Annotated in this window: 48 protein-coding genes and 1 pseudogene (1 of these 49 only partly in view); 32 read left to right on the forward strand and 17 right to left on the reverse strand. The window is 64.3% G+C overall.

From position 1 onward, the window contains the following. The first annotated feature begins 82 nt into the window (after window positions 1-82). Together LDL32_RS15420 and LDL32_RS15425 are read left to right on the forward strand one after the other, a co-directional pair. A complete protein-coding gene (locus tag LDL32_RS15420) occupies window positions 83-898 on the forward strand; it encodes a cytochrome c1 (RefSeq protein ID WP_233068316.1) in 816 nt (271 codons plus the stop codon). After that, on the forward strand, window positions 888-1,793 hold the full coding sequence (locus LDL32_RS15425; RefSeq protein ID WP_233068317.1) for an S-methyl-5'-thioadenosine phosphorylase: 906 nt from the start codon (window positions 888-890) through the stop codon (window positions 1,791-1,793). Before LDL32_RS15420 ends, LDL32_RS15425 begins: the two co-directional genes overlap by 11 nt. Window positions 1,794-1,939: 146 nt before the next feature. Here the strand turns inward: LDL32_RS15425 and LDL32_RS15430 are convergent, their stop codons facing one another. Next, window positions 1,940-2,602 carry a dienelactone hydrolase family protein gene (locus LDL32_RS15430; RefSeq protein ID WP_233068318.1) on the reverse strand — a complete coding sequence of 221 codons (663 nt, stop codon included), beginning with the start codon at window positions 2,600-2,602 and terminating at the stop codon, window positions 1,940-1,942. 435 nt (window positions 2,603-3,037) lie between these two features. Between LDL32_RS15430 and groES the strand changes: the two genes are divergently transcribed. The 3 genes from groES (at window position 3,038) to LDL32_RS15445 (ending at window position 5,705) form a co-directional block, all read left to right on the forward strand. Next, the gene (groES, locus tag LDL32_RS15435) at window positions 3,038-3,328 is read left to right on the forward strand and encodes a co-chaperone GroES (RefSeq protein ID WP_102324530.1); all 291 of its coding nucleotides are present in this window, start codon (window positions 3,038-3,040) and stop codon (window positions 3,326-3,328) included. 62 nt (window positions 3,329-3,390) lie between these two features. Further along, window positions 3,391-5,040 carry a chaperonin GroEL gene (groL, locus tag LDL32_RS15440; RefSeq protein WP_233068320.1) on the forward strand — a complete coding sequence of 550 codons (1,650 nt, stop codon included), beginning with the start codon at window positions 3,391-3,393 and terminating at the stop codon, window positions 5,038-5,040. A gap of 461 nt (window positions 5,041-5,501) precedes the next feature. Then, window positions 5,502-5,705: a cold-shock protein gene (locus LDL32_RS15445; protein WP_010507660.1), complete on the forward strand. Its 204-nt coding sequence runs from the start codon at window positions 5,502-5,504 to the stop codon at window positions 5,703-5,705. A gap of 46 nt (window positions 5,706-5,751) precedes the next feature. Here LDL32_RS15445 and LDL32_RS15450 read toward each other — a convergent pair whose 3' ends face one another. Continuing rightward, window positions 5,752-8,694: an ATP-dependent DNA helicase gene (locus LDL32_RS15450; RefSeq protein WP_233068321.1), complete on the reverse strand. Its 2,943-nt coding sequence runs from the start codon at window positions 8,692-8,694 to the stop codon at window positions 5,752-5,754. Window positions 8,695-8,824: 130 nt separating this feature from the next. Between LDL32_RS15450 and LDL32_RS15455 the strand changes: the two genes are divergently transcribed. Genes LDL32_RS15455 through LDL32_RS15465 form a run of 3 tightly spaced genes read left to right on the forward strand, consistent with a single transcriptional unit; the run spans window position 8,825 to window position 13,311 of the window. Next, entirely contained in the window at window positions 8,825-10,432 is a 1,608-nt protein-coding gene (locus LDL32_RS15455; protein WP_233068323.1) for a lysine--tRNA ligase, read from the forward strand. Between the two features lie 10 nt (window positions 10,433-10,442). Further along, entirely contained in the window at window positions 10,443-12,542 is a 2,100-nt protein-coding gene (locus LDL32_RS15460; RefSeq protein ID WP_233068325.1) for a lysylphosphatidylglycerol synthase domain-containing protein, read from the forward strand. A gap of 40 nt (window positions 12,543-12,582) precedes the next feature. After that, window positions 12,583-13,311, forward strand: coding sequence for a MarC family protein (locus tag LDL32_RS15465; RefSeq protein WP_233068327.1), 729 nt, complete (start codon window positions 12,583-12,585; stop codon window positions 13,309-13,311). A gap of 92 nt (window positions 13,312-13,403) precedes the next feature. On the opposite strand, the gene LDL32_RS15470 is transcribed toward LDL32_RS15465, so the two are convergent. The 7 genes and pseudogenes from LDL32_RS15470 to thpR all read right to left on the reverse strand — a co-directional run bounded on the left by LDL32_RS15470 (window position 13,404) and on the right by thpR (window position 20,712). Then, window positions 13,404-14,021, reverse strand: coding sequence for a uracil-DNA glycosylase family protein (locus LDL32_RS15470; protein WP_233068329.1), 618 nt, complete (start codon window positions 14,019-14,021; stop codon window positions 13,404-13,406). 10 nt (window positions 14,022-14,031) lie between these two features. Next, window positions 14,032-14,163, reverse strand: a complete 132-nt coding sequence (locus LDL32_RS17890; protein WP_255673827.1) for a hypothetical protein — start codon at window positions 14,161-14,163, stop codon at window positions 14,032-14,034. A gap of 76 nt (window positions 14,164-14,239) precedes the next feature. Next, window positions 14,240-15,306 (reverse strand): IS630 family transposase gene (locus LDL32_RS15475; RefSeq protein ID WP_233064331.1). Its coding sequence is split into 2 segments (ribosomal slippage): window positions 14,240-14,820 and window positions 14,820-15,306, totalling 1,068 coding nucleotides; the frame shifts between segments, so codons are not numbered across the junction. An 82-nt stretch (window positions 15,307-15,388) separates the two neighbouring features. Next, window positions 15,389-15,901: pseudogene (locus LDL32_RS15480) on the reverse strand (Sir2 family NAD-dependent protein deacetylase); the annotation flags it as partial. A 141-nt stretch (window positions 15,902-16,042) separates the two neighbouring features. Next, the gene (locus tag LDL32_RS15485) at window positions 16,043-17,449 is read right to left on the reverse strand and encodes a cytochrome c (RefSeq protein ID WP_370636717.1); all 1,407 of its coding nucleotides are present in this window, start codon (window positions 17,447-17,449) and stop codon (window positions 16,043-16,045) included. Between the two features lie 53 nt (window positions 17,450-17,502). After that, a complete protein-coding gene (locus LDL32_RS15490) occupies window positions 17,503-19,722 on the reverse strand; it encodes a PQQ-dependent dehydrogenase, methanol/ethanol family (RefSeq protein ID WP_233068332.1) in 2,220 nt (739 codons plus the stop codon). 450 nt (window positions 19,723-20,172) lie between these two features. Continuing rightward, on the reverse strand, window positions 20,173-20,712 hold the full coding sequence (gene thpR / locus LDL32_RS15495) for an RNA 2',3'-cyclic phosphodiesterase (RefSeq protein WP_233068333.1): 540 nt from the start codon (window positions 20,710-20,712) through the stop codon (window positions 20,173-20,175). A 196-nt stretch (window positions 20,713-20,908) separates the two neighbouring features. Here thpR and LDL32_RS15500 point away from each other — a divergent pair, with 196 nt between their 5' ends. From LDL32_RS15500 to cyoD, 5 genes are all read left to right on the forward strand, one after another. Further along, on the forward strand, window positions 20,909-21,688 hold the full coding sequence (locus LDL32_RS15500; RefSeq protein ID WP_233068334.1) for a Bax inhibitor-1/YccA family protein: 780 nt from the start codon (window positions 20,909-20,911) through the stop codon (window positions 21,686-21,688). A 658-nt stretch (window positions 21,689-22,346) separates the two neighbouring features. Beyond that, entirely contained in the window at window positions 22,347-23,273 is a 927-nt protein-coding gene (cyoA, locus tag LDL32_RS15505; RefSeq protein WP_233068335.1) for a ubiquinol oxidase subunit II, read from the forward strand. Between the two features lie 5 nt (window positions 23,274-23,278). Next, entirely contained in the window at window positions 23,279-25,273 is a 1,995-nt protein-coding gene (cyoB, locus tag LDL32_RS15510; protein WP_233068336.1) for a cytochrome o ubiquinol oxidase subunit I, read from the forward strand. Next, window positions 25,273-25,878 (forward strand): cytochrome o ubiquinol oxidase subunit III, encoded by a 606-nt coding sequence (cyoC, locus tag LDL32_RS15515; RefSeq protein ID WP_233068337.1) that lies wholly within the window; start codon window positions 25,273-25,275, stop codon window positions 25,876-25,878. Before cyoB ends, cyoC begins: the two co-directional genes overlap by 1 nt. Further along, window positions 25,878-26,207, forward strand: coding sequence for a cytochrome o ubiquinol oxidase subunit IV (gene cyoD, locus LDL32_RS15520; RefSeq protein ID WP_014106571.1), 330 nt, complete (start codon window positions 25,878-25,880; stop codon window positions 26,205-26,207). The genes cyoC and cyoD overlap by 1 nt, the downstream gene beginning before the upstream one ends. 127 nt (window positions 26,208-26,334) lie before the next feature. Here the strand turns inward: cyoD and fdxA are convergent, their stop codons facing one another. The 3 genes from fdxA to LDL32_RS15535 all read right to left on the reverse strand — a co-directional run bounded on the left by fdxA (window position 26,335) and on the right by LDL32_RS15535 (window position 29,780). Beyond that, window positions 26,335-26,667 carry a ferredoxin FdxA gene (gene fdxA / locus LDL32_RS15525; protein ID WP_039732808.1) on the reverse strand — a complete coding sequence of 111 codons (333 nt, stop codon included), beginning with the start codon at window positions 26,665-26,667 and terminating at the stop codon, window positions 26,335-26,337. Between the two features lie 189 nt (window positions 26,668-26,856). Further along, a complete protein-coding gene (locus tag LDL32_RS15530) occupies window positions 26,857-27,156 on the reverse strand; it encodes an RNA-binding S4 domain-containing protein (RefSeq protein ID WP_233068338.1) in 300 nt (99 codons plus the stop codon). Window positions 27,157-27,161: 5 nt separating this feature from the next. Further along, complete coding sequence (locus LDL32_RS15535; protein ID WP_233068340.1) at window positions 27,162-29,780, reverse strand: helicase-related protein; 2,619 nt, start codon at window positions 29,778-29,780, stop codon at window positions 27,162-27,164. Between the two features lie 128 nt (window positions 29,781-29,908). Between LDL32_RS15535 and LDL32_RS15540 the strand changes: the two genes are divergently transcribed. From LDL32_RS15540 to LDL32_RS15550, 3 genes are all read left to right on the forward strand, one after another. After that, window positions 29,909-31,351: a M17 family metallopeptidase gene (locus tag LDL32_RS15540; RefSeq protein ID WP_233068341.1), complete on the forward strand. Its 1,443-nt coding sequence runs from the start codon at window positions 29,909-29,911 to the stop codon at window positions 31,349-31,351. A 163-nt stretch (window positions 31,352-31,514) separates the two neighbouring features. Beyond that, on the forward strand, window positions 31,515-31,937 hold the full coding sequence (locus tag LDL32_RS15545) for a MarR family winged helix-turn-helix transcriptional regulator (RefSeq protein WP_233068342.1): 423 nt from the start codon (window positions 31,515-31,517) through the stop codon (window positions 31,935-31,937). 49 nt (window positions 31,938-31,986) lie between these two features. Next, on the forward strand, window positions 31,987-32,442 hold the full coding sequence (locus tag LDL32_RS15550) for a hypothetical protein (RefSeq protein WP_233068343.1): 456 nt from the start codon (window positions 31,987-31,989) through the stop codon (window positions 32,440-32,442). Between the two features lie 67 nt (window positions 32,443-32,509). Here LDL32_RS15550 and LDL32_RS15555 read toward each other — a convergent pair whose 3' ends face one another. Next, complete coding sequence (locus LDL32_RS15555) at window positions 32,510-33,547, reverse strand: glycosyltransferase family 4 protein (RefSeq protein ID WP_233068344.1); 1,038 nt, start codon at window positions 33,545-33,547, stop codon at window positions 32,510-32,512. A 67-nt stretch (window positions 33,548-33,614) separates the two neighbouring features. Between LDL32_RS15555 and LDL32_RS15560 the strand changes: the two genes are divergently transcribed. The 4 genes from LDL32_RS15560 to LDL32_RS15575 are packed head-to-tail and all read left to right on the forward strand — an operon-like array spanning window position 33,615 to window position 37,804. Beyond that, window positions 33,615-35,582 (forward strand): nucleoside-diphosphate sugar epimerase/dehydratase, encoded by a 1,968-nt coding sequence (locus tag LDL32_RS15560; RefSeq protein ID WP_233068345.1) that lies wholly within the window; start codon window positions 33,615-33,617, stop codon window positions 35,580-35,582. Continuing rightward, complete coding sequence (locus LDL32_RS15565) at window positions 35,579-36,718, forward strand: DegT/DnrJ/EryC1/StrS aminotransferase family protein (RefSeq protein ID WP_233068346.1); 1,140 nt, start codon at window positions 35,579-35,581, stop codon at window positions 36,716-36,718. Before LDL32_RS15560 ends, LDL32_RS15565 begins: the two co-directional genes overlap by 4 nt. A 16-nt stretch (window positions 36,719-36,734) precedes the next feature. Continuing rightward, complete coding sequence (locus LDL32_RS15570; RefSeq protein WP_233068347.1) at window positions 36,735-37,223, forward strand: hypothetical protein; 489 nt, start codon at window positions 36,735-36,737, stop codon at window positions 37,221-37,223. Next, on the forward strand, window positions 37,220-37,804 hold the full coding sequence (locus tag LDL32_RS15575; RefSeq protein ID WP_233068349.1) for an HAD family phosphatase: 585 nt from the start codon (window positions 37,220-37,222) through the stop codon (window positions 37,802-37,804). The genes LDL32_RS15570 and LDL32_RS15575 overlap by 4 nt, the downstream gene beginning before the upstream one ends. A gap of 71 nt (window positions 37,805-37,875) precedes the next feature. Here the strand turns inward: LDL32_RS15575 and LDL32_RS15580 are convergent, their stop codons facing one another. Beyond that, entirely contained in the window at window positions 37,876-39,009 is a 1,134-nt protein-coding gene (locus LDL32_RS15580; RefSeq protein ID WP_233068351.1) for an AI-2E family transporter, read from the reverse strand. Window positions 39,010-39,299: 290 nt separating this feature from the next. Here LDL32_RS15580 and LDL32_RS15585 point away from each other — a divergent pair, with 290 nt between their 5' ends. Continuing rightward, window positions 39,300-40,439 carry an MFS transporter gene (locus tag LDL32_RS15585; RefSeq protein ID WP_255673957.1) on the forward strand — a complete coding sequence of 380 codons (1,140 nt, stop codon included), beginning with the start codon at window positions 39,300-39,302 and terminating at the stop codon, window positions 40,437-40,439. Window positions 40,440-40,581: 142 nt separating this feature from the next. Here the strand turns inward: LDL32_RS15585 and LDL32_RS15590 are convergent, their stop codons facing one another. Then, window positions 40,582-42,468 carry an ABC-F family ATP-binding cassette domain-containing protein gene (locus LDL32_RS15590; RefSeq protein WP_233068353.1) on the reverse strand — a complete coding sequence of 629 codons (1,887 nt, stop codon included), beginning with the start codon at window positions 42,466-42,468 and terminating at the stop codon, window positions 40,582-40,584. Between the two features lie 160 nt (window positions 42,469-42,628). On the opposite strand from LDL32_RS15590, the gene ndk reads away from it, so the two are divergent. Then, window positions 42,629-43,051: a nucleoside-diphosphate kinase gene (gene ndk / locus LDL32_RS15595; protein WP_233068354.1), complete on the forward strand. Its 423-nt coding sequence runs from the start codon at window positions 42,629-42,631 to the stop codon at window positions 43,049-43,051. A 199-nt stretch (window positions 43,052-43,250) separates the two neighbouring features. On the opposite strand, the gene purN is transcribed toward ndk, so the two are convergent. Further along, the gene (gene purN / locus LDL32_RS15600) at window positions 43,251-43,871 is read right to left on the reverse strand and encodes a phosphoribosylglycinamide formyltransferase (protein WP_233068355.1); all 621 of its coding nucleotides are present in this window, start codon (window positions 43,869-43,871) and stop codon (window positions 43,251-43,253) included. Between the two features lie 10 nt (window positions 43,872-43,881). Continuing rightward, window positions 43,882-44,994 (reverse strand): phosphoribosylformylglycinamidine cyclo-ligase, encoded by a 1,113-nt coding sequence (gene purM / locus LDL32_RS15605; protein ID WP_233068356.1) that lies wholly within the window; start codon window positions 44,992-44,994, stop codon window positions 43,882-43,884. A 136-nt stretch (window positions 44,995-45,130) separates the two neighbouring features. Between purM and LDL32_RS15610 the strand changes: the two genes are divergently transcribed. The 10 genes from LDL32_RS15610 to LDL32_RS15655 all read left to right on the forward strand — a co-directional run. After that, window positions 45,131-45,904, forward strand: coding sequence for a chromosomal replication initiator DnaA (locus tag LDL32_RS15610; RefSeq protein ID WP_233068357.1), 774 nt, complete (start codon window positions 45,131-45,133; stop codon window positions 45,902-45,904). Between the two features lie 71 nt (window positions 45,905-45,975). Beyond that, a complete protein-coding gene (locus LDL32_RS15615; protein WP_233068358.1) occupies window positions 45,976-48,276 on the forward strand; it encodes an RNA degradosome polyphosphate kinase in 2,301 nt (766 codons plus the stop codon). A 48-nt stretch (window positions 48,277-48,324) separates the two neighbouring features. Next, window positions 48,325-49,821 carry a Ppx/GppA family phosphatase gene (locus LDL32_RS15620; protein WP_233068359.1) on the forward strand — a complete coding sequence of 499 codons (1,497 nt, stop codon included), beginning with the start codon at window positions 48,325-48,327 and terminating at the stop codon, window positions 49,819-49,821. Between the two features lie 5 nt (window positions 49,822-49,826). Further along, window positions 49,827-51,221 carry an amidohydrolase family protein gene (locus LDL32_RS15625; RefSeq protein ID WP_233068360.1) on the forward strand — a complete coding sequence of 465 codons (1,395 nt, stop codon included), beginning with the start codon at window positions 49,827-49,829 and terminating at the stop codon, window positions 51,219-51,221. 191 nt (window positions 51,222-51,412) lie between these two features. After that, window positions 51,413-52,366 (forward strand): LysR family transcriptional regulator, encoded by a 954-nt coding sequence (locus LDL32_RS15630; RefSeq protein WP_233068362.1) that lies wholly within the window; start codon window positions 51,413-51,415, stop codon window positions 52,364-52,366. Between the two features lie 147 nt (window positions 52,367-52,513). After that, window positions 52,514-53,971: an NAD(P)-binding domain-containing protein gene (locus tag LDL32_RS15635; RefSeq protein WP_233068364.1), complete on the forward strand. Its 1,458-nt coding sequence runs from the start codon at window positions 52,514-52,516 to the stop codon at window positions 53,969-53,971. 42 nt (window positions 53,972-54,013) lie between these two features. Continuing rightward, window positions 54,014-54,247 carry a DUF4089 domain-containing protein gene (locus LDL32_RS15640; RefSeq protein WP_233068366.1) on the forward strand — a complete coding sequence of 78 codons (234 nt, stop codon included), beginning with the start codon at window positions 54,014-54,016 and terminating at the stop codon, window positions 54,245-54,247. Next, complete coding sequence (locus LDL32_RS15645) at window positions 54,244-55,617, forward strand: AtzE family amidohydrolase (protein WP_233068367.1); 1,374 nt, start codon at window positions 54,244-54,246, stop codon at window positions 55,615-55,617. Before LDL32_RS15640 ends, LDL32_RS15645 begins: the two co-directional genes overlap by 4 nt. After that, entirely contained in the window at window positions 55,617-57,209 is a 1,593-nt protein-coding gene (locus LDL32_RS15650) for a gamma-glutamyltransferase family protein (RefSeq protein WP_233068369.1), read from the forward strand. The genes LDL32_RS15645 and LDL32_RS15650 overlap by 1 nt, the downstream gene beginning before the upstream one ends. Next, window positions 57,203-57,671, forward strand: the 5' end (the start) of a protein-coding gene (locus LDL32_RS15655; RefSeq protein ID WP_233068371.1) for an allantoate amidohydrolase. It continues 803 nt past the right edge of the window; 469 of the gene's 1,272 nt are visible here — the first part of the coding sequence; the start codon lies at window positions 57,203-57,205; its stop codon lies off the right edge, out of view. Before LDL32_RS15650 ends, LDL32_RS15655 begins: the two co-directional genes overlap by 7 nt.

Here is a 57,671-nt window from a genome sequence, read left to right on the forward strand (position 1 = left end):
TACGCCCCCAGCCGCTAGGAAGGGTGCCTGTGGCCGGGGATGAACGGGGAGATGTGCGAAGTGTGGCGGGAACGTAGCGGACATGCATGAACGGGGGTACTGGCAGGGCCGTGCCGCATGGGGTCGGGTGCGGCATGTCCTGCTGCTGGGCTGCGTGCTTGTAACCGCCAGCGGTGCGGGGCATGCGGCCATGGCGCAGCCGCACGCCTACCGCACGCCGCCCGTGCAGGACTGGAGCTTCCAGGGGCCGCTGGGGCATTTTGACATGGCGGCCGTCCAGCGTGGTTACACGGTCTATGCCCAGGTCTGTTCCGCCTGCCATGGCATGAAATCCGTGACCTATGGCGATCTGGCCGGACTGGGGCTGAAGGAGGCGGATATCACCGCCCTTGCCGCCAGCCACCATGTGCCCGCCGGGGTGGATGCCGGGGGGCACCCGGTCACGCGTCCGGCCAATATGGATGACCATCTGCTCTCGCCCTATCCCGATCCCCGCGTGGCGGCGGCGGCCAATCATGGCGTGATGCCGCCCGACCAGTCGCGGCTGGCTGTGGTCCATCCCGGCGGGGTGGACCGGATCTATGCCTACCTTGCAGGCTATGGCGAAACACCACCGCCCGGTACCACCGTGCCGCCGGGCCTGTTCTACAATCCCTATGCCGCCAACGGGCAGACCGCCATGCCGCCGCCGCTGCATGATGGCGGCGTGAGCTATCCCGACGGCACGCCTGCAACCGTTGCCCGGCAGGCGCGCGATGTCACGACCTTCCTGGCATGGGTGGCCAGACCCCACCTGACCGCGCGGCACCGCGTGGGGGTGGGTGCCGTCGTGTTTCTGGTGATTGTCCTTATTCTTTCCATCTGTCTGAAACGGAGAACATGGTCCAATGTCCCCTAATCCCGCCAGCAGCGAACAGATCGAGCCGGTTATCGGCCTGATCGGTGGTTCGGGCCTGTATGATATCGAAGGTCTTGAGGACAAGGAGTGGCGCACGGTCGAGACCCCATGGGGCAGCCCGTCCGACCAGCTTCTGTTCGGCAGGCTTGATGGCGTGCGCTGCGTGTTCCTGCCCCGCCACGGGCGCGGGCATCCGCTGCCGCCCTCGCGCCTGAACTACCGCGCCAATATCGATGCGCTGAAGCGTTCCGGCGTGACCGATATCGTGTCGCTTTCCGCCGTGGGGTCGCTTAAGGAAGAACTGCCGCCGGGCCATTTTGTGGTGATCGACCAGTTCATCGACCGTTCCTTCGCGCGTGAGAAGAGCTTTTTCGATACCGGCTGTGTGGCCCATGTGGGCATGGCCGACCCGCTCTGTCCGCGCATTGGCGACGTGCTGGAAAGCCAGTGCCGCGAACTGGGGCTGGATGTGACGCGCGGCGGCACCTACCTGGTCATGGAAGGGCCGCAGTTCTCGACGCGGGCCGAGAGCAATCTCTACCGTTCCTGGGGCTGCTCGGTCGTGGGCATGACCAACATGCCCGAAGCCAAGCTGGCCCGTGAAGCCGAGATCTGTTACGCCACCGTGGCCATGGTGACCGATTACGACTGCTGGCACGACGATCATGACAGCGTGACGGTGGATGCCGTGGTCAGGGTGATGCAGCAGAACGCCAGCCGTGCCCGCGCCCTTGTCCGCTCGGTCATACCGAAGCTGGGCGCGAAGCGTGGTCCCTGTTACGCGGGGTGTGACCGGGCGCTGGAACACGCCATCATCACGGCACCGGACAAACGCGACCCGGCCCTGCTGGCAAAGCTGGAAGCCGTGGCTGGCCGCGTGCTGAACCCGAACTGAACAGTAACAAAAGTCTTGGGATGCCGCCTTGTTTCAAAAAGGCGGCATTCTTTCAGGCTTTTTGAAAAAAAGCTTTACCGGGAACCCCATCCCTGTTGAAGAAGCGCCCATGCCGCATGGCACGGGCGTTTTTTCATGCGGGCGTATTACAGCCAGTGTTCAAAAAAGCTCAGCGTGCGCTGCATGGCCAGCGTGGCAGCCGCTTCATTGTAGGAAGGGCGGTCGGTGCAGCCAAAGCCGTGATCCGCGCCTTCATACGTGAAAATCTCGATATCCTCGTGTGCCGCGCGTATGGCGTCCACCTCGTCAGCGGGGATATGCGCGTCTTCCGCGCCAAAATGTAGTTGCACGGGGCAATTGGGCACCTGGTTGCGGGTCTGGGCGATGCCGCCGCCATACCACGCCACTGCCGCAGCAAAGGCCTTGGTGTGGCAGGCGGCTTCCCATGCCAGCTTGCCGCCCCAGCAGAAGCCGACAATACCCTTCTTTTCCCCCGGCAGGACCGCCGCCGCCGCCACAATATCCTGCAATGCGCTGTCCTGCCCCACTTCGGCGCGCAGCTTCAGCCCTTCATTCATGCCGCCTGCGTCATAGGGCAGGATTGTATCGCGCCGTGCGCGGTCGAACAGGGCGGGGGCAATGGCCTGATAGCCCTGCGCCGCAAAGGAATCGCACACGGCGCGGACATAGGGCGTAACACCAAAGATTTCCTGCACCACCACAACACAGCGCGCGGCGTCCGGCCGCCCGGCCCGATAGGCGGAAAATGCGTGCCCGTCCGCCGCGGTTACGGTCATGACTGCGCCCATGGCTTTCGCTCCATTCTTTCCTTCGTAATCAGGCACACAATGATGCCGGGCGCCCCTGCGTCAATATGAAACCCGCGTGATCACGGATTTCCGCCTTATCTTTATCCCTGCCGGCGCGCGGCCCGGAATCGGCACGGGGCGGGCCATGCGCTGGGGCCGATACTGCCCCGCCGTTTTGGCGTAGGGGAGTCATTCCAAATAACACTATGATTTTAAAATAAAAAATAATGCAAAGGCGAGTTTTGACCAATCCATCACGAATTATGCACCCCCGGCCGGGTCAGCATTCTTGACACCCGTGGAGGGGCTACCTATCTGGATATCAGCACTCTCATGAGGGGAGTGCTAACGCGATGCGGCCTGGCGCGCGCGCCAACCGGTGGCGTTGCTTGATTCAAGGGCGTTACCTTTTAGATATTATGGAGCGATCCATCCATGACGAAATTTCGTCCCCTGCATGACCGTGTGGTCGTCCGTCGCCTCAAGAGCGAGGAAAAAACAGCAGGTGGTATCATCATCCCTGAGACCGCCAAGGAAAAGCCGATGGAAGGCGAGGTGATCTCGGTGGGCGCTGGTGCCCGTAACGAGCAGGGCCAGATCGTGGCTCTGGACGTAAAGGCGGGTGACCGCGTCCTGTTCGGCAAGTGGTCGGGCACGGAAGTGACGATCGACGGTGAAGAACTGCTGATCATGAAGGAAAGCGACATCATGGGCGTGGTCGGCTGACCCACCCGCGTTTTCCGCACCGAGTAACCTTTTGAAAACCTTCCATACCGGAGAAGAAGAAAATGGCAGCCAAGGACGTAAAGTTCGGCGGTGAAGCCCGTCAGCGCATGCTGCGTGGCGTTGATATCCTGGCCGATGCGGTCAAGGTGACACTGGGCCCCAAGGGCCGTAACGTCGTGCTCGACAAGAGCTTCGGCGCACCGCGCATCACGAAGGACGGTGTCTCCGTCGCCAAGGAAATCGAACTGGCCGACAAGTTCGAGAACATGGGCGCGCAGATGGTCCGTGAGGTCGCATCCAAGACCAACGACATCGCGGGTGACGGCACCACCACGGCCACCGTGCTGGCGCAGGCCATCGTGCGTGAAGGCGCCAAGGCGGTTGCAGCGGGCATGAACCCGATGGACCTCAAGCGCGGCATCGACAAGGCGGTTGGCGTTGTTGTTGAAGAGCTGAAGAAGAACGCGAAGAAGATCACGACCCCCGCCGAGACGGCGCAGGTCGGCACGATTTCCGCCAATGGCGAGGCCGAGATCGGTGAAATGATCTCCAAGGCCATGCAGAAGGTCGGCTCCGAGGGCGTCATCACGGTGGAAGAGGCCAAGGGCCTGCACACCGAGCTGGACGTGGTCGAGGGCATGCAGTTCGACCGTGGCTACATCTCCCCGTATTTCGTGACGAACGCGGAGAAGATGACCGTCGATCTGGACAGCCCCTACATCCTGATCCACGAGAAGAAGCTCTCCTCGCTGCAGCCGATCCTGCCGCTGCTCGAAGCCGTCGTGCAGTCCGGCCGCCCGCTGCTGATCATCGCGGAAGACGTTGATGGCGAAGCGCTGGCGACCCTGGTGGTCAACAAGCTGCGTGGTGGCCTGAAGATTGCCGCCGTCAAGGCTCCGGGCTTCGGTGACCGCCGCAAGGCCATGCTGGAAGACATCGCGATCCTGACCGGTGGCCAGGTCATCAGCGAAGATCTCGGCATCAAGCTCGAAAGCGTGACGCTGGACATGCTGGGCACTGCGAAGAAGGTGCACATCGACAAGGAAAACACCACCGTTGTCGAAGGCGCTGGCAACAGCGAGGGCATCAAGGGCCGTTGCAGCCAGATCCGTGCGCAGATCGAGGAAACCACCTCCGACTACGACCGTGAGAAGCTGCAGGAACGTCTGGCGAAGCTGGCTGGCGGCGTTGCCGTGATCCGCGTCGGTGGTTCCACCGAGGTCGAGGTGAAGGAGCGCAAGGACCGCGTTGACGACGCCCTGCACGCGACCCGTGCGGCGGTTGAGGAAGGCATTGTCCCCGGTGGCGGCACGGCCCTTGCCCGCGCGTCGACCAAGCTGGGTGGCCTGCACTTCCATAACGACGACCAGCGCGTCGGTGCGGACATCATCCGCAAGGCCCTGCAGGCTCCGCTGCGCCAGATCGCCCACAATGCGGGTGAAGACGGTGCGGTCATCGCCGGCAAGGTTCTGGAAAACGACACCTACACCTTTGGTTTCGATGCCCAGATCGGCGATTACAAGGACCTGGTGGCAGCCGGCATCATCGACCCGATGAAGGTCGTGCGCACGGCGCTGCAGGATGCGGCATCGGTTGCGGGCCTGCTCATCACCACCGAAGCGATGGTGGCCGAGCGTCCCGAAAAGAAGGCCCCTGCCATGCCGGAAGGTGGCATGGGCGGAATGGGCGGCATGGGCGGCATGGACTTCTGAGTGTAGCCTGAGGCTGCATGGGAAGTGCGGGGGTGACGGGCCACGGTCCGTCATCTCCTCCCCCCGACCTGCTGAAAAGGGCGGGCGTGGCATCAGGCCACGCCCGCTTTTTTTTATGGGGCGGGTGATGGGGCCGGCGGCGGACCCGGTCGTGTTCCGGCCTGTGCGCCCCGGGGCTTGGCGCGATCTGGCCACTGGCCGGGCGGCATGGCAGGAAATGGGGGCGGGACGTTGCGGGATCGGGAATCACGACTTGTTGATCGATTATATCCCGATCTGCCGGGCCAGCGTATCTCATGATTTGACAGGGCAGGCCATTTCATGCTGCCCCTATGGTGCACGAACGACGTGAAAGCTGCAGGGTGTTTTCCGGATGCCCCGTTTTTTTCATGGCCGTAAGGCACGCGCCCGGATTGCCGGTATTAGGACCGGCAAGGATGGCGCTGGAGAAGAGACTGGCTATGGCTACCGGAAAAGTAAAATGGTTCAACGCAACCAAGGGTTTTGGCTTCATCATGCCAGATGATGGCGGCAAGGACGTGTTTGTGCATATCACCGCCGTGCAGGCAGCGGGCCTGCGTGGCCTGAACGAGGACCAGGCTGTCAGCTACGACATCGCCATGGAACGTGGCAAGGCCGCCGCGACCAACCTCAAGGCGCTCTGACGTCTTTCCCGCCCCGGGGGACGGGGCACGGGTCAGGCGCGGCCGGTCAGCCAGGCTGGTCGGCCGTGGTGTCGTGCGTATGCAGGAATGCCCTGATCTCCCCCGCCGCGGCACCCAGGCCCAGGCGGCGCACCGTCACCCCGGCGGGAAAAGCCGACAGCAGGCGTGACGGGGTACGCCGGTCCAGCAGGACGAACACACCCCTGTCCTGACGGCTGCGGATCAGGCGCCCGAACGCCTGACGCAGGCGCAGGCGCGCAATCCTGTCATCATACCGTCCCGGCTCCCCGCCGGAGAGGTGGATGCGCCGCTCCCGGTGCAGGATATCGGGCCGGGGCCATGGCACGCGCTCGAACGCGACCAGGCGCAGCGCCTCCCCCGGCACGTCAACACCATCACGCATCGCATCCGTGCCCAGCAGGCTGGCATTGCGCTCGCTGCGCAGGATGTCCACCAGCGTTGCATTATCCATCGGATCCACATGCTGCGCGTATAGCGGCAGGCCCGCTGCTTCCAGCGGTGTCACGATACGGCGATAGACTTCCCGCAGCCGCGATATGGCGGTGAACAGCCCCAGTGCCCCCCCACCCGATGCCATGAACAGCGTGCGGTAGGCCCCGGCCAGTGCCGCCGGGTCGTCATGCGCCACATCGGTGATGATGAAGGCCCGGCTCTGCCGTGCATAATCGAACGGGCTGGGGAACGAAGCCCGTATGGCGGGAGAAGGCAGGTGGATCGCACCGGCCCGCGCTTCCGCCGCGTCCCATGCACGCTCGGCGCTGTCCGGATGCGTCCCGTCGCCCGTTTCGTCACGCAGCGTGGCGGAGGTGACCAGCACGCCATGGGCCGGGGCTGCCAGCACGCTGGCAAAGGGAATGGTCGGGTCCAGCCAGTGGCGGTACAGACCGACATCCCGTTCGCCGGGGTTCTGGCCCTCACGCCGGTCCATGCGGATATAGTCGATATATTGCGGGGTTTCGCCTTCGACCTGTGGCTTTTCGGCCTGCAGGCTGCCCAGCATGGCGCACCACCCGTCCACGCGGGAAAGCGCGCGGCGGCGGATGGAGCGGATGGCGGCGGCAATCCGTTCGCGCATCGGGGTGTCCAGCCAGTCGGCTTCGGTCTCCAGCGCTTCCTCCAGCCGGGCGACCAGCGTGCGCAGGGGTTCTGCCAGCCGCCGCAGCGCGCGCTCCATCGCCTGTGCCGCCGCACGCAGATCATCGGGCATGGGGTAGAGATCGCATTCGCTGTCGCTGCGGCGGCTGCCCCCTTCGGGGCTGCCCTGCGTGCGGGCCAGCACCTGCTGGCGCAGTTCATGCAGCAGCATCTCGGCAGGGTTGGAAAGCGTTGGCTCACCGGTGGCGGCTGGCGCGACATCAGGCGGGGCCGCCGCCCGGTGCACGGGGTCGCGCGCGGCAAGGCGTGCCGACCAGCCCGGCGCCGGTAGCGCCCGGGCCGCCATCAGGACGGTATCGAGTGGGGTTTCCATGCGCGGGATGTGCGCCAGCAGGTCTTCCAGCCTGCGCCGCAGCCCGCGTGCGCGCGATCGTGCCCCTTCGGCGCCCAGCAGCCAGCGCCGCAGTTCCGCCGCCTCCAGCCCCGACAGTTCGAGCGCGAAGGCACTGTCCGCCGCATCGGCAATATGGTGGCCTTCATCCATGATGTAGCGGGTGGGGGTATTGTCCTCGTTACTGGTGTCGGACCCGTCCAGTGCGTGCCAGGCCGCCTGTGACATGACCAGCGCATGGTTGGCAATGACCAGTTCCGCCGTGCGGGCACGGCGGATGGAATGCTCCACCATGCAGGTCTGGTAATGCGGGCAGGCGCCGTGAATGCACTCACCGCGCCGGTCGGCAATGCCCACCAGCAGCCCACGGCCGAACAGGTCGGCAAACCAGCCGGGCAGGTCGCCGCCAAACAGGTCGCCATCACGCGTATGCGCCGCCCATAGCGCAATGAGCGCCAGCCCGATCAGCGCGCCACTGCCCGCCTGCCCACGGGAAAGCGCAATGTTCACGCTCTCCTCCATATTGAGCAGACACAGGTAGTTCTCACGTCCCTTGCGTACCACGACATGGGTGCCGCGCTCGGCCAGATCGGGGTACAGGCGGCCCAGTTCCGATTCGATCTGGCGCTGCAGGTGGCGGGTATAGGTGCTGATCCATACCGTGCCGCCATTGCGTCGCGCCCAGATGCTGGCGGGGGCGACGTAGCCCAGTGTCTTGCCTGTGCCGGTACCCGCTTCCGCCAGAACCATGTGCGGGTCGCCCTGTGTCGTGCGGGGCACGAAGGCGCTGGCCGCGACATGGGTGAAGGCTTCCTGCGCCGGGCGCTGTTCGGCGCCTTCACCCAGTATGGCGCGCAGGCGGGCGCGCGCTTCCTCTCCCGTTACCGGATGCGTGGCGGGGGCGGGCAGGGGGGCCGTTTCTTCCCATTTCGGCAGGCGGGTCCAGACTTTCAGCGCCTCGTTGGGCTGGATGCCGCTGGCCGGAGGGCGGTCATTCGGGCCGACGCCCAGCGCCGCGCACACGGCGGCTCCCCACGGCCAGCCGGCTTCGCGCATGCGCCAGGCCAGCGCGGTCCTGACGTCGGCCCCGGGCGTGTTGCGGCCCTGGGCTATGCGGTGCAGCAGCGTGAAGGCCAGGTCGGGCAGCAGGTCGGCTTCGGGTGCGTCCAGCCGGTCCCGGGGCATGTCCAGCGCCAGCCCCAGACCGCGTGCGGTAGGTGGCACGCCGCGCGCGGGCATGGTGAAGGCGAACAGTTCCAGCAGATCCAGCCACGGGCCGGGGCGCGGCAGCGGGGGCAGGTCCAGCCTGCGGGCCATGGCGGGTGCATGTATGACCATGGGCGCGGGCCAGTTCGGCAGCTCGCGCCTTATGTCCGCCGCCGTCATGGACACGATTTCCCCATCCGGGGTCAGGACCGACCATGCGCCATTGCGTGGCAGGATTGCCGGGGCGGTGTCCGGCAGGGGCGGGGTGTCTGGCATGTCGATACATGATATAGGGCACGCGCGGGCGCCTGTCGCCCGTCGTGTGTCATGTATTCTCATTGCTGTACCACAGGGTGTGGAATAGGATAATTGACCCGCGTCCTTCCTGCCCATAGCTTGCCGGTCCATGTCAGAACAGCATCCTTCCCTTATCTCGCCCCTTCCCAAGTCCTGGCCGTTCGAGGAGGCGGCGAAACTCGCGGCCCATGTGGGCGGGCGCGAGGTGGGTGCGGCACGTCCCGCCCTGCTTGAAACCGGCTATGGCCCGTCCGGCCTGCCCCATATCGGCACGTTTGGCGAGGTGGCGCGTACATCATGGGTGCGTCAGGCCTTCACGAAGCTGACCGGCCTGCCCACGCGGCTGCTGGCGTTTTCCGATGACATGGACGCCCTGCGCAAGGTGCCCGAAAACGTGCCCAATCAGGAGATGCTGCGCCAGTTCATCGGCAGGCCGCTGTCGCGCGTGCCCGATCCGTTTGGCACGCATGAATCCTTTGCCGCCCACAACAATGCCCGTCTGCGCGCCTTCCTTGACGGGTTCGGGTTCGAATACGAATTCGCCTCTTCCACGCAGTATTACGAAGGGGGCCGCTTTGATGCGGCATTGAGACGCGTGCTGGAAGTGCATGACCGGATCGTGGCCGTGATCGCCCCCACGCTGGGTGAGGAACGCCGCGCCACCTATTCCCCCGTGCTGCCCATCCACCCGCGTACCGGCCAGGTGATGCAGGTGAAGATGGATGCCATCGATGCCGCAAATGGCACCGTGCGCTGGACCGATGACGAAGGTGAGACCTTCGAGACCCCGGTCACCGGCGGCCATGCCAAGATGCAGTGGAAGGCCGACTGGGCCATGCGCTGGTACGCGCTGGGCGTTGATTATGAAATGTCGGGCAAGGACCTGATCGACAGCGTGCGCCTGTCGGGAAAGATCTGCCGTATCCTTGGCGGCCAGCCGCCCGCGGGCCTGACCTATGAGCTCTTTCTGGACCAGAACGGGCAGAAGATTTCCAAGTCCAGGGGCAATGGCATATCGGTCGATGAATGGCTGCGCTATGCCCCGGCCGAAAGTCTGGGCCAGTACATGTTCAACGCCCCGCAGCGCGCCAAGCGCCTGTTCTTTGACGTGATCCCCAAGGCAACGGACGAATATCTGGCCCATGTGGCGAAGGCAAAGACCCTTGCGGCCGATGACGCGCAGCTTCTGACCAATCCGGCCTGGTTCATCCACAAGGGCACGATCCCGGCGGATGCGGGCAGCCCCGTCACCTTTGGCATGCTGCTCAACCTGGCCAGCGTGGCCAATGCCGAGACACCGGACGTGCTGTGGAAGTTCATCCAGCGCTATGACGCGCAGGCCACGCCCGAAAGCTGCCCGATGCTGGCGCGGCTGGTGGAACACGCCATTGTCTATTATGCCGATTTCGTGCGCCCCACGAAGCATTACCGCGCCCCGGATGCGCATGAGCGCGCGGCGCTGGCCGATCTGGCCGAGGCCCTGCGCGGGCTGGAGGGGACGGAGGCAACACCCGATGCCTGTCAGAACCTGGTGTTCGAGATTGGCAAGACCCATGGTTTCGAACCGCTGCGCGCGTGGTTCGGCTGCCTGTATGAAGTGCTGCTGGGGCAGAAGGAAGGTCCGCGTTTCGGGATTTTTGTCGCATTGTACGGGATTGCGGAAACCGTGGCCCTGATCGAGGCGGCCCTGACCCGTAACGAGGGAGCGGCGGCCTGAGGGCCAGCCCATGGCGGCACGTCCATCGCAAGCGGGCGGCGGCCCGCCTGATGAAACGGGACAGGCTCCCCCCGGGCCGTCACCCGCGCGGCGCAGGAGCGCGCTGATCCGCCACCTGCCGCATGTGATCGGGCTGCTGCTTCTGGTCGGCGCCGTGATCGTGGTCCAGCGGGAAGTGCGCAGCCTGCACTGGCACGACATAAGCATGGCGCTGGCCGCCATTCCCGCTACCACGCTCTGTGCGGGGGCGGGCTTTACGTTGCTGTCCTATCTTGTCCTGTCCCTGTATGACTGGCTTGCCGTGCGGCAGGTCGGCTGCAGGCTGTCCTTCAGGCGGACTGCATTTGCGGCCTTCTGTTCATATGTCCTGTCGCACAATCTTGGTTTTTCAGCCATTTCCGGTGCGGCCGTGCGCTTTCGGCTGTATGGCAACTGGGGGCTCCGACCGTTCCAGGTTGCCCAGATCATTGCCTTCTGTTCGGCCACCTACCTGCTGGGGGCCGCCGTGCTGGTGGGCGGTGTGCTTCTGCTGGAGCCGGGAACGGTGCCGTTTATCGGCAAGACGCTGCCCGCAATGGTGCTGCGGCTGGCGGGCGGACTGCTCTGGGCCGGGGTGGTGGCCTATGTCATCACGGGCCATTATGTGGACGAGGTAAAGGTCTGGCGGTGGCGCATCACTTTCCCCTCATCCGCCATGGCGGTCATGCAGACCGTGGTGGCGGCGCTGGAAGTGGCCGCCACCGCCGCCATCGCCTATACCTTCCTGCCCGTGGCGCATGGGCTGGATTATGGCACGTTCCTTGCCATCTACATCGCCTCCTACACTGCGGGGCTGGTGGCAAGCGTGCCCGGCGGGCTGGGGGTGTTCGACGGCACCATGATGCTGGCGCTGGGCGCCTACGTGCCCGCAACCCGCATCGTGACCGCCATCCTGATCTTCCGGCTGTTCTACTACATCGTGCCCCTGTTCGTGGCGGGAATCATGTTTGCCTCCCACGAACTGTTCCTGCGTGGCGATGCGGCCCTTGCACGCAAGAACGGTGCCCGCAGCCCGGTGCGCGGCCCCCGTACCGGTCGCGCCAGCCAGGTCATCCGGGAAAGTGAGGCCGATTTTTCCGTGGCGGTGGCCACCGGCGCGGTTTCGCTATGTGGCGGCCTGCTTCTGGCGCTGACCCTGCTTGACCCCGAGAACTGGCTTAATGCCGGACGTCTGCAGCCGGTCTTTGCCATGGTGGGGGACTACCTGCTTTCGCTGGCCGGTGTTGCGCTGATCGGGCTGGGGATAGGCCTGTCCCAACGTGTCATACTGGCATGGAAGGCCACGCTGGTTTTGCTGGCGGGGGCGTGCGTGCTGACCCTGCTGCGTGGCTCGCCCATGGCGGTACCGGGGCTGCTCATGCTGGTCTGCATGCTGATTGCGCCGTTCCGTGGTTCCTATTACCGCCATGCCCGTATCATGAGCGAGCCTCTTTCCTCCCAGACCATCCTTTCACTGGTACTGCTGATCAGTTCCATCGTGGTGCTGGTACTGGCGGGACCGCATGATTCGGCGGGGGGAAGCTGGTGGGAGATCATGCTGTTCGCGACCCGCCCCGGCATCGCGCAGTGGACTCTGGGGCTGGCGGTCATGCTGGGCCTGACCATGATCGTGCGGCTGGTACGGCCGGGGCGCATTCCCGTCATGCCATGGGATGCGGCCACGCGTGCGCAGTACGGTGCGCTGGACCATGCGTTCGAGGGGCTGGGTCAGGTCACCCCGCCCCCCGCAGGTCTGATCGCCGGCGCGCGCCGGCAGGCCCTGCTGCCGTTCGTGCGGCTGGGGCCGTACCTGGTCGGACTGGGGGACCCGGCAGGCAATATGGACGACTGTGTTTCCGCCATCTGGTGGCTGCGTGACCTGGCGGTGCAGGAAGGCTGCCAGCCGGTTTTCTGGCGGGCGGGCATGTGCCTGCTGCCGGTCTATAACGAACTGGGGCTGACCCCGTGGCCCCTGACGGATGAGGGAGATCGCAGCCATCCCTGTTTCCTGTGTGCGGCGGCAGATGACCTGACCATGGTCAGGGCACTCATGCGCAAGGCCTTCGTGCCAACCGGAGCGGATCGGTGCTAAGGATCATGCACCATCGTCTGACCAACAGAAGGCACGGGCCATGACGGCACATGCGGGGCTGCTGACCCATTTTTCCACCGTGGTGGGGCTGCCCAGCCTGTCGGGTGCCTTTCTCATGGCGTTTCCGGCCCTGTTTTCCATCGTCAATCCGCTGGGTGCCGCCCTTATTTTCGCGCAGGTCACGGGGGGGCAGTCACGGCGGACCTGTGTCGCGCTGGCGCGGCAGGTTGCGTTCTATTCCGCCGTGCTCATGCTGGCTTCCATATGGGTCGGGGGGCTGGTACTGTCGTTTTTCGGCATTACGATCGATGCGCTGCGCATTGCCGGTGGGCTGGTGGTGGCCGTGCGGGCCTGGTCACTGCTTCAGGCACCGGAGACGGAAGAAGCCCGCAAACAGGCCCAGGGCAGCACGGTACAGGCCAGCGCCAACATCATGGGGCAGGCGTTCTTTCCCCTGACCATGCCCTTTGCCGTAGGCCCGGGCACGATTGCGGTAGCGATTGCATTGGGGTCCGAAGGGCCGCCAACGGGCAATCATATGGTGTTCTATGCCGTGCTCTCGCTTGCGGGCGTGCTGGTGGCGGCCATTGTATGGGCAGCCTATACCTATGCCGATCAGCTGCTTTACCTGCTGGGCACGACCGGCACGCGTATCGTCTCGCGCCTGGCCGCACTGATCCTGCTTTCCATTGGCGTGCAGATCCTGATTACGGGTGTGCAGGGTGTCATTCTGTCCAGCGCGCATGCCGTGCTGCTCATGGCCAGCTAGAAATCGCCGGATTTCCGCCCCACGCGACGATGGAGTACCAGATATTCTTGCATACCGGGCGCCGTCCCCCTGCCTGGCTGTGGGCCAGCAGGTCAGGAAGTGGGAGCTGGTGCGATAGCGGGTAATGGCTGACCTGCCAGCACGGCCTGCACGCAGGCCCGCAGCGCCGGCAGCACATCGCTGCCAAAGCGTGGCGTGCGTCGCTCCCACGCCCCGGTGCGCCATGAAGGGTGCGGCAGCGGAAAGTACCGTGGCAGATACCGGCGGAAATCAAGACAGCGTTCGCTGACCCGTCCCCTGCCCAGAATATGCTGCTGGGCATAGGACCCCACCACAAGTGTCAGGGTGATGTCTGGCATCTGTGCCATGATGCGCGTGCGCCACTGCGGCGCGCATTCAGGGCGGGGCGGGCAGTCTCCGCCCTGTGGCAGGCGGCCGGGATAGCACAGCCCCATGGGTACCAGCGCGATACGACTCGAATCGTAAAAGGTCGCCCGGTCTATGCCCATCCAGTTACGGAGCCGGTCGCCCGATGCGTCGTTGAATGACTGCCCGGTTTCATGTACCCGCGTGCCCGGGGCCTGACTTGCGATCAGCAGCCGTGCCGTGCGGGAGACATGCAGCACCGGACGGGGACCAAGCGGCAGATGGGCGGCACAGATCTGGCAGGCGCGGATGGCGTCAAGCAGTTCCTGCAGGGTTTCGGTCATGGCCCGGTCCCTATGCCGCCAGCAGGTCGCGTACCCATGGGGGCACGGTGCGGGTGGCTGGTCCCAGAATGACCTGTTCGAAAGCGGAAGCTCCCCGTGGGGCTTCAAGGTTGAACAGCACCGTATCCGCATGATCGGTCACGCTGTTTACAAACCCCGCCGCCGGATAAACGACGCCGGATGTGCCGATGGCAACGAACAGGTTATACCAAGGGCTATCACCTTTGACCTATATGAGCCCAGTTTCTGAGACCGATGGATCGGATGGTCTGTGGCAGGGCGGTGAGGTTGTTCCATGCGGTGCATGCGGCTTCGATGATGTGTTCGATGCCACTGAACACGGTGTTGGACAGCCAGTTGGCGCGGAGGAACTGCCAGATATTCTCGACCGGGTTCAGTTCGGGCGCGCGGGACGGCAGGAAGACCAGGCTGACGTTGCGCGGCAGTCTGAGTTTGGGTGTCGTATGCCAGCCGGCACGATCGAGCAGGACGACGGCATGGGCGCCGCGTGCGACGCAGCGTGAGATTTCCTCGATATGCAGTTGCATGCTGGCCGTGCCGGTAAACGGCAGCACCAGGCCTGCCGCCTTGCCAAGTGCCGGGCAGATCGCCCCGAACAGCCAGGCATTCTCGTAGCGCTGGTCGGCCGGCTGGCGTGGTCGGGTGCCACGCCGCGCCCATTGTCGGACAAGGCCGTTCTTCTGCCCGATGCGGGCCTCGTCCTGAAACCAGAGTTCAATCCGCCTGCCCTTGGGCAGATGTCCGGTGTGGGCGCTCAGGATCGTGGGGAAGTTTTTTTAAACGCGTCCATGACGGATGGATCCTGTCCGGGGTGACGCGGACGCGCGCTGACGTGGCTGAACCCAAGCCGCTTCAGCAGGGTGGAGACATGGCGTTCGTGATAGGAGACGCCAAAACGCTCTTCGATGACCCGCTGAAGATCGACCCGACGCCAGCGCACCACACCGTCCCGGGCACGGTCAGGCCCTGTCGTGACCAGCGCCGATAATTCTGCCAGTTGGTCCGCTGTCAGGCGGCAGACCGACCCGTTGCGCCATTGGTCCCGCAAACCATCCGGCCCCGTAGCATTGAACCGGTGCACCCAGTCCCGCAGGGTTTGCCGGTCCATGCCGCCGATCCGCGCCGCTTCGCCACGGCTGGCACCATCGCGCACCGCAGCCAGAGACAAAAGGCGCCGTGCAACATTCGCATCCCGCGTACGAGAAGCCAGACGTCGTAACGCAGAAGCCGTATAATCCGTCCGTAAAGCAATCGCACCAGCCATTCCCGATCCTCCCTCTCACAACAGAATCAGAACAGGCCCTTCGCGTCACTTCACAGATGAGTCAGAGACAATAGCCCTTGGTATTACAGTCATCCAGTCGCCGGGCAATGGTTTCCATATGATAGGGCATCTCCCCGAACCAGACGATATCGGGCCGCAGCGTGGGCCGCGTGCAATGGGGGCAGGGGGTATCAGGATAGCAGTCGGTGTGCCAGGGCGGAGTCGCGTGGCAGTGGGTGCAGCGCAGGCGCAGCAGTTCACCATGCATGTGGATTACATCATGGCTCCCGGCGCGTTCATGCAGGTCATCTATGTTCTGGGTGATGATGGTGATCTGGCCATCCCACTGGCTGTCCCGTGCCGCCTGTTCCAGTCTGGCCAGTGCCTCATGGGCGGCATTGGGCTGCACACCAGATAGCTGTGCCCTCAGGCCGTTATAAAAACGGTCCACACGGAGCGGGTCATGCCGGAAGCCTTCCGGTGTGCAGATATCCTCGATTCGTTCATGATTCCATAACCCGTCCGCACCCCGGAACGTCTGCAGTCCGGATTCCTGGCTTATGCCCGCGCCAGTCAGTACCACGATGCGCTGCATGCTGGAGTCTCCCCTTGATGATCGCATGATGCAGTGTGGGCGCGCGCCCTACATAAGAAAACCGCCATGGGCGGAACCCATGGCGGTTTTACAGATCCGGCATTCAGGGAAAGGGTGGCTCCGGGGAGCCACCCTGCCGCATTACTGTGCGGCGTCCTGACCGGTGTGTGTCTGCGGTGCAAACGTCCAGCCTGAGCCATAAGGCTGCGGCAGGAAGACCGACCAGCCACTGCTCATGCTGTTCCAGCCGGAACTGGAGACCGGAGCCCCCGTGTCACGCAGCTTGGTTACATCCGCAGCCGTCACGCTGCCGGGTGCCTTGTTGCCCCAGCTGGTGCGGATGAAGTTGACCACATCAGCAATCTGCTGGGCGGACAGCGACTTGCTGTAACCCGGCATGGCCACCGCGGACGGTGCCCAGTTGCTCGGCGGCAGCACGCCACCATGCGCAATCACGTTCACCAGCGAGGTCGGGTTCTCGGTCACGACAACCGGGTTGCCGGCCAGCGGCGGGAACATGCGGGCCACACCACCACCGTCGTTACGGTGACAGATGGCGCATTCCTTCACATACGTATCAGCACCCGGGACACTGGCGGTATTACCCGAAGCCAGCATGGTCGCGGTGGACGGATCGTAGGTGTAGCTACCCTGTGAAGGCGGTACCGGCGGCAGGCTCTTCAGGTACTTCGCGATGGCATGCAGGTCTGCATCGGTGAAGTACTGGGTGCTCCATGCCACCACATCGCCCATGCCACCGAATACGGCGGAGTGGTCGATACGGCCGGACTTGAGGAAGGTGTAGATGTCATCCTCGGACCACCGGCCCAGACCCACGACCGGATCATTGCGCAGGCTCGGCGCGACCCAGTTGTCGATCGGTGCGCCACCGGACAGGAAGTCAGGACCACCGGATGCATCCAGGGCCTTTTCCTGCATGGCGAAGCCACGTGGTGTATGGCAGGCGCCGCAATGGCCCGGCCCCGTCACCAGATAGTCACCCCGTGCGATATCGGCATCCGTGCCGGGCGCAGGGACGTACTCCTTGGGCGAGGGCGAGAACATCATGCGCCAGATGCCCAGCGGCCAGCGCATGGACAGCGGCCAGGAAATTTCCGGCTGCTTGTCAGGCTGCGCGACCGGCTTCACCCCGTGCATGAAGTAGGCATACAGCGCCTGGATGTCTTCCTTCGTCATGCGTGAGAAGGAGGGATAGGGCATGGCCGGATAGAGCGTGGACCCATCCTTGCGGATGCCATGCCGGATGGCCTGGTCAAATTCCTCGAGCGTGTAACGGCCGATACCGTAGGTCGGGTCCGGCGTGATGTTCGTGGAATAGATTGTGCCGATGGGGCTCTTGATCTCGAGTCCACCCGCATAAGCCTGACCGTGGAGGGAGGTATGACACGCTACGCAGTCACCCAGTCGTGCGACATACGCCCCCTTTTCGACTAGCGCGGAGTCGGCACTGGGCGTCTGAGCCAATGCCGTCCCTGCCAGCAGACTAAACGCTGCCGCGCTGAATGTCACCTTAAGCCTGTTGATCATTATGTTCACCATCATGCGTCGCGTCGATGCGAAAAATTGTCAAAACCGGGAGATTACGGCTGCTGCTCGGGGATACCGGCAGTGTTCTTCCGGGCATCAACTTCCCTCTGATAGGTCTCGTTCGCACGCTTGATCAGGAACTGACGGATGTCCTCAATCTCGGTCGGGTTCATGCTGCTGTCGAAGCGGTCCATACCATAGGCGGTAAGCGCGCCGCGGCCGACAACGTTGTAGAACGCATCCTCATGACGGATGGAACCGGACCAGCGCAGGTCAGGCAGCACACCGGCACCTTCGGCATTGTCGCCATGGCAGGCGGCGCAATACGTCTGGAACTGGAAGTAGCCGTTATCCGTGCGCTTGCTGTCGAATTCCGCCGGCGGCTTGACGGGCAGGAAGCCCTGGTCGTTCTGCTTGGGCAGCGGGCTGGACTTGCCATCGAGCGAGAAGGCGATGATGCGCGAGTGGTTGACGGTCCAGCCGCTGGTACGGGCCAGGCCACCAAGGAAGAACGGATAGATGCCGCCCCAGCCCACTTCAACCGCAACATACTGCTTGCCATTGGCAAGGTAGCTTACAGGCGGCGCAATGATGCCGCTGTCTGCCACGAAGTGGAACAGGTCGGAACCGTTCGTCGCGTCATAGGCATGGAATTCGCCGTTTGCCAGGCCCTGGAACAGCAGGTCGCCGCCAGTTGCCAGGATACCGCCATTCCACGGACCCTTGTGGTCCACGCGCCAGGCTTCAGCCTGCTTCTGCGGATCCCACGCCACGATCCAGCCCTTCAGGTCCTTCACGAAGGCCTGCTTGGCTTCGGGCGAGTCGGGAATGCCGACCTTGTTCATGTCCAGACCCAGGTTCCAGCTGTCCGGGTGCGGGGTGAAGCCGCCAACCTGGTTGGTGTACAGGAAGGGAACCTGCTGCGCCGGGATATAGACCAGTCCGGTCTTGGGGCTGAACGCCATGGCCGCGAAGTTATGGCCGCCAAGGTCGCCCGGAATGCCGTACCAGTCCTTGCCCGTAAGCGTATAGAGCGCATCGGGGTTGTAGATCGGGCGACCGGTCTTGGGATCAAGGCCGCTGGCCCAGTTCACATAGACGTAGTTCTTGCCCGAGATGAACTCGCCGGTCTTCGCATCGATGATGTAGAAGAAGCCGTTCTTCGGTGCGTGAACGATGACGTGGCGGGTCTCACCGTTGATCGGCAGGTCAAGTGTCATGATCTGCTGGACCGAGGTGAAGTCCCACTGGTCCATCGGCGTTTCCTGGAAATGCCAGACGTACTCGCCGGTTTCCGGCTTCAGTGCGACGATGCTGCCCAGGAACAGGTTGTCGCCCTTGCCTTCGGAACGGTACTTGTAGTTCCACGGCGAACCGTTGCCCACACCCAGATAGACCAGGTCGGTCACGGGGTCATACACGAGCGAATCCCACACCGTGCCGCCGCCACCCTGGCGGGTCCAGGCGCCGGTCGGGCTCCAGGTCTGGTAGGCCTTGTTCATCAGCACGCTGTCGGACGCGGCGTGGTCAGGCTCGTTCTTGGGGTTCGGAACCGTGAAGAAGCGCCAGTCGACCTTGCCGGTTTCCGCATCGAATGCCGTGACGAAGCCACGGGCACCGAATTCGGAGCCACCGTTACCGATGATCACGCGGCCCTTGGCGATGCGCGGCGCGCCGTCAACCGTATAGGAACGCTGCTTGCCCAGCTGGGCTTCGGGCGGGATGGTGTTGACACTCCAGACCAGCTTGCCGGTCTTGGCGTCCAGCGCGATCAGGCGGCCATCGAACGTGCCGAAATAGACCTTGCCATTCCAGTAGGCGGCGCCACGGTTGACCGTGTCGCAGCAGCCCTTGTCGGCAATGTTGCCGGGCACGCGCGGGTCATAGGACCACAGCAGCTTGCCGGTCGCGGCATCAACGGCCTTCATCATGCTCCAGTTGGTGGTGGCGTACATGACACCATCGACAACCAGCGGCGTGCCTTCCTGGCCACGGTTGGTATCGAGATCCAGATACCAGGCCAGCTTGAGGTTACCAACGTTGGAACGGTTGATCTGGTCCAGCGGGCTGTAACGCTGTTCAGAATAGGTGCGGCCGTAGGTCATCCAGTTGCCGGGGTGATCATCGGCATGGATGATCGCTTCCCCCGTGGCGCCCTGCCCCTCATCCGCGGATGCCATGACGGCATGACCCGAGATGAGAGCCGCACATATCGTTCCGGCTGTAAGCGTTCTGCTCAGAGAACGTCTTTTTCCGAAAACGGCAGAAATCATATGTGATGTCCTCCGAAAACTAACGGTTTCGAATTCAGGACGCCCGCCACTGCAACTTTCCGCCCGGGCAGGCTTTCTGAATGCAACCGGGAAAAAGCACGGGGCGCGCTTCTTTCCCGACCAGACAGGAAACCGGCTTCAGGCAGGCTGGAAAAGCAGGTAGTCCGTTTCATCCGAACATACTGAGGCTAGCACGCCCGTCTCCTGACATTTTAGTGTTCAGGATCACGGAAACGTGAACATGTTGTCGTATAAGCAATGATCCAGATAACTTCGTAATGCAGATGTTTCCTGAAAATCTGTTGATATAGCTATAAAAATGACAAGATGTGTCTCGCGGGCACAGGTAGGCCATTCACAATAGGTCGGCAGAAATATATTTTTATTATTCATAAATGGAATGAATTTTGAGTTACATTTCCGCCGAACGGACAGCCGGACGGCGGAGAATCAGGACGCCAGCGGGTAATGTTCCAGTGCCTCGTAAAAGGGGCCGTCAGCCTGGCGGATGGAGCGGAAAAGGGTAAAGTGCCCTACCATTTCAGCCTCCCGCATGGATGGAAGGCCAGCCAGCCAGCGCTGCCGCCGTGCGGGATCCGGATTCTGCAGCCGCCCCAGTGTGACATGCGGCACGAAGCGTCTCCCGCCCGGTGTCGGCATGGGCAGGGCACGGTTAAGGACCGAGCGGATGCGGTTGCGCAGGTGTACCAGGGCAGGATCCGGCGCGCAGCCGATCCAGAGCACGTCGGCGCCAGGGGTCTCGAACAGGCCGGGAGCCGTCAACCGTACCGGGGGAGGTGCCGCATGGATGGAGGCAAGCGCATGATGGATCTCCTCCAGCAGATGATACTGGCTGATTTCCCCAAGGAAGTGCAGCGTGAGGTGATAGGACTCCGGCGCGGTCCACTCCACGTCGGGCAGGCTGCCCCGCATTTCGCCAAGTGCATGGATGATGGCAGGCGGAAGTTCCAGACCAATGAAAAGACGCATGAAGATCCTGCCTGTAAAAGGGAGAAAGAGCATATGCCGGACTGACAGGTGTACAGTATATATAAGGAGATGTGCCCGCAGGGCATGTTGCCGTATTGTAATGCGTTGGACACGCTGCCGTGCTTGAACGTGTTCTACCATGATCCCACATGCTGGGAGAGGCACGTCAGTCAAGGACGTGGAGGAAGGAAACACAATGGCTTTTGGCCCTGATTCGCGGAGTTTCATCCGCCCCACCGCTGATAGCGCCGCGGGCTCTGTCGATATGGGCCTGCGGGCCTATATGCTGCGGGTCTATAACTGGATGGCATCGGGACTGGTCCTGACCGGGATTGTCGCGTACCTGATTGCCAATACCGGTCTGCAGGCGCTGTTCTACCAGCATGTGCCACTCCCCACGGGGGGGATGGCACTCAGACCGACCGCACTGTCCATGCTGGCGATGATCGCCCCGCTGGGCTTTGTCATGGTCATGTCGTTTGGCGTCAACAGGCTGTCCACCCAGGCGGTGCAGACCCTGTTCTGGCTGTTCTGTGGCGTCATGGGCGCCAGCATGTCCAACATCTTCCTGGTATTCACCGGCGTTTCGGTCACGCGGGTGTTCTTCATTACCGCTGCCACGTTCTGCACCATGTCGATCTGGGGTTACACGACTCGTACGGATCTCAGCCGCTTCGGCTCGTTCCTGATGATGGGGCTGTTTGGGCTGATCATCGCGGGGGTGGTGAACATGTTCCTGCACAGCCCGGGTCTGTATTTTGTCTACAGCGCGGTTGGCGTGCTGCTGTTCGTTGGCCTGACCATGTTCGACACCCAGCGCATCAAGGCGACCTACCAGCAGTTTGCCTATTACGAAGGGGCGGACCAGGCGGCCAAGCGTTCCGTTTATGACGCGCTCAACCTGTACCTGAACTTCATCAACCTTTTCCAGTTCCTGCTGCAGTTCATGGGTGTGCGCAACAACAGCAACGACTGATATGGTCGTGTAGGAGTCCTGACATATCCAGACCGATGGGGTCTGGTATGAAGAATACGGGAAGGGCCGTCACGCAAGTGGCGGCCCTTTTTCGTGAAATGAGACCTTCAGCGTGCAGTTTGTTAAAAAAGATAAGACTTATTCATATATAGAAAATATTAAATGACGAGAGTGTGAGGTGGATGTCACTTAGGCAACTCATTGTAAAATATGGCCTTTTTTAAATAAATTTTTGGAAATGAAATCTATTGAAATATTATGTGAAGGCTTGCCTCTGAGGCCATTCCGGTCGGATAACCCTTGAATAGAAAAACTATATGAAAGGGTATGCGGCACAGAACATGCGCTTCAGCACACAGGATGGCATCGCGATTTATGGTCCGATCTGCCCTGATAGTAATGATTACGTAAGGTCTGGCGGGCCGTATTGATCAAGATCATGGTCAGCCGGTCGGCTACTAACTCATGACGGATGCAAACCGAAAGCGAGCGTTTTTCGATTTCGGAAGTCGACTTAGGCGCGATGTCGCTGGGTGCCGGGGGAAAGCCGGATGCGTTTTTCCCGCCAAGCGTATAACGTGGCCGTTGTTGTCTAAGCCCGTGGATGAAGCGAGGATGTGAGCAAAACAGGGTGATGTCGAAACCAACGAGGCGTGAGATGAAGAAAAAAATCTTGCCAAGATTAACAAAGCTGATGAGTCTATCTTCAGCAGCGCTGTTAGCAGGCTGCACATGGGATACACTCGACCCCAAGGGCGTGATCGGTGCTCAGGAAAAAAGCCTGATCCTGACCTCGACCTACGCGATGCTGCTGGTTGTCATACCGGTATGTATCCTGACGCTGCTGTTCGCATGGCAGTACCGTCAGTCCAACACTTCGGCGGAATACCTGCCGAAATGGTCGCATTCCAACAAGATCGAGGTTGTCATCTGGGCCGTTCCCAGCCTGATCATCCTGTTCCTGGCGGTGCTGACCTATCAGACATGTCATTCGCTTGACCCGTACAAGCCGATTGAGGCTGATGCCAACGTCAAGCCCATTCATGTCGATGTTGTGGCACTGGACTGGAAGTGGCTCTTCATCTATCCGGATGAGGGGATCGCGACCGTCAACCAGATGGCCATGCCGGTGAATACGCCGGTTGATTTCCGGATCACCTCTGACTCCGTGATGAACTCGTTCTTCATCCCGCAGCTCGGTACGATGATCTACGCCATGGCCGGGATGCAGACACAGCTGCATCTGATCGCCAATGAAGCGGGTGATTTCCAGGGTGAATCCTCCAACTTCAGCGGCCGTGGCTTCTCCGACATGCGTTTCCGTGCGCTGGCAATGCCTGCGGACCAGTACAGCGCATGGGTAGAGAAGGTTAAGGCTTCTTCCGAGCAGCTGGACAGCGCAAGCTATCCGAAGCTGGCCGCGCCGAGCGAGGCCAACCCGGTTGAATACTTCTCGCATGTCGATGCGGGTCTCTTCGATGATATCGTTGCCAAGTACAACAACGGCATGGTCATGGATAAGAGCACCGGCAAGATGCTGCATGTGCAGCAGTCCGCGATGTCCGACATGAACATGAAGGAATAGGACAGATGTTTGGCAAATTGACTTTGTCGGCCATTCCTTATGATGTGCCGATCCTTGTTGGGACGTTCATCGGTGCGGCCATTGCTGGCCTCGCTGTTGTCGGTCTCATCACCTATTACGGTAAATGGGGCTACCTGTGGCGTGAATGGCTGACCTCGGTCGACCACAAGCGCATTGGTGTCATGTATATCGTTGTTGCCCTCGTGGCGCTGTTCCGTGGTTTTGCGGACGCGATCATGATGCGCTCCCAGCTCGCGCCGGCCTATGCCGGTAACCCCGGCTACCTGCCGCCGCACCATTATGACCAGATCTTCTCCGCCCACGGCACCATCATGATTTTCTTCATGGCCATGGCGTTCATGCAGGGTCTGATGAACATCGTGGTGCCGCTGCAGATCGGTGCGCGCGACGTGGCCTTCCCCTTCGTGAACACGCTGAGCTTCTGGATGACGACCATCAGCTTCCTGCTGGTCAACGTCTCGCTGTTCATCGGTGAGTTCTCGCAGTGCGGCTGGCTGGCCTATCCGCCCCTGTCCGAGCAGCAGTTCAGCCCCGGTGTCGGTGTTGACTACTATATCTGGGCGGTTCAGCTGTCCGGTGTGGGCACGCTGCTGACGGGTGTGAACTTCTTCGCCACCATCGTTAAGATGCGTGCGCCTGGCATGACCTACATGCGTATGCCGGTGTTCACCTGGACCATCTTCTGCACGACCGTGCTGATCATGGTTGCCTTCCCGATCCTGACGGTCGCCATGGGCCTGCTGGGTCTGGACCGTTACCTGGGCATGCACTTCTTCACCAATGACGGCGGCGGCAACCAGATGCTCTATCTGAGCGTGATCTGGGGCTGGGGCCATCCGGAAGTGTACATCCTGGTCCTGCCTGCCTTCGGTGCCTTCTCCGAAATCACGCAGACCTTCTCCCGCAAGCCGCTGTTCGGCTACAAGACCATGGTCTACGCGACCGCTTCCATCATGGTCCTGTCGCTGGTGGTGTGGGTTCACCACTTCTTCACCATGGGTGCCGGCCCGAACGTGAATGCGTTCTTCGGTATCATGACGATGATCATCGCGGTTCCGACCGGGGTGAAGATCTTCAACTGGCTGTTCACGATGTACAAGGGGCGTATCGAATTCCACGCGACCATGTACTGGGTGATCGGCTTCATGATCACCTTCTCGATCGGTGGTATGACGGGCGTCATGCTGGCCATCCCGGCCTCTGACTTCGTTCTCCACAACTCGCTGTTCGTGATCGCCCACTTCCATAACGTGATCATCGGTGGCGTGTACTTCGGTTACGTTGCTGCCATGAACTTCTGGTTCCCGAAGGCTTTCGGCTTCAAGCTGAACGAAACCTGGGGCAAGCGCGCGTTCTGGCTGTGGTTCGTTGGCTTCTACTTCGCCTTCGTTCCGCTGTATGTCCTTGGTTTCGAGGGCATGACCCGTCGTATGAACCACTACGACAACCCCGAATGGCACCCGTGGCTGCTGCTGGCTGAAGTTGGCGCCGTCATGATTGCTTGCGGTATCGTGTGCCAGCTGACCCAGCTGTATGTCTCGATCCGTGACCGTAACCTGGCTGAAAACCTGGACCTGACGGGCGATCCCTGGAACGCACGTACGCTGGAATGGTCCACGTCTTCGCCCCCGCCGTTCTACAACTTTGCGATCCTGCCGGAAGTGCATGAGCTCGATGCTTTTGCTCACGACAAGGAAGCTGGTATCGACACCCGTCAGGCCGGTGGTAACTACCAGCCGATCCACATGCCCAAGAATACGGCATGCGGTTTCCTGATCGGTGCCTTCAGCTTCGTGCTTGGCTTCGGTGCGATCTGGTACATCTGGTGGCTGGCGGCCGTCGGTCTGATCGGTGTCATCGCTACGGTGATCGCCCGCTCGTCCGACAATGACGTCGACTACTATGTGCCGGTGTCCGAGGTGGTTCGCATTGAGCAGGAGCACACCCATAAACTTATGGCAGCACAGGCAGCGGAATAATGGCGCAAAACATGACTGCTGATGCAGGCCATGCCCATGATGAACACCACGAATCTCCCGTGGTGTTCGGGTTCTGGCTGTATCTGATGACGGACTGCATCATCTTCGGTACACTGTTTGCAGTGTTCGCGGTGCTGCGTGACCAGTTTGCCGGCGGTCCGACCGGCCACGAAGTGTTCGAACTTTCGGGTGTTGGCATTGAAACGGCAATCCTGCTGTTCAGCTCCATCACCTACGGTTTCGGCATGATTGCTGCCCACGAGAACAAGGTCAGCACCATGCGGACCTGGCTCGGGGTGACCTTCCTGCTGGGCCTGGGCTTCCTGTTCATGGAAATCCGTGAGTTCTCGCACATGATTGCCGAAGGCAACGGCCCGGATCGCAGCGCGTTCCTGTCGTCGTTCTTCACGCTGGTTGGCACGCATGGTCTGCATGTCACCTGCGGCCTGCTGTGGATGGCGGTCCTGCTGTTCCAGACGGCTGGCAAGACCGAGCTGAACGAGCGCATGATGGGCAAGCTGACCTGCCTCAGCCTGTTCTGGCACTTTCTGGACATTGTCTGGATCTGTGTCTTCTCCTTTGTCTATCTGATGAGTGTGATCTGATGGGAGACCATATTTCTTCCTCGGGAGAGAGCCACGGGAGCGTAGGGTCTTACCTTACCGGGTTCGTACTTGCTGTTATCCTCACGGTTGCAGCATTCGGTCTGGTGATGTCGCATGCGATGTCACCCTCCGCCACGGGCGGGGCGATTGCCCTGCTGGCGGTTGTCCAGATCGTTGTTCACCTGATCTACTTCCTGCACATGAACGGTTCGTCCGAGCAGCGCTGGAATGTCATGGCATTTGTCTTCACGGTGCTGTCGGTTCTGGTCCTTGTGGCCGGCACGATGTTCATCATGCATGACACGTCCATCAACATGATGTCGCGCTAAGCGGTATCATGTCGGGGTTCGGGAGCAGGTGACTGCCCCCGGGCCGGACAGCATAAAAAAAGACCGGCACGGGATACCGTGCCGGTCTTTTTTATTGGGGAAAGTGATCCCGCGGCCACGGCCGGGATCAGCCTTTCTGCGGTTCGGGAGAGAGAAGCTCCTTCTTGTTGGGCTTGTCTTTCCATTCCTCGGCATCGGCCGGGGCATCGAGCTTGCGCGTGATGTTGGGCCACACGGCGGCGTATTTGGCATTCAGTTCGGCCCAGGGGGTGGCGCGATCGTCGCTATCGGGGAAGATGGCCTCAGCCGGGCATTCGGGTTCGCACACACCACAGTCGATGCATTCATCCGGATTGATTACGAGAAAGTTCTCACCCGCGTAGAAGCAGTCAACCGGACAGACTTCGACACAATCCGTGAATTTGCAGCGAATGCAGTTTTCGGTGACCACATAGGTCATCGCCTATCTCCGATCATTATTTGTTCGGCCTGCGGCAATAGGCCCGGCCATTGAAAGGGATGAGGCGCCACGCGGGGCATGACCTCATCGGGAATGGCGGAAGATATGAGAGTGTTTTCCTGTCGTGGCAAGCCCAAGACGGCGGGTAATGCATAATCAGGGCCAGCATGGGCGGCAGTGCCACAATATTCAGACAGTTTCCGGAACAATTTCATACAGAAGTTGTGCAAGCGGCGCGGATTGCCGCCGTTCGGCACAGGCCCTGACATGTATCACGATGACCGTCTTCCTGTCTGGCGCGGGCAGGGTCAGGATATCCCCGATATGGACCTGGGCATGGGCCTTGGTCACGCGCTGGCGGTTTATGCGGACCTGCCCGCCTGTTGCCAGTTGCGCGCAGGCAGAGCGGCTCCGGCCAAAACGGGCATGGAGCAGCCACAGGTCCAGCCGCTGGACAGTTATGGTCGGGGGGGATTGGGGCTGTTTCATGGCGGTCAGGAACGGTTGAAAAGGGTGGCAAGGGCGGCAAAAGGGCTGTCGGGCCGGGTGGAACGGCGGCCCGGTGCGGGCTGCTGCGGCTTTCCGGCCCTGCGGGGGGGCGTGCGGGGTGTTTTTCCTTTCCTGCCATTCTCGTCCCTTGGCTGGAACCGGATCATGAGTGGCGCGGGCGGCCCGTAACTGTCAGCCGCCATGGGGCGGGGATGATGGACCCGCAGGTCCAGCCCCTTCATTACGGCAGGGAGCATTTCACGCCGTACGCCCAGGCGGGAGGCGAGGAGAGGGGGGAGTGGCACGGGCGCATGCCGGGTCATCCGCGCCAGTTCAAGAACGAATTTTTCCGCTATATCCAGCCTGATCCGCACCGGCCCCGCATCCAGCCAGCCCATCCGGTCCATGAAGGCGGCAGGCAGCGCATCGGGTGCAAGGGTCACGCGGCCCATGGCGGGCAGGGGCGGACAGGGCATGTCCAGGCTGATCGCCACAAGCCACCCGCGCAGTTGCATCGGGCGTTCCTTCAGGATTGCGGGCATGAACATGCTGTAATGCCCGACCCGTATGCCAAGCTGGCGCAGGCGGTGGAGCATGTCCGGGCGGGGGCGTTCGCCACGGTGCAGGGGGGCGATGCCCGCGCCCTCCAGCAGGCGGTGCACGATACCGCGCAGTTCCGGCGTGCCGGCCACCGCCGCCTGCACGGCGAACAGGGGCGCAAGATGCGTGCGCACTACCTGTCCGATCCACGACTGGAGGCGATCACGGATGCGCTCGCGCTGCGCATTGTCCAGCAGCGGGTTGTCAAGCACCTGCGGGCGGGGGGAAAGGACATCCCCGCCGGGGCGCATGCGGGCGATGGGCATGCCCTGCCACAGCACATGCGTCCCGTCGGCGGAGAAGACGAACTGCTGGTCATCATCACCCACCAGCAGGGCGACACGACGCGGAATTTCGCTGCGCACCGCCCGGCGGGCCGCGCGCATGAGCAGGCGGCCATCCTCGGCGTCCGTGTGTTCGCCCGCGATCAGGTCCAGTCCGGCAATGCGACCGACCTCATGCCCTTCCACCACCACGTTGCCCTGTGCGGTCACGGCGGAGAGCAGGCTGTCGTGCCCCCCTTCATCCAGCCGGCGGATCAGGGTCGTGGCGCGGCGGTCGACAAAGCGGGCAGTCAGCTGTTCGTGCAGCACATCGGACAGACGGTTCTCCGCCTCCCGCGTGCGGGCCTGCCAGTGCGCGGCATTGGTGATCCAGCTGGTCCGGGCCGCGATATAGCTGCACACCCTTATGCCCGCCAGCCGCTGCATCAGGCTGTCTATGGTGCCTTCCGTCTGGAAGAAATGGGTGATCTGGTTTTCCATCCACGCCGCCGGGATACGCCCATCGGTAATGAGATGGGTGAAGATGCGGCCGCACAGGCGGATATGGCTGTCATCACCCAGCTTGCGGAAATCGGGGATCTGGCAGCTTTCCCACAACAGCCGTGTGGCGGCGCGGGAATGGACCAGCGGGCGGATATCGCTGTTCGCCGCCAGTGCCGACAGGGTCAGCACGTCGCTTGCCTCATGCCCCGCCACCAGTTCCGGCCGGGGCGACGCACGGTTGAGGCTGGCCAGCAAGGTGGCGGGGGAGGAAAAGTCAAGCGCGCTGTTCCGCCATGCCAGGCGGGTCAGCGGGTCGAAACGGTGTTCCTCCACCGCTTCGGCCAGTTCCTCGTGCAGCGGGGGACAGGTACCGGTGGTGCCAAACGTGCCATCGCGCAGGCCACGCCCGGCGCGGCCCGCCACCTGCGCGATTTCCCCCGCATTGAGCGGGCGCACCCGCGTGCCATCGAATTTGGACAGGCTGGCAAAGGCCACATGGTTCACATCCATGTTCAGCCCCATGCCGATTGCATCGGTCGCGACCAGATAGTCGACTTCCTTTTCCTGGTACAGCGCCACCTGCGCATTGCGCGTGCGCGGTGAAAGCTGGCCCATGACAATGGCGCATCCGCCCCGCCTGCGGCGCAGCAGTTCGGCAATGGCGTAAACTTCGCTGGCGGAAAAGGCGACAATGGCCGAACGCGGGGGCAGGCGTGTCAGCTTGTGGCTTCCCGCATGGGTCAGTTGCGACAGGCGGGGCCGGTGCTCGATCTCGATGCCCGGCACCAGCCTGCGGATCAGGTTGCGGATGGTGTCGGCGCCCAGGAACATGGTCTCCGCCGTGCCGCGGGCATGGAGCAGCCGGTCGGTAAAGATGTGCCCCCGGTCCGGGTCGGCGCAGAGCTGGATCTCGTCCACCGCCACGAATTCCACCCGCCGGTCCAGCGGCATCGCTTCCACCGTGCACGAAAACCATCGTGCATTGGGCGGGATGATCTTTTCCTCGCCCGTTATCAGGGCCACGGCCTGCGCGCCCTTGCGGGCCACCATGCGGTCATAGTTCTCGCGCGCAAGCAGCCGGAGCGGGAAACCGATGATGCCGGAGCCATGCGAGAGCAGCCGTTCCATGGCCAGATGGGTCTTGCCGGTATTGGTCGGGCCGAGCACGGCCCGCACCACCCTGTCGGAATGGGAGCCGGAACCCTGTCCGGCCACTGTGCGATAGGGGCCACCAGTGCCCTTGGGTACACCCGTCATGATGCCATGCTCCGGCCAAGTGGCGGCAAATGCAAGCAAAACAACATGTGCGTGCCCTCGGGTGTTGCGTTGGCCGGATGCCGGACGCACCCTGCCCGATACGAAGCCATGCAGGATAGGGACGTTCAATGAACCCGTTGCAGACACATGACAGCCTGATTGCCCATGCCAGCGTTGGCGGGGAACCGGTCGGTACGGTGCATGCCATCCGCCCCGACATGCTTGATGGACTGCCCGCGCTGGTGGGCGAAGGGGCCGCCCGCTTTGCGCGGCAGGCCGGTTTTGCCGCGCGGCACGGGCAGGTCCAGCTCCTGCCCGATGCGGATGGCACCATTACCACCGCGCTGCTGGGTATTGCGGCGGAAGCGGAAGGTGCTGACCCGTTCGTGTTCGGTGCGCTGCCCGACTCGCTGCCCGCGGGGCCGTGGCGGGTCAGCGCGCCCGCCGATGTCACGGAGATGGAGATCGCGCTTGGCTTCTGCCTTGGCGCCTACCGCATGCCCGCCTTTGGCCGTGATACCGCACCCGCCGTACCCGCCGCGCGGCTGGTGGTGGCGGACCCGGCAGGGCAGGCCGCCAGCCAGATGGCGCAGTGCATGAACCTGGCCCGTTCGCTCATCAACACGCCACCCAACCTTATGGGACCGGATGATCTTGCCGCCGCGGCGGAATCCGCCCTGCTGCCGCTGGGGGCGCAGGTAGCTGTCCTGCGGGGCGCCCGGCTGGAGCATGATTTCCCCACCGTGCTGCATGTAGGCATGGGTTCGGAGCGTGCGCCCTGCGTGGTGGAAGCGCACTGGCAGGGCAGTGCTGCCACCGATGACGCGCCCCTGGTCTCGCTGGTGGGCAAGGGGGTGTGCTTTGACACGGGCGGCTATGACCTCAAGCCGCCATCCTCCATGCTGCGGATGAAAAAGGACATGGGGGGGGCTGCCATCATGCTTGCCCTTGCGCGCCTGATCATGCTGCGTGACCTGCCGGTCCGGCTGGAACTGCGGCTGGGCTGCGTGGAGAACAGCGTATCCGGTCGCGCCATGCGCCCATCCGACGTGGTGCGGACCCGCGCGGGGCTGACGGTAGAAATCGGCAATACCGATGCGGAGGGGAGACTCGTGCTGTGTGACCTGCTGCACGCGGCCTGTGGCCACCAGCCCGACCTGCTGGTCGATGCCGCTACCCTGACCGGCGCGGCCCGCGTGGCGCTTGGCCCGGATGTGCCAGCCCTGTTCAGCAACAATGACGAAACGGGTGAGGCTTTCGTTGCGGCTGGCCTGTCCTGTGGCGACCCGCTGTGGCGGCTGCCGCTCTGGCCGGGATACCGTAAATGGCTGCGCAGTCCGGTGGCAGACCTGAACAATATTTCATCCAAACCGATGGCGGGAGCCATTACGGCGGCTCTTTTTCTGGAGCATTTTGTCAAAACTGATGTGCGCTGGGTTCATATCGATACGTATGGATGGAATGATTCTGCACGGCCTGGCCGGCCGGAGGGTGGAGAAAGTCTAGGTTTAAGAGCAGTTTATGAATCCATATTAAAAATATTTAATATACAGGACAGAATGCAACGTTAAAGAAACAATCCTGATGGCGAACTAATTTGCCTGTTGCGACTTATATATGCCGTAAATGCCAATTATATAGGCAGCACCAGACAACATCATTCCAGCCCCGGTCCGATTCCGCATTCAGGCGGGCCAGGGGCGGGCCTGATAATTCGACAGAGGATTTCAACCGATGGCCAAGGCATCCCCGGCTAATACGGACCAGACGATCAACTCACTGCGCGACACCATTGTCGCCATGGTCCGCCGTGACGGCCCGGACCTGTCAGCACGCCAACTGGCCGTGTTCCTGACCTGCTATCTCAGCGATGACGCACACACCGTGCGTGGTCTTGCTGCGGAACTGAACGTGTCCAAGCCCGCCATCACCCGCGCGCTGGACCGGCTGAAGGACCTGGACCTGGCCCGCCGCACGCCGGACCCGATGGACCGTCGTTCCGTGCTGATCAAGCACACGCTCAAGGGCAACGCCTACCTGCGCGACCTGTGCCGCATCGTGACCGAAACCGCGGGTGCCGCACAGGAAAAGGTGGCCCCCCCGGCCCGCAAGGCACCCCGCGCACGCCGCGCGGAGGAACTGCGCCGCGCTGGCTGAGTTATCTGCGGGTCACCACGTATCCAGGAACGGAAAGGGTCTGATTCCCATGCGTATGTCACGCCGTCTGGCTGTTCTCGCCATTGCCATGGCGCCTCTTGCGGGTCTGCCGCACATGGCCATGGCTGAGGAATCCTCGCTCGGCACACCGTCGGGTGAGGTGAGCATGAAGTTCAAGTCACTTGATATTGGCGTCGGCCACACCTGGGGTACCGGCAAGCTGGTGTTCCAGCACCATACCTACCGCTTCAAGATCGAGGGCGGGTCGCTCGCGGCCGTGGGCTATGCCAACATCAAGGGGCATGGCACGGTCTACAACCTGAACAGGGTCAAGGATTTCGAGGGCAGTTACGGTGCCGTGAACGGTGACGTGACGGCAGGCACCGGCATCGGGGCCGTGCTGCTCAACAATCCGGCGGGCGTGCGGATCCGGCTTGATACATCCAGTTCCGGTGGCCGCCTGGCCGCCGCGGCACAGGGTATGAAGATTACCCTGACCAAGTAGTGGACCCACTATCTGCCGCTACGGGACGGGGGGAATGGCCAGCAGGCCGTTCCCCCCGTTTTTCGTTCTACCACGCCAGTCCCGCCACGTGGCGGACCCGCCGGGCAACGGTTACGCCCCAGGCCACTTGGATGCAGCCCAGCATGATCAGCGGCGCTGTCAGGCCCACGACATGCAGCCCCACCGCTGCCGCCGCCATGCAGCCGCACAGCGTGCCCCCCCAGGCCAGCAGCGTGACATGGGTGGCCTGCATGCCCGCGCGATGCGCCATCTGGTAGACATGCTCCCGGTGCGCGCGCATGAGCGCACGCCGCAGCGCCGCCCGGCGCAGCAGGGTAAAGCCCACATCCGCCAGCAGGCCATACAGCATGAGCGGCATGAGCACGCCCCCGTGGGCCAGGTGGGGCATGGCGGCCATATGCAGTCCCAGCGCGCCCAGCACCAGCCCGCAGCACTGGCTGCCCACATCCCCCATGAACAGCCGCGCATGGGGAAAGTTGAAGGGCAGGAAGCCCGCGATACCGGCCGCCAGCACCAGTGCCGTGCCCCATGTTCCCACGCCACCGTGCGCCACAAGGCACAGCCCCGCCGTGGCCAGTGCCGCAACAAGCGTGCAGCCACTGGCCAGCCCGTTCAGCCCGTCCATGAAATTCAGCGCGTTGCACAGCACCACAAGCCATAGCGCGCGTAACGCAAGTCCCGCCCCGTTCACGCCGTGGCCTTCCGCCACCATACTGCCCCATGCCACCAGCAGGGCTGCGGCACATTGGGCGCCCAGCTTCCATGTGGGTGGCATGGGGTACATGTCATCACGCCAGCTGAACAGGCCCAGCCATACGGCTGCGGCCAGCAGTGTCATGTCCCCGGCATCGGGGGTATGGCGGACCAGGATCTGCAGCAGCGGCACGCCGGTCACGAATACGGCCAGAATCGCCAGCCCGCCCCCCTTGGGCACGGGTACGGCGTGAGCGCTCCGGCTGTCCGGATAATCCATGACATGCAGCCCGATGACCCGCCGTGACAGGACCGCCGCCATGATGGTGGCGGCAACCAGCAGCAGGGTGGCAGGGGTAACTGCACCATGAAGGACATGCGCAAGGGTCATGAAAGTGGGGTATCGGGCATGATCTCTCCTTCTTGCCCTCTCTCCGCTCGGCTATAGGAGGAGGGTAATGGTTACGCAATCCTCCGACAGCCGCTCTTTTGCCACATGCCTGCGCCTGACACGGACCATAGCGGTCAACAGTGTCCTGGATGTGGGCGTGGGGGCCATTGCTGCCATGGGGGCCGTGGTGCTGTGCGGGCATGCGCCGGCCGGCTGGCCGGTCTGGGGGGTGGCGGTGCTGGGCATGGGGGGAATTGCCGCTGGCGGCCTGCCGTTGCGTATTTTCGTGCAGCACTGGCGTTTTGCCGGGCGATCCGATTTCTGGCGGCTGGGCTGTGCGTGCATGCTGGCGGGACTGCTTGCCATGGGCGTGCTGGTGGCGGGCGGCGGCATGCTGGCGGGTGCCGTGCCGTGGTGCGTGGTCTATGGCATGACGGCTTTCATATGCATGGCCACCATGCGGGCGGGCTATCAGCGCTGGCGGCAGACAGGCCCGCGGTCTGGGCGGACGGGCTGCCCCGTGATCGTGCTGGGTGACGGGGCGGACACCACGCGTTTCCTCAAGCTCATGCCGGACATGGCGGGGCGTGTGGCGGGCATGGTGCTGCAAAGCCGCCAGCGCAGGCCGGGGCGGCGGGTACGCGGCGTGCCGGTGCTGGGACAGGTGGCGGATCTGCCGCGCATCATTCCCGCCATGGCGGATGGCGGCGACGTCCTGCTGGTGGTGGCGGATACGGCGTTCCGGGGGGAGCGGCTCTCCGCAGTGCTGCGGATGGTGCACGATACGGGCGCCCGTGTAAGGTGCATGCCCGACCTGTCCGGTATTGCCGGAGACCAGGCAGCCCCCCTGTACCCGGTCCGGCTGGCCGACCTGCTCAACCGCCCGGCCCTGTCGGTCGATGAACCGGGGCTGGCCGGCATGCTGGGCGGTCGGCGCGTGCTGATTACCGGTGCGGGGGGAACGATCGGCAGTGAACTTGCCCGCCAGATCGCCCGCCACCGCCCGGAGGAACTGGTGCTGCTGGACATGGGGGAGTTCGCGCTGTGGCAGGTGGACATAGACCTGCGGGAAAAGGCGCCCGACGTGACGCGTCACCGGGTGCTGGCCGATATACGTGACCCTGCGCGCATGGAGCAGGTTTTTGCCCGTTTCCAGCCGGAACTGGTGTTTCACGCCGCAGCACTCAAGCATGTGCCCATGGTGGAGGAAAACCCGTGCGAGGGGCTGCTGACCAACGCGGCCGGCACCCGCATCGTGGCAGATATCGCGGCCCGGCATGGCGCGCGCGCCATGGTGCTGGTCTCTACGGACAAGGCGGTCAATCCCGCCTCGGTCATGGGGGTGTCAAAGCGGGTGGCGGAAATGTACTGCCAGGCGATGGATGTGCAGGCCCGCATGGCCGCGCAGGACAGTGCCATGCGCTGCGTGACCGTGCGGTTTGGCAATGTCATGGGTTCGACCGGTTCGGTAATTCCGCTGTTCCGGCACCAGCTTGAGCGCGGTGGCCCGCTTACGGTGACCGACCCGCGCATGGAGCGGTATTTCATGACCGTGTCGGAAGCGGTGGGACTGGTCCTGCAGGCCACCGCCTGCGGCATGGGATTGCAGGCCACATGTCCTGCCGCCGTGCTGCGGCGGGGCGGGGTGTTCGTGCTGGACATGGGCACGCCGGTGCGGATCGTGGATCTTGCACGGCAGATGATCGTTCTGGCCGGGCTGCGGCCGGGGCGCGACGTGAGCATCCGGTTCACCGGCCTGCGGCCGGGCGAGAAGCTGGCGGAAGACCTGTTCTACAAGAAGGAAATCCTGCAACCCACCGGCTGTCCCGGCCTGCGGATGGCAACGCCGCGTACGGTGGACCTTGCGCAGGTCGCCAATATCATGGATGCACTTACATTGGCATGCCGGGATGGTGATTGCGCCCGTGCGCTTGAACTGGTCCGGGAGCTTGTACCCGAATTTGCCCATAACCCGCATGGCATGGACATGCACATCCCGGCGGGGCAGGTCGATGTGGAAAGGAATGCATCATGAACGCTCCGGTGGAGACACCCATAGGTTTTCTGAACCTGCCCCAGCAGCAGAGCCTGATCGCCAACGAAATCAGGCAGCGTGTCGATGCGGTCATGCAGCACTGCCGCTTCGTGATGGGGCCGGAGGTGACCGAGCTGGAGGGGCGGCTGGCCAGCCATAGCGGGGCCGCCCACTGCGTTGGCGTATCATCGGGCACGGATGCCATCCAGATCGTGCTGATGGCGGAGGGAATCGGTGCGGGCGATGCCGTGTTCCTGCCTGCCTTTACCTACACCGCCACGGCGGAAGTCCCGCTGGTGCTGGGGGCGACGCCCGTATTCGTGGATGTGGACCCCGCAACCTTCCAGATCGACCCCACCAGCCTGCGCCAGCGCATTGCCGATGTACGCAAGGCAGGCAGGCTGCGCCCGCGCGCGGTGATCGGGGTGGACCTGTTCGGCCAGCCTGCGCCGTGGGCCGAACTGCGCGCCATTGCGGCGGAGGAGAAGCTGTTCCTCATGGCTGACTGCGCCCAGGCCTTTGGGGCGACGCTGCACGGGCGCAGGCTGGGGCGTGAGGCGGTGGCGACCACGCTGTCCTTCTTCCCCTCCAAGCCGCTGGGTGCGTATGGCGATGCCGGCGGCATCCTGACCGACGACCCCGCGCGCGCCGAACTCTACCGCTCGCTGCGCACGCATGGGGAGGGCAAGACCCGCTACGAGGTCCTGCGCACCGGCATGAACGCCCGGCTGGACACGATCCAGGCCGCCATCCTGCTGGCCAAGCTGGATGTGTTCGACATGGAACTCGAGCGCCGGCGCGGAATTGCCGCGGCGTATGACGAGGGGCTTGCAGGCCATGTCATACCGCCCGCCCGCGTGCCGGACAGCCAGGGGTCATGGTCCGTCTATTCCGTGCTGACCACGGGTGAGTCCGCGCGCACGACGCTGCAGGACCGGCTCAAGGGGCATCATATCGCCTCGGCCATCTACTATCCACGTCCGCTGCACCAGCAGCCCGCCTACAGCGCCAGCCATGACGGGGCGGCCCTGCCCGTGGCGGAGGATCTGTCACGCCGCATCATGGCGCTGCCGCTGCACCCCGAACTGTCGGACAATGAAGTCGGCCGGGTCATCGCGGCCGTGCGTGAATCCTGAGGGAGATCATACAACAATGAGACGCGAGACAGCGCTGCTGATCGGGTTCCTGTTCATTACGGTCGGTACGGCGGCGGGGCTGTGGTACATGGCCATGCCCAATTTCCGTCCGATGAGCTTTCCCACCATGGAAAGCGGCACCATTTCCATCGGTCCGATGCGCGCTGAGCGCACGCTGACGACAGCTCAGGTCCATGCGCTGAATGACTGGATGCAGGCCCATACCAAGGGCTGGGGCCCGCTGGGCCAGACCCCGCCATCCAGCGGCGATGCCGTGCTGGAGATGAAGGCCGCCCCCACCGGCCAGCAGCCCGCGGGCGCGCAGCCGGTTCCCTACCGCATCACGCTGTGGACCGGCATCAGCGCCGCGGACTGGAACAATACCGTGTTCGTGGAGGAAAAGCCCGGCGCCGTCATCCGTTTCCATCATTACAGGGACAAGGATTTCAACGCGCTGCGTGAACTGGTCAACCAGTACGACTATCCCCGGTCCGCCTTTCCATGAGTCTTGTGCATGACGGCGTTGGCGGGCTGATCTTTGACTGTGACGGCACGCTGGTCGACAGCCTGCCCATGTACCGCGAAGGCTGGCTGACCGCCCTTGAGGACGCCATCCGCCAGAGCGTGCCGCCGGAATGGTTCCATGGCCATGGCGGCATGTCCGAGCACATGGTGCTGGATATCGTGGAAGAACGGCTTGGCCGCAGCGTGGACCGCGCCGGGATCATAAACCGGGCGCGTGACGGCATGCTCCGGCAGTTGCATGTGCTGCGCGAGATCACGGTGGTGGCGGATATCGCCCGCCAGTACCATGGTCGCCTGCCCATGGCCGTGGCCTCCAACGGGTCACGGCAGATCGTCTCGGCCTGCCTGCGGCATCTGGGGCTGGAGCCGCTGTTCGACGTCATCATCACCATAGATGATGTGGAAAACCCCAAGCCCGCGCCTGACATGTTCCTGATGGCGGCGGGCAGGCTGGCGGTGGCGCCCGATGCCTGCCTGGTGTTCGAGGACAGCCGCGAGGGCATGACCGCCGCCACCCGCGCGGGCATGGCGCATATTGATGTGAATACGCTGCTGGGCTGAATGTCCGCGGCAGGGATGAGGCCTGACGTTCATGACGGGGCGGGAGCATGGTCTTCCGCCCCGTCATGCGTTCAGACCCGTTCGTCTTCCTTCAGTTCCGGGGTGGCGCGATCGGCCACCGCCAGCAGGGCGGCGGTAAGCGGCGAGGCCAGGATAAGCCCCGGAATGCCCAGAATGGTGCCGAAGATCGTCTGCGACAGGATGGTCAGCCCCGGTGGCATCTGCACCGCGTGGCGCTGGATCAGCGGGGCCATGACATTGCCTTCGAAGAACTGGATGGCGGCGTAGAGCCCCATGACCATGAACCCCTCCCGCGTGCCCTGCGAGAGCGCGATCAGCACGGCGGGCACGGCGCCCACGAATGCGCCGATATAGGGGATGAAGTTGGCCAGCCCCGCCACCACGCCCAGCGCCAGCGCCAGCGGTACGCCAATGCACCACAGCCCGATGAAGGACAGCAGTCCCACCACCGTCATGTCCAGCGCCTGTCCCGCCGTCCATGCCCACAGGGTGCGGCCCGCTGTCAGCAGCAGGTTGCGCGATGCCTTTCGGTAGGCATGCGGCACCAGGCGCAGCATGCCGTTGACATACAGTTCGGGGGAGATTGCGAAATACAGCCCCGCGATCAGGATGACCGCCAGCGTGCCCGCGGCACCGAAGGCGGAGGAGACGAAGCCCGTCATGGACCCCGCCAGGGAGCCGAATCCGCTCGTGCCCGATGCGGCTTCGTTCCCCCCCAGTGTGGTGGGCAGGTTGTCCAGGATCATGCGCCCGGTGGTGGAATGGCCCATGCTGTCACGCAGGCTGTGGGCCTGCTCGCTCAGCGCGGTGCGCAGCTTGACCGCCTGTTCCGATATTTCGGGGCCGCTGCTCCAGACCAGGCCGGTCAGGGCGGCGATCAGCACCACGACCACGGCGGTCAGCGCCAGCCAGTAGGGCAGGCGCATGCGGCGTTCGACAATGCCCGCCAGGTTGTGCAGGATGACGGCGACAAGGGTCGCGGCAAAGATGACCATGAGTACATCGCCCACCACCCATATCAGCATCACGACAATCGTAATGGCCAGCGTCAGGCGCAGCAGGGCGTAGATGCGCGCCAGCTGGGCGGCGCGGGGGTCGGTATCCGGGGTTTCGGGGTGTTTTTTTTCCTTGTTCTGTCCGGACTCCGGTGCGTGGGAAGGGGCCGAAGGGGATGAGACTGTCATCTAGATGTCCATATGGAGGGCATGAAACGGGTTGTGCGGCGCAGGCATGCAGGCACGGATGGAACCATGATAACGTGCGGCACGGCGGATGGATTGCCGCCGGGCCGGGAATCCGTCATGTGGGACCATACCGTGCCATCTGCGCATGACCGGGCCGATGCCGCACTGATCTGCAAGCCGTAAGCCAATCTCTTCTGCCGCGAAAGGGCGGACATGTGTGTAACGCTGACAATTCCCCCACATCCGCATCTGCACCATCCCGCCCGGTGACGGCAGGTGCCGGGCTGGCGCTGGCCGTGGCCACCTTTGCCATCGGCACGGGTGAGTTCGCGCTCATGGCCGTGCTGCCCGACATGGCGCGCACGCTGGGCATATCGGTGCCGGTGGCGGGCCATGTCATAAGTGCCTACGCGCTGGGTGTGGTGGTGGGGGCGCCGCTGATCACCATCCTTGGGGCGGGCCTGTCACGTCGCAGGCTGCTGTTGATGCTGCAGGTTCTGTTCATCATGGGTAATGCGGCCTCCGTGCTGGCGCCAGGATACCGGTCACTGGTTTACGCACGGTTCATGACCGGGCTGCCGCACGGGGCCTTTTACGGCGTGGCCGCACTGGTCATGGCCGCTACGGTGGATCCCGCGCGGCGGGGGCGTGCGGTGGGAAGCGTGTTTGTGGGCCTGACGGTCGCCCACGTGGTGGGGGTGCCGCTGACCACATGGGGCGGGCAGGTGCTGGGCTGGCGCGCGATGTATGGCGTGATCACGCTTCTGGGCGTGCTGGCGCTGGGCCTGCTGGCGCGCGGCGTGCCCGATGTGGGAGCGGGCGCAGGCAGTTCCCCCCTGCGCGAAGCGGGCGCGCTCGGGCGTGGGCAGGTCTGGTTCACGCTGGCCACCGGGGCAGTCGGCTTTGGCGGCATGTTCTGTATCGGGACCTACATGACCGGGGTGCTTCTCGGGGTTACGCACGTACCCGCTGGCGTGGTGCCGCTGGCGCAGTCGCTATGGGGCGTTGGCATGGTGGCGGGCAACATTGCGGGCAGCAGGCTGGTCGATACCAGTCCGGTGCGGGCGATTGTGGTGATCCTGGCGGGCAGCACGTTCATGTCCTGCCTGTTCGCGCTATGCGCGGGCAATATGGTGGCGATCCTGCTGGTGATCAGCCTGATGGGCGGCATCATCGGGCTGCTGCCTGCCCTGCAGGCGCGGCTTATGGATGTGGCGGCGGATGCGCAGGTGCTGGCTGCCGCCCTGAACCATTCCGCCGTCAATATCGCCAATGCCTTCGGGGCGTGGCTGGGTGGGGCCGTGATTGCAGCAGGCTATGGCATGCAGTCCGTCGGGTGGGCGGCGGCCTGCCTGTCGGCCACGGGGCTTGTGGTATTCGGGCTGGGCATACTGGTCCAGCGCTCCGGGCTGCGGCGCATGCCGGTCTGACAGGAGAAACTGCGCGGCAGTGTAAAGGCGTTCCCGGTGAAGCTTTTTTTTAAAAGCGTCACGGGACACCGTCTTTTTGACAGGAAAGGCGGCATCCCGGAATTTTCATTATTTTTACCGGCCGGCTGTGCTGAATGTGCCTTCACTCCGCGCTGGCGGCTTCCAGTTCCGTCTCGGCTTCCAGCCAGTCTTCCTCCGCCCGGTCATGTTCGCGGGCAATGGCGGCCAGACGGGTGTTGAGCGCCGTAACGTCCTCCGCCCGGCCGCTTTCATACAGCTTCGGGTCCGCAAGGCGGGCTTCCAGCTTTGCGCGTTCGGCCACAAGCCGCGCCATAAGCTGTTCCGCATCACGGATGCGCTTGCGGAGTGGCGCCGTGGCCTTGCGGGCTTCGGCGCGTTCGCGGCGGTCGTCACGCCTTGGGGCCGCGGCAGGGCGTGCGGGATCATTGTTCGACACCGCGCGCGCCCGTTCGGTCAGCCATGTGCGGTATTCCGCCATGTCGCCATCAAACGGGCGTACCGTGCCATCGCCCACCAGCCACAGCCGGTCGGCCACCAGTTCCACCAGATGCGGGTCATGGCTGATCAGCAGCACTGCCCCTTCAAATTCCGCCAGCGCCCGGATCAGCGCGTCACGGGCGTCAAGGTCAAGGTGGTTGGTCGGCTCATCCAGAATCAGCAGGTGTGGTGCATCGCGCGTGGCCAGCGCCAGCAGCAGCCGCGCCTTCTCGCCACCCGACAGGTCGCGCGTTGGTGTCTCGGCGCGTTCGGCATCCAGCCCGAAGCGGGCAAGCTGCGCGCGCACGGCAGGCGGCGTGGCATCGGGCAGGGCACGGGCCATGTGGTCCACCGGGGTTTCGTCCGGGCGCAGTTCCTCGGCCTGATGCTGGGCAAAATAGCCCACTTTCAGCTTCGGGCTGTGCTGCATCGTGCCCGATTGCGGGGCAAGCCTGCCCGCCACCAGCTTGGCAAAGGTGGACTTGCCGTTGCCGTTCGCGCCCAGCAGGGCAATCCGGTCCTCCATGTCGATGCGCAGCGACAGGTTGGACAGGATGGTATGATCGCCATACCCGGCCGAGACCCGCTCCATCGTCAGCATGGGCGGAGGCAGGGCGGAGGGTTCGGGAAAGGCGAAGTGGCTGGGAGCATCCTCCACCACGCTGTCGATCTGGGGCAGCTTCTCCAGTGCCTTGATGCGGGCCTGCGCCTGCCTGGCCTTTGTCGCCTTGGCGCGGAAGCGGTCGACAAAGGACTGCATGTGCGCGCGCCTGGCGTTGATGCGCTCGGCCATGCGGGCCTGCTGCAGGGCCTGTTCGGTGCGGATGCGCACGAACTCCTCATACCCGCCCGGTGTCAGGGTCAGCTTGCCGCGGTCCAGATGGGCGATGGCGTCCACCGCGCGGTCCAGCAGGCCCCTGTCGTGGCTGACGATCAGGGCCGCACCCGAAAACCGGGCCAGCCAGTTTTCCAGCCAGATCGTGGCCTCCAGATCAAGGTGGTTGGTCGGTTCATCAAGCAGCAGCAGGTCGGGATTGAGGAACAGCGCCGTGGCCAGTGCCACGCGCATGCGCCACCCGCCGGAAAAATCCGAGACCGGGCGGGTCTGCGCCTGTGCATCGAATCCGAGACCGGACAGGATGGCAGCGGCACGCGCGGGCGCGCTGTGCGCGTCGATCGCCAGCAGGCGTTCATGGATGTCGGCCACGCGGGCAACGTCGGTACAGGTTTCGGATTCGGCCAGAAGGCTGGTGCGTTCGGTATCCCCCGCCAGCACCGTGTCCAGCAGGGAGCCAAGGCCCGTGGGCGCTTCCTGCCGGATGCGCGCCATGCGGGCCCGGGCCGACATGTGGATCGTGCCGCCATCGGGCGCGATATCGCCCGCTATGGCTGCAAGCAGCGTGGATTTTCCCGCCCCGTTGCGCCCGACCAGGCCGATCTTGCGGCCCGGGTCAATGCTCAGGCTGGCACCATCAAGCAGGGTGCGGCCTGCGATGCGCAGGGTCAGGTCGGTTATGACGAGCAGGCTCACGGGCGGAAAACTCCGGCAATATGGGGGACATGGCTGGTTTCGTGCGGGTTGTACCTACCAGTCCGCGACGATATGCTCTAGATGGCCCTTGTAGGGCGATGTCGGGCCATGTCCAATGCCGCCCCGTGCATTTCAGTACCTGTTTGAAAGGAGCTGTCCCATGGCAGTCGAACGTACCCTCTCCATCATCAAGCCCGATGCGACCCGTCGTAACCTGACCGGCAAGATCAATGCCGTGTTTGAAGGCAACGGCCTGCGCATCGTTGCCCAGAAGCGCATCCAGCTGACGAAGGCGACCGCTGGCGCTTTCTATGAAGTGCACAAGGAACGCCCGTTCTACAACGACCTCGTGTCCTTCATGATCTCCGGCCCGGTCGTGGTGCAGGTGCTCGAAGGTGAAGGCGCCGTGCTGAAGAACCGCGAAGTGATGGGCGCCACCGACCCCAAGAAGGCCGAAGCGGGCACCATCCGTGCGCAGTTCGCCGAAAGCATCGAAGCGAACTCCGTCCACGGTTCCGACAGCCTGGAGAACGCGAAGAACGAGATCGCCTTCTTCTTCGCCGGCACCGAAATCCTGCCCTGATCCTTACGGATCATGGTGGTGGGCGCTTTCGGTCCCGCCAATGGAAAAGCCGGCCTTCGGGCCGGCTTTTTTCATGTCCGGGGTCTGTCTGGAAAGCAGATGACGGGAGGTTTCTGGTGAAGCTTTTTTCAAAAAGCTTCAAAGAACGCCGCCTTTTTGAAAAAAGGCGGCACCCGGAAACGTCTGCTGTCCATTTATATCAGACCGACAGCAGGCAGTCTGCCGCACTGGCGGCCTGTGCCGCCTCGGGCACCAGCACGCGGTGCAGGGCGGCGGGATACAGGCGGTGTTCCTGCCGCAGCACGCGCGCGCCCAGTACATCAGGCGTGTCATCGGCCAGAACGGGCACGGCGGCCTGCCCGATGATGGGGCCTTCATCCATGCCCTCCGTTACCCAGTGTACGGTACAGCCATGGATCCGGCTGCCATTCTCCAGTGCGCGCTCATGCGTGTGCAGCCCGGGGAAGGCAGGCAGCAGGCTGGGATGGATATTGAGCATCCGCCCCGCCCATGCGGTGGTCAGGAACGGGGTCAGCAGGCGCATGTAGCCTGCAAGGCAGACATACTCCACGCCTGCCGCGCGCAGTGCTGCATCAAGGGCGTGCTCATGGGCCGCGCGGTCCTTTTTATAGGGGCGGTGGTCGATGGCGCGGGCCTGCAGCCCCGCCGCGCGCGCCGCGTCCAGCCCCGGCGCATCGGGGTTGTTGCTGAGCACGAGGGCGATGCGGGCGGGATAGTCGGGGCGGGCACACGATTCGATCAGCGCGCGCATGTTGCTGCCACGCCCGCTGATCAGGATCGCGATGGGGGTCTTGTGCATCACGGCCGGTTCAGTCACGCAGTTCGGGCAGTTCGTCGAATGTCAGCGTGGCCGGGCTGTCCGTGCTTTCGCCCGCAACGATCGAACCGATCACGAAGGCCTGCTGCCCGCGTTCGGCCAGGTGGGCCAGTGCTGCCGCACTGTCACGCACCACCAGCACCATGCCGATGCCGCAGTTGAACACGCGCAGCATTTCCTCTGTCGTGACATTGCCGGTGCTGGCCAGCCAGCTGAATACGGGCGGGATGGGCCAGCCCGTGCCATCCACCACGGCGCGTACGCCCCGGGGCAGCACGCGCGGCAGGTTGCCCGGCAGCCCGCCACCGGTAATGTGGGCAGCCCCCATCAGCAGCCCCGCGCGGTGCAGGTCCAGCACGGGGTGAACATACAGCGTGGTGGGGGTCATCAGCGCTTCGCCCAGTGTCTGACCCGCAGGCGTCTGGCCGTCAGCAAAGGGGCAGGGGGCATCCCAGCCCAGCCCGCTGCGCGCCACGATGCTGCGCACGAGCGAGAAGCCGTTGGAATGCACACCGGCGGAGGGCAGGCCGATCAGCGTATCACCGGGCCGGATCTCGCCCGGCAGCAGCGCCGTGCGTTCCGCGGCACCAACCGAAAAACCGGCCAGGTCATAATGCCCGGCGGCATACATGCCGGGCATTTCCGCCGTCTCGCCCCCCACCAGCGCGCAGCCGGAATCGGCACAGCCCTTTGCAATGCCGCGCACCACCTTCGCCGCATCCTCGATCGCAAGCCTGCCGGTGGCGAAATAGTCCAGGAAGAAAAGCGGGGTCGCGCCCTGCACCACAAGGTCGTTCACGCACATGGCCACCAGGTCGATGCCCACCGTTTCATGCAGTCCGCTTTCAATGGCGATCATGAGCTTGGTGCCCACGCCATCGGTGCAGGAAACAAGGATGGGATCGGAAAAACCGGCGGCCTTCAGGTCGAACAGCGCGCCAAATCCGCCCAGCCCCCCCATGGTGCCGGGGCGGTCCGTGGCCTTTGCCGCGGGCTTGATGACTTCGACAAGCGCATCACCGGCGGCAATGTCCACCCCGGCATCGCGGTAGGTGGCGGGCTGGCTGGTGGCGGGGGCTTTGGGCGGGCGTGGGGCGGACGTCATGCGGCGGGCCTTTTTTCGTAATCAAACTATCACTTCCCCGGACTCCCGCAGGCAGGCTATGAAAACCGCCATATGGGACCGGGAGCAAACGGACTTCCGGCCTTCTTTACGTCAAGGCGGGGCTACGCACAAAGCAGTGGATGGGCGCACGAAGCTGAAAACGGATGAAAACACGGCTGCCGGCGCGATCGGGCAACTGGTGTTGCCGTTTACCCACACGCCACGTTTTGCGGCCGGTGATTTCGTTTTCGCGCCCTCCAACGCCGCGGCCCGCAGCTGGCTGCTGGGCCCCACGCCATGGCCTGACCGCAGGCTGGCGCTATGGGGGCCGGCCGGCACCGGCAAGACCCATATGCTCGAGATATGGGCACGGATGCATGATGCCCTGCTTTTGCATGGTGCAACGCTGTCGCATGCCCGTGTGACGGCCCTGTTCGCCGCGCGTGTGGGGCGGACGCCGGTCATGGCCATGGCGCTGGACGGCGCGGACATGTGTGGGGACGAGCGGGCGCTGCTGCATCTGCTCAATACCGCGCGGGAGCAGGGGATGGCCCTGCTGCTGGGTGGGCGCACGCCGCCGGCGCGCTGGCCGGTGGTATTGCCCGACCTGGCCAGCAGGCTGCGCGCGACCATGGCCGTGGGCATGGGCCAGCCGGGTGACGGGCTGCTGCGCGTGCTGCTGCTGCGCCTGCTGGCCGAGCGGCAGGTCGTGGTGGCCCAGCCGGTGGTGGAATGGCTGCTCCGCCGGCTGCCGCGTACCGCGCGCGCCATGCAGGAAGCCGTGCGGCGGCTGGACCATGCCGCCCTGGCGACGGGCCGCCCCGTAACGCGCATGCTTGCCGCCCGCGTGCTGGCGGACATGCTGGTGGATGCCGGGGGCGGCCCGCCAGCATCCATGCCGGAGTCCTGAATGGCCCGGGGGTATCAGGGCTCTGGCCAAGATCCGCAGGGCTCGTTTAGGGTCGATTGCAGCAATATGGAATGCCACCGCCGGACGGGAGCCCGAAAGCATTGACCAGACCGCCACGCAAGACCGCAGCCAGGCCCGCATCACCGCGTGCCCGCACGCGCAGCCGCAAGGCCGCCAGCACGGGGCGGCAGGTGGTGGTGCGTGAACCGGCGGAACCGCTGCCCGACGCCACGTCCCCCCAGCGCTTCATCAACCGCGAACTGTCATGGCTCGACTTCAACCAGCGCGTGGTGGATGAAGCTGACAATCCCCGCAACCCGCTGCTGGAGCGGGTGCGCTTCCTGTCGATCAGCGCCAGCAACCTGGATGAATTCTATTCCGTGCGCGTGGCGGGGCTGGTGGGACAGGTGCGCGAAGGGCTGGTCAAGACCTCGCCCGACGGGCTGACCCCCCAGCAGCAGCTTGCCGCCGTGCGCGAGCGCACCGGCAGGCTGCTGTATGAACAGCAGCGCATCTGGCGCGACCTGCAGCGCGAGCTGGAGGGGGCGGGCATCGTGGTATGCGATGAGGTTTCCTTCACCGATGAGGAACAGGCCTGGCTGGACACCTGCTTCATGGAGCGGGTCTTTCCCGTCCTGACGCCACTTGCCATAGATCCTGCCCATCCGCTGCCCTTCATTCCCAACATGGGAATCGCGCAGGCGCTGCGGCTGCTCAATGCCGAAACCGGGCAGTTCGTGATGGAGGCGCTGATCCTGCTGCCCGCGCGCATCGAGCGCTTCATCCGGCTGCCGGCAAGCCTTTCCCCCCCCGGCGTCACACGCTTCATCCTGCTGGAGCGTCTGATCGTGATGTGCATCGACCGCCTGTTCCCCGGCCTGATGGCGGGGGACTGGGGCGTGATGCGCATCGTGCGCGATACGGACGTGGAGTTCGAGGACGAGGCCGAGGATCTGGTCCGCTCCTACGAAAGTGCGCTCAAGCGCCGCAGGCGCGGGGTGGTGATCCATCTGGACATCGAATCCCGCATGCCCGAGGACCTGGCCCGCTCCATGGCCGAAGGGCTGGCCCCGCCAACCGATGAGGTATTCGTCCAGTCCGGGCTGATCGGGGTGGGCGATATCCGGCAGTTGATCGTCGATGACCGCCCCGACCTGCTGTTCCCACCCTATACCCCGCGCTTTCCCGAACGGATCGTGGATTGCGGCGGCGACTGCTTTGCCGCCATCCGCGCGCGCGACATGATCGTGCACCACCCGTTCGAAAGTTTTGACGTGGTGGTGCAGTTCCTGCGGCAGGCGGCCCTTGACCCTGCCGTGGTGGCGATCAAGCAGACGCTGTACCGCACGTCACGCGACAGCCCGATCGTGAAGGCGCTGATCGAGGCGGCGGAGGCGGGCAAGGCCGTGACCGCCATGGTGGAACTGCGCGCACGCTTTGACGAGGAGGCGAACATCCGCCTCTCCCGCGTGCTGGAGGCGGCGGGGGTGCAGGTCGTCTTCGGCTTCTCCGACCTCAAGACCCATGCCAAGCTCAGTCTTGTGGTAAGGCGGGAGGGGAGCGCGCTGCGCTCCTACGCCCATTTCGGCACGGGTAACTACCACCCCATCACGGCGCGGATCTATACCGACCTGTCCTATTTCACCTGCAATCCCGAACTGGTGCGCGACTCGGCACGGCTGTTCAACTACATGACCGGCTATGCCGTGCCCGCCCGGATGGAGGCGATCGCCTTTTCCCCCGTCACGATCCGCCGCACGCTGGAGGAACTGATCGCGGGCGAGATCGCGCATGCGCAGGCAGGCCGGCCTGCGCATATCTGGCTGAAGATGAACTCGCTGGTCGATCCCGACCTGATCGACCGGCTGTACGCCGCATCCTGCGCGGGGGTGCGCATCGTGGCGGTGGTGCGGGGCATATGCTGCCTGCGCCCCGGTGTTCCGGGCCTTTCGGAAAATATCAAGATCAAGTCCATTGTCGGGCGCTTCCTCGAGCATGCGCGTATCTACGCCTTTGGCGACGGGCACCGCCTGCCTTCACGGCAGGCGAAGCTCTACATTTCCTCGGCCGACTGGATGCAGCGCAACATGGACTGGCGGGTGGAAAGCATGGTGCCGATGCTGGACCCGCAGATCCATGCCCGCGTTCTGGACCAGATCATGGTGATTGACCTGAAGGACAACCTCCAGTCATGGATCCTGCAGCGTAACGGCGTGTGGCGCAGGCTGGAGCCGGGGCGCAGGCCGTTTTCGTCGCATGAATATTTCATGGAGCATCCGGGCTATACGGGGCGTGGCACGGCGGTGGGGGACGCACCCATCCGGGTCAGTGCTTCCCAGCCATGGCATGCGGAACAGAACATTGAGGACTGAGGATTACGGCATGGATGGCGTGCGCAGGGCAGGGTGGGCTGATGACATATGGGGCCGGATGTGACGGGTGATGGCGGGTTTCGCCGCTCTGCGGTCATAGATCTGGGGTCGAATTCCGTCCGCCTTGTGGTGTTTGACGGCATTTCACGCAATCCGGTCCCCATATTCAATGAAAAGGTGGTCCTGCGCCTGGGTCGCGGCCTGAACGCCACGGGGCGGTTGAATGAGGAGGCCGTGCCCCTGGCCATGGAGGTCATGGCCCGTTTCAACGCCATCGCGCGCGGGATGGAGGCCAGCCCCTTTGAAGTGCTGGCCACCGCCGCCGTGCGTGACGCCACCAACGGGCCGGAATTCGTGGCGGGCCTGCGCGCGCGCCTCCCCGGCGTGCCGATCCGTATCCTGAGCGGGGAGGAAGAAGCCGACTATTCCGCCACCGGCGTACTGTGCGGCATACCCGATGCCAATGGTCTGGTGGCCGATATCGGCGGGGGGTCGCTGGAACTGATCCGGCTGGAGAACGGCCGCAAGCTCAATGCCTGCACGCTGCCGCTGGGGGTAATCCGGCTCAATGACCGTGCGGGGGGCGACCTGGCCCGCGCCCGCGCGCTGGTGGATGAGGACCTGTCCGGCGTGGACTGGCTGGATGACGTGCAGGGGCAGGATCTCTATCTGGTGGGGGGCGGCTTCAGGGCGCTGGCGCGTCTGCAGATCGCGCGCACGGCCTATCCGCTCAATATCGTCCACCTTTATACCCTTGCGCCCGACACCGCGCGCGAGATGGCGGAATGGATCATCGGCGCGGGCAAGCGTTCGCTCGAACGCCTGCCCGGCGTGCCGCGCAAGCGGCTGGAGGATGCGCCCTATGCCGCTACCGTACTGCGCCGGCTGATGCGGCGCACGCATTCACGCGAACTGGTCTTCTGTGTCGATGGCCTGCGGGAGGGGTGGTACATGCGTAACGTCGCGGCCTCCGTCGCGGCAAATGACCCGCAGGATGCGGTCGCGCATGAAATGTGCCGCATGCTGGGCCGCAGCATGAACCTGCCGGGGCGGCTGGCGGACTGGACCGCGCCGCTTTTCGCGCATGAGGAAGAGCAGGCGCGGCGCCTGCGGCGCGTGGCGTGCGGCCTGTCGGATGTGGGTGCGCATGACCATCCGGAATACCGTGCCGAGCAGACATACCTGCGTATCCTGCGCCTGCAGGGGGTGGGATTTACCCATCCCGCGCGGGCTTTCCTGTCCCTTACGCTGGCGGTGCGGTACGGGGCTGATCTTTCGGTTGCGTATCTTCAGCCCTCGCGTCAGTTGCTGAGTGAGGCGGAGTTCACCCATGCCGTGGCGCTGGGGCAGGCGCTGCGGCTGGCCTATAGCGTAAGCGGCGGGACCGAGGCGCTGCTGGATGGCACGCGGGTGGATTGCGAAGGCGGGGTGCTGTCGCTTCACTTCGCCCCGGGGCGTGATGTGGTGCAGGGGGAAAGCGTGCGCCGCAGGCTGGAGCGGCTGGGGGCGGCGCTGGGCATGCCTGTCAAGATACGCGATCACTAAAAGGCATGGGTATGCGCAATGGCGCGGTACGCGGCCTGCTGCTGGTGCGCGGCGGCACGGTGGTGACGGCGCAGGCGTCGCTGCGGGTGGATGTGCTGTGTGGCGGCGTGGGTGAGATACTGACCACCGGCCCGGACCTGGAAGTGCCCATGGGCTGCACGGTGGTTGATGCCGGTGGCCTGCTGGTCCTGCCCGGCGGGGTGGACCCGCACACGGCCATCGGCGCGGATGAATCCGGTTTTGAACGGACGGTGGAGGCGCTGGCGGGCGGGACCACGACCATACTCGATACCATGCATCCCCATGGCGGCACGCTGGGGGCAGCGTGGCGGGCATGGTGGCATGCGGCGGAGCGGTCCCATGTGGATGTGGGGCTGCATATGGCGTTGCCCGACGCGGGTGCCCGCGTGCTGCGCGACATGGAAGTGCTTGTGGAACGCCGGGGGGTGAATGCCTTCCATCTATCCATGGCGGATGGACTGTCCGACCGCGCCATCCTGCAACTGGCTGGTCACGCCGCCGGATGCGGCGCGCTGTGCCGGATCGAGGCCCAGAACGCACAGGCCGTGGCCTATCTGCGTGAAGAACTGGCGCAGGCGGGCATTACGGGGGCCGAGTCCTGTCTGCTTGCCGCCCCCCCGGCGGTCGAGGCAGAAGCCACCCATCGCGCCATCATGCTGGCGGGGCTGCAGGGGGCCCCGGTCCATATCGGTCCGGTTTCCACCACGGGGGCGATTACCTGCCTCTCCGCAGCCCGGCTGGATGGCCAGCGGGTCGCAGCGCATGTGCTGGCCCCACATCTGGTGGTGGATGAAGCCGTATATGACGTGGGTGGAGACGCACCATCCGGCTCCTGTATCACCGATCCCTGCATGACCCTGCCGCCCTTCCGTGATGGCACGCACCGCCGTGCGCTATGGGGTGCGCTGGCGGCGGGGACCATCGGCATGGTGGCCAGCGGTTTCCGCCCCCCGGGCCAGCCGGGCAACGGGCCGGCTGGCGGGCTGGCCGGGCGCATGCGCGCAGTGTGGCAGCATGGAGTGCAGGCAGGGCTGCTGAGCGCCGGGGAATTTGTGGCCGTGACCGCACAGGCAGCGGCGTGTGCCTTCAACATCTATCCGCGCAAGGGCGCCATCATGCCCGGTGCCGATGCCGATCTGGTCCTGTGGGACCCCGATGCGCTGGAAACCTGCCCCCATGGTCCCGATACGCCCTATGGCGGGATTACGCTTGGGGGGCGTGCGGTGCATGTGATCCGCGGTGGGGTTACGGTATGGAAGGACAACCGGCTGTATGGCGATGGCCGCGGGGTCCATGTGCCCTGTCCGGCCTTCCGCTCCGGCCTGTCGGCAGACATGCGTCAGGCGGCACGGCTGTCCGTGCGTCAGGACGGCATGTAGTGCATGTGTCGTGCGACGGGGCCATGGCCGGTTCCGCCTGTTCCTGACCGCAAGGCTTTCCATCATGTGGCGTGGACCGGCCGGACCATCATGTGCCGCCATGGTCGCAGCACTGGTGGCGGCGGCAGTCGTGATCCGTTTGTGGTAACCGGCACAGGCGGATGGTGGTGAAAATGGGGGAACACGACCCGATGAATGATCCGCTTTCCCGCATCCCGCGCATGATGCGGCTGCATGCGCGCGGCATTTCATATTTCAATGCCGTGCGGGAATGTCGTTCCATACGGGAAGCGGCGCGCAGGCTCAATGTCGCCCCCTCCGCCCTGACCCGGCAACTGGCGCAGATGGAGGCCGAGATCGGTGCGCCCCTGTTCGACCGCCTGCCCGAAGGCATGATGCTGACGGAGGCAGGCGCCATCATGGCCCGGCACGTCGTGACCGTGATGCAGGATGCCGCCCGGACGGAGGAACAGATCAGCGCCCTGTCGGGCCGGCATGCGGGGCGTCTGCGCATCATGGCGGTGGAAGGCGTTGCGGGGCAGTTGCTGCCAGCGCTGCTGGGCCGGATCATCACGGCCTTTCCGGCCATTGACCTGTATGTGGAGGTGGGATCGCCCGCAACCATCGTCTCCGCCCTGCGGGAAGGGCAGGTGGATCTGGGCATTGCCTTTTCCCTGGCGCCCCATCCCGAACTGCGGCGGGTGGCGGTGGCGCATTTTCCCATCGGCGCCGTGATGCGGCCGGACCACCCGCTGGCGGCGCTGCGCACGGTTACGGCAGAGGACTGCGTGGCCTGCCGCCTGATCCTGCCCACGCGTACGCTCTCGCTCTACCGGGTGATGGAACCCATGCTGCGCCCGTGGCAGGACCGACTGGACGTGGTGCTGCGCACCGGCTCGATCGAACTGACCAACCGCATGGTGCAGGCGGGTGCAGGGCTTGCCTTCCAGTCACCGCTGGCCCTTGGTACCCGGCCCGGTGGCGGGCTGTGTCACGTACCGCTGCGCGATACCCGCGCCGTGACCGACCTGGGGGCCTATGTGCGCGATTCCCGCTGGCTGCCGCCATTGCTGGAAACGGTGATCGGGGAACTGCGCGCGGAATTGCGCCGCATGCAGGACATGGGCGGGGAGCCGATAGCCTGATCCGCCTGTTGCGTTAAGGGCAACACAATGGTCGGATCATTGTAATGGACGGAACACCTGCCGGTTTGATTAGATCGGCCTGTCATGACGGGGCCGGGGTGAAACCGGCATCGGCACATGGTGGAAAACACGGACGGGAACCCGCAGATGGATACCAACACGCAGCCCGGAACCGGGGCCGCCTGCGGGCTTGCAGCGCTGGATGCGGCGGTGCGCCGGGACATGGAAATCATCCGCTATCCACACAGGGAATGGGTCCCCGCAATGGAGCGCCACGGCCAGCGCGTGCTGGATGTGGCCATTATCGGCGCGGGACAGGGCGGGCTGGCCACGGCTTTCGCGCTCAGGCGCAGCAGCATCACCAATATCCGTATCTTTGACCGGGCATCCAGGGGCGATGAAGGGCCGTGGATGACGTTTGCGCGCATGCTCACGCTGCGCACGCCCAAATACGTGACCGGACCCGACCTGGGCGTGCCCTCGCTCACGCCGCGCTCGTGGTACGAAGCGCAGTTCGGCGCGCAGGCATGGGAAAGGCTGGACAAGATCCCGCGCGCACAGTGGCAGGCCTATCTGGACTGGTATCGGGACATCCTTAACCTGCCGGTTGCCAATGACCATGATTTCCAGGGCGTGACGTGGGAGGACGGCCTGCTGCGCCTGACCTTTGGCCGGCCTGATGGCGCGACCTACGTGCAGTATGCGCGCAAGCTGGTGCTGGCCACCGGCATTGAAGGCTGCGGGACATGGAACGTGCCCGATTTCATCCGCACCGGCCTGCCGCGCGACCGGTATGCCCATACATCGGAAGCGATTGATTTCGCGGCGCTGAAGGGCCGGCGCATCGGTGTGCTGGGGGCGGGGGCCTCGGCGTTTGATAACGCGGCCACGGCGCTGGAAGCGGGGGCCGGCAGTGTCACGCTGTGCCTGCGGCGCAGGGAAATCCCGGCCGTCAACCCCTATCGCTGGATGGAGAATACCGGCTTCCTCGCCTATTATCCTGCCCTGTCCGATGACCTGCGCTGGCGCTTCATGCGCCGGATATTCGAACTGAACCAGCCGCCGCCGCAGGATACGTTCTGGCGCTGCCGCAGGCATCCCACCTTCTCCTACCGAACCGGCTGCCCATGGACGGCGGTGCGTATGGATGGTGACAGGATCGTGGTGGAGTCGCTCACGGGGGAAATGCATTTTGACTTCCTGATCATCGGCACGGGTTTTGCAATCGATCTCGCGCGCAGGCCGGAGACACAGTCATTTGCCGCCTCCGTCGCACTGTGGGGGGATCGGCATACCGCGCCGGTGGGGTCGGAAAGTGCGGTGCTGGAACGCTACCCCTATCTTGGGCTCAACTATCAGTTCCTGCCGCGCGACAGGGATGATCCGCTGGCGCCGATGCTGGCGAACATTCACAATTTCACGTTTTCGGCCACGCCCAGCATGGGGCTTTCGGGCGCGTCGATCAGTGGCATGCGCTTTGGCGTGGAGCGTCTGGCCCACGGGCTGGGGCGCGACCTGTATGTTGCGGACGGCCAGAAACATCTGGAAAGTCTGCTGGCCTATGATGTGCGGGAACTGGTCAGTCTCGATCCACCTGTTGCATGATGCATCCCGGGTAGACTGATCCATTCGGGAGATAGTGAGTAGATGAGCAGCGCTCCACGCCTTTCCCCTTCCGCACCGGTTACGGGCGCGGGCGGGCATGATGATCACAGGGTTCCCCCCGTGCCGGACATGGCGCGGCTTGTCGGGCTGACCATTCCGGCGGCATGCCTGCCCGATGTCGTGGCGAATGCCATGCTTTTGCAGGGTTATGCCGACCTGCTTGGCGGCTTCGCGCTGCCCGATGACTGTGAACCCGCCTATGGGTACACGCCATGAACGCCGATGTGCAGGCCATGGGGGCGGCCTTTGCCATTGCGGCCGATGTCAGGGCACGCCGCCGGACCGCCGTCTCGGTCGTGACCGCCGTGATCGCGGATATCGAGGCCCGTGACACCCGCTTCAACAGTGTGACCCGCATCCTGGGCCCCGCCGCCGTGGCGCAGGCGGAGGAAGTGGATAAAGCAGTAGCGGCAGGCCGCGACCCCGGGCCACTGGCGGGCGTGCCCTTTGGCGTGAAGGACCTGTTTGACGTATGCGGCGAAGTGACTACCGCGGGGTCCATCGTGCTGCGTGACAACCTGCCCGCAACGCAGGATGCAACCGTGGTGGCCCGCCTGCGCGCGGCGGGCGCCGTGCCGGTGGCCACGCTGAACATGGATGAATTCGCCTACGGTTTCTCAACCGAAAACGCGCATACCGGCACGACCTGCAACCCGCATGATACCGCGCGCCTGGCAGGCGGGTCATCGGGCGGGTCGGCGGCGTCGGTCGCGGCGGGGCTGCTGCCGTTCACGCTGGGGTCGGACACCAACGGCTCTATCCGCATCCCGTCCTCGCTGTGCGGGGTATGGGGGCTCAAGCCCACCTATGGGCAGGTACCGCTGCGTGGTGTCTATCCGTTCGTGGCAAGTCTTGACGTGGCGGGACCAATGGCGGCCACACTTGCGGACCTGCAGGCGGTTTACGCCATCATGGCGGGCAGGACGATCGACGCGCTGCCCGATGTGGCGGGCGTACGTGTCGCGCGTCTTGGCGGCTGGTTTGCCAGCAACATCAGCTCCGAAATAACGGCAGGGATCGATGCGGTCATGGCGCATCTGGGTAGCGGGCAGGTTGTCGAACTGCCTGAAGTCGCCCGCGCCCGCGCCTCCGCCTTCCTGATTAGCGCGGCGGAGGGGGGCAACCTGCACCTGCCGCGCCTGCGCCGGCGGTCCATGCAGTATGATCCGGCAACGCGCGCTCGGCTCATGGCCGGCGCCATGCTGCCGGCCTCCACCTTCGTGCAGGCGCAGCGCTTCCGGCGCTGGTTCCGCGCGCAGGTGCACGAAGCCCTTAGCCAGGCCGATGTGCTGGTGGCGCCGACCACGGTCGGTGTTGCGCCGCGTATCGACCAGCCGACCATCATGGTGGATGGCCGGAGTGTACCGGCACGGGCCAATCTGGGCATCTTTACCCAGCCCGTCAGCCTTGCGGGCCTGCCTGTTCTGGCGGCCCCGCTGGCGGTGGACGGACTGCCGCTTGGCATCCAGCTGATTGGCGCGCCGGACGCGGAAGCCAGCCTGTTTGCCGTAGCGGCCGAACTGCAGCGCGCGGGCCTGCTGCGCTGCCAGCCACTGGATGCAGGCTACGCCCGAAAGGACAGCTGATGCTCAATACGCCGCGTTCATGCCGGGGGATGGTCACATCCCCCCATCATCTGGCCAGTCAGGCCGGGCTGGATGTGCTCAAGGCCGGTGGCACCGCGCTGGAGGCCGCCGTCGCTACGGCGGCAGCACTTGCGGTCGTCTACCCGCACATGACCGGCATTGGCGGTGATGCCTTCTGGCTGACCATGTGGCCCGATGGCCGTGTGGAAACGATCGACGCCTGCGGGGCGGCGGCGGCCCGGGCCGATGCGGGCTTCTACCATGCGGCGGGGCTGGACGCCATTCCGTGGCGGGGCCCGCTTGCGGCCAATACGGTGGCGGGCACCGTGTCCGGATGGGACATGGCGCTGGGGTGGAGCCATGCCATGGCGCCGGGCCTGCCGCTGGGGCGCGTGTTGCGTGACGCGTTGTACTACGCCGAACAGGGTGCGCCCGTTACCGCAGGTGCCGCCAGACTGACAGCGCAGAAGGTCGGCGAACTGCGGGACGTGCCGGGGTTTGCCGCCCAGTTCATGCCCGGTGGCAGACTGCCGGAGGCGGGCGATATCCTGCACAATCCCCGCCTTGCCACTACGCTGCGCCATCTGGTGGATGACGGGCTGGACAGTTTCTACCGTGGCAGGGTGGCGCGCGAACTCGCTGCCGACCTGACCGATCTGGGCAGCCCGCTTACGCTGGCGGACCTGCAGGCGCATCGTGCCAGCCACCAGCCCGCACTGCATGCGCGTATCCACGGGGCGGACCTGTACAACATGGCGCCGCCCACGCAGGGCGTGGCCTCGCTGCTGATCCTTGCCCTGTTCGACCGGCTGCGCGCGGGACAGGCGGATGATTTCGATTACCTGCACGGCCTGGTGGAAGCGACCAAGCAGGCCTTCCGCTACCGTGATACCCATGTGGGTGATCCCGCCTACATGACCGTGCGGGCGCAGGATATCCTAAATGACCACAAGGCGCTGGACCGCATGGCCGCCGCCATCAACCCCGACAGGGCAGCCCCCTGGCCATGGCCGTCACAGGTGGGGGATACGGTCTGGCTGGGCGTGATCGATTCCGACGGGCTGGCCGTGAGCATGATCCAGAGCCTGTATTTCGAATATGGATCGGGCATCGTGCTGCCGCGTACCGGTGTGGTCTGGCAGAACCGGGGTTCCAGCTTCGGCCTTGATGCGCAGGGCTGGAACGGCCTGCGACCGGGGCGCAAGCCCTTCCATACCCTCAATCCCGCCGGGGCCCGGCTGGATGACGGCCGCACCATGGTCTATGGCACCATGGGGGGAGAAGGACAGCCGCAGACGCAGGCGGCGCTTTTTACCCGCTATGCCCGTTATGGTGTGCCGCTGCAGCAGGCGGTCACCGCGCCACGCTGGCTGCTGGGCCGTACATGGGGTGAAGCAAGTGTCAGCCTGAAATACGAGGACCGTTTCGACCCCGAGGTGATTGCCCGCATGCAGGCGGCGGGCCACCAGATGGAACGGGTTGCGGCATTTTCGTCCATGATGGGCCACGCGGGCGCACTGGTGCGCCATCCCTCCGGCCTGCTGGAGGGGGCGGCCGACCCGCGCAGTGATGGATGCGTGGCGGCATGGTAGCCACGATGGTGGCCATGGACACACCATCAGGCCAGCGCGCGGTGGCGCGTTGCACCGAACTGGGGCGCGCGCCGTATTCGGATATGGAAGGCGGGTTGTTCCGGCCCTATCTCGGCCCTGCCTACCGTGCGACGTGTAGCCGGCTGGTGGCATGGATGCATGACGCGGGCATGACCACGCGCATGGACGCGGCGGGCAACCTTGTTGCCCGGTATGAGGGACTGGCCCCCGATGCCCCGGTCGTGCTGCTCGGCTCGCATATCGACAGCGTGCGTGATGGTGGCTTTTACGATGGCATGCTGGGCGTGATCCTGGGCATCGAGACGGTGGCCCATTTTGCCCGTACGGGCAGACGCTTCCGCTTCGCGCTGGAAGTCATCGGGTTTGGAGATGAGGAGGGATCGCGCTTTCCAACCGGCATGCTGACCTCGCACGCGGTGGCGGGACTCCTGCGCGAACCCG

It is taken from the genome of Komagataeibacter sp. FNDCF1 (assembly GCF_021295335.1).
Classification (GTDB): domain Bacteria; phylum Pseudomonadota; class Alphaproteobacteria; order Acetobacterales; family Acetobacteraceae; genus Komagataeibacter.

Coding starts and splice junctions, on each gene's coding strand:
- LDL32_RS15420 (WP_233068316.1), top strand. CDS start 83: ATGCATGAACGGGGGTACTGGCAGGGCCGTGCCGCATGGGGTCGGGTG.
- LDL32_RS15425 (WP_233068317.1), top strand. CDS start 888: ATGTCCCCTAATCCCGCCAGCAGCGAACAGATCGAGCCGGTTATCGGC.
- LDL32_RS15430 (WP_233068318.1), bottom strand. CDS start 2,602: ATGGGCGCAGTCATGACCGTAACCGCGGCGGACGGGCACGCATTTTCC.
- groES (WP_102324530.1), top strand. CDS start 3,038: ATGACGAAATTTCGTCCCCTGCATGACCGTGTGGTCGTCCGTCGCCTC.
- groL (WP_233068320.1), top strand. CDS start 3,391: ATGGCAGCCAAGGACGTAAAGTTCGGCGGTGAAGCCCGTCAGCGCATG.
- LDL32_RS15445 (WP_010507660.1), top strand. CDS start 5,502: ATGGCTACCGGAAAAGTAAAATGGTTCAACGCAACCAAGGGTTTTGGC.
- LDL32_RS15450 (WP_233068321.1), bottom strand. CDS start 8,694: ATGCCAGACACCCCGCCCCTGCCGGACACCGCCCCGGCAATCCTGCCA.
- LDL32_RS15455 (WP_233068323.1), top strand. CDS start 8,825: ATGTCAGAACAGCATCCTTCCCTTATCTCGCCCCTTCCCAAGTCCTGG.
- LDL32_RS15460 (WP_233068325.1), top strand. CDS start 10,443: ATGGCGGCACGTCCATCGCAAGCGGGCGGCGGCCCGCCTGATGAAACG.
- LDL32_RS15465 (WP_233068327.1), top strand. CDS start 12,583: ATGACGGCACATGCGGGGCTGCTGACCCATTTTTCCACCGTGGTGGGG.
- LDL32_RS15470 (WP_233068329.1), bottom strand. CDS start 14,021: ATGACCGAAACCCTGCAGGAACTGCTTGACGCCATCCGCGCCTGCCAG.
- LDL32_RS15485 (WP_370636717.1), bottom strand. CDS start 17,449: ATGATCAACAGGCTTAAGGTGACATTCAGCGCGGCAGCGTTTAGTCTG.
- LDL32_RS15490 (WP_233068332.1), bottom strand. CDS start 19,722: ATGATTTCTGCCGTTTTCGGAAAAAGACGTTCTCTGAGCAGAACGCTT.
- thpR (WP_233068333.1), bottom strand. CDS start 20,712: ATGCGTCTTTTCATTGGTCTGGAACTTCCGCCTGCCATCATCCATGCA.
- LDL32_RS15500 (WP_233068334.1), top strand. CDS start 20,909: ATGGCTTTTGGCCCTGATTCGCGGAGTTTCATCCGCCCCACCGCTGAT.
- cyoA (WP_233068335.1), top strand. CDS start 22,347: ATGAAGAAAAAAATCTTGCCAAGATTAACAAAGCTGATGAGTCTATCT.
- cyoB (WP_233068336.1), top strand. CDS start 23,279: ATGTTTGGCAAATTGACTTTGTCGGCCATTCCTTATGATGTGCCGATC.
- cyoC (WP_233068337.1), top strand. CDS start 25,273: ATGGCGCAAAACATGACTGCTGATGCAGGCCATGCCCATGATGAACAC.
- cyoD (WP_014106571.1), top strand. CDS start 25,878: ATGGGAGACCATATTTCTTCCTCGGGAGAGAGCCACGGGAGCGTAGGG.
- fdxA (WP_039732808.1), bottom strand. CDS start 26,667: ATGACCTATGTGGTCACCGAAAACTGCATTCGCTGCAAATTCACGGAT.
- LDL32_RS15530 (WP_233068338.1), bottom strand. CDS start 27,156: ATGAAACAGCCCCAATCCCCCCCGACCATAACTGTCCAGCGGCTGGAC.
- LDL32_RS15535 (WP_233068340.1), bottom strand. CDS start 29,780: ATGACGGGTGTACCCAAGGGCACTGGTGGCCCCTATCGCACAGTGGCC.
- LDL32_RS15540 (WP_233068341.1), top strand. CDS start 29,909: ATGAACCCGTTGCAGACACATGACAGCCTGATTGCCCATGCCAGCGTT.
- LDL32_RS15545 (WP_233068342.1), top strand. CDS start 31,515: ATGGCCAAGGCATCCCCGGCTAATACGGACCAGACGATCAACTCACTG.
- LDL32_RS15550 (WP_233068343.1), top strand. CDS start 31,987: ATGCGTATGTCACGCCGTCTGGCTGTTCTCGCCATTGCCATGGCGCCT.
- LDL32_RS15555 (WP_233068344.1), bottom strand. CDS start 33,547: ATGACCCTTGCGCATGTCCTTCATGGTGCAGTTACCCCTGCCACCCTG.
- LDL32_RS15560 (WP_233068345.1), top strand. CDS start 33,615: ATGGTTACGCAATCCTCCGACAGCCGCTCTTTTGCCACATGCCTGCGC.
- LDL32_RS15565 (WP_233068346.1), top strand. CDS start 35,579: ATGAACGCTCCGGTGGAGACACCCATAGGTTTTCTGAACCTGCCCCAG.
- LDL32_RS15570 (WP_233068347.1), top strand. CDS start 36,735: ATGAGACGCGAGACAGCGCTGCTGATCGGGTTCCTGTTCATTACGGTC.
- LDL32_RS15575 (WP_233068349.1), top strand. CDS start 37,220: ATGAGTCTTGTGCATGACGGCGTTGGCGGGCTGATCTTTGACTGTGAC.
- LDL32_RS15580 (WP_233068351.1), bottom strand. CDS start 39,009: ATGACAGTCTCATCCCCTTCGGCCCCTTCCCACGCACCGGAGTCCGGA.
- ndk (WP_233068354.1), top strand. CDS start 42,629: ATGGCAGTCGAACGTACCCTCTCCATCATCAAGCCCGATGCGACCCGT.
- purN (WP_233068355.1), bottom strand. CDS start 43,871: ATGCACAAGACCCCCATCGCGATCCTGATCAGCGGGCGTGGCAGCAAC.
- purM (WP_233068356.1), bottom strand. CDS start 44,994: ATGACGTCCGCCCCACGCCCGCCCAAAGCCCCCGCCACCAGCCAGCCC.
- LDL32_RS15615 (WP_233068358.1), top strand. CDS start 45,976: ATGCCACCGCCGGACGGGAGCCCGAAAGCATTGACCAGACCGCCACGC.
- LDL32_RS15620 (WP_233068359.1), top strand. CDS start 48,325: ATGGGGCCGGATGTGACGGGTGATGGCGGGTTTCGCCGCTCTGCGGTC.
- LDL32_RS15625 (WP_233068360.1), top strand. CDS start 49,827: ATGGGTATGCGCAATGGCGCGGTACGCGGCCTGCTGCTGGTGCGCGGC.
- LDL32_RS15630 (WP_233068362.1), top strand. CDS start 51,413: ATGAATGATCCGCTTTCCCGCATCCCGCGCATGATGCGGCTGCATGCG.
- LDL32_RS15635 (WP_233068364.1), top strand. CDS start 52,514: ATGGATACCAACACGCAGCCCGGAACCGGGGCCGCCTGCGGGCTTGCA.
- LDL32_RS15640 (WP_233068366.1), top strand. CDS start 54,014: ATGAGCAGCGCTCCACGCCTTTCCCCTTCCGCACCGGTTACGGGCGCG.
- LDL32_RS15645 (WP_233068367.1), top strand. CDS start 54,244: ATGAACGCCGATGTGCAGGCCATGGGGGCGGCCTTTGCCATTGCGGCC.
- LDL32_RS15650 (WP_233068369.1), top strand. CDS start 55,617: ATGCTCAATACGCCGCGTTCATGCCGGGGGATGGTCACATCCCCCCAT.